Below are 56202 nucleotides of genomic sequence, written 5' to 3'. Positions count from 1 at the left end.
AACGTCCCATGGAATGGATTCGTCCGGACAGTCCGGACTACGACGAAGCCAGAAAACTCTTCAATGCGATGATCGACCGCAGGCCGGCGGTCATCGCCAAATGCTCCGATCCCGGCGAGGTTGCCGAGGCCTTGAGCTATGCGCACAACCACAACCTGGACGTAGCAGTGCGTTCGGGCGGGCATTCGGTGGCAGGCATGTCCACCAACGACGACGGACTGGTGGTTGACGTCCGCCCCATGAAGTCGATCAGCGTGGACCCTGAGACGAAGACCGCCACGGCCGGCGCCGGACTTACCTGGGGTGAATTCGACCGCGCAACGCAACAGCACGGCTTGGCCGTCACCGGTGGCCGAGCCTCCACCACGGGAGTCTCCGGATTCACGTTGGGCGGCGGCTCGGGATGGCTGGAGCGATCCTATGGCTTCGCGTGCGACAACCTGCTCTCCGTTGACTTGGTGACCGCCTCCGGCGAACGGGTGACAGCAAGCCGGGAGCAGAATCCGGAGCTGTTCTGGGCGCTCCACGGAGGAGGCGGGAACTTCGGCGTAGCCACCTCCCTCACGTTCCAGCTGCACGACGTCGGCCCTACTGTCATGGCCGGCCTCATGTTGTTCCCTGGGGAGGACGCCTCGGACCTGTCGCGGGCCTTCCGGGGACTCGCTTTGGAAGCTCCCGACGCCGTGGGGACAGCGCTCGTGTTTCTCACCGCTCCGCCGGAAGAGTTCGTCCCGGAAGGCATGGTGGGCAAGCTCGCTGTCGGAATGGCCTACCTGCACGCCGGTGATCTGGAGGCCGGCGAAGAGCACGCAAAACCATTCCGGGACCTGGGCCCCGCCGTCGATCTGGTCTCGCCCATGGGGTACGCGGATTTCCAGTGCATGATCGATGACCCTCCGGACCTCTACAACTACTGGAGCGCCGATTACCACAACGAGCTCAGCGATGACGCGCTGGATCTCCTGGTGGATTCTGCCCACAGGCTTCCCGGAGCCCACTCGCAGCAACTGGTGGCGCGCTGGGGTGGAGCCGTTTCAGGGCCGGCCGCGGCCCAGACACCCTTGCAGCACCGCGGCGCGGCGTGGGTCAGCCATCCATTCGGCTTGTCCGAAACGCGTGAGGGTGGCCTGGAAGCCAAAGCCTGGGTCAAGCAGTTCCGGCAGGACATCGCCCCGCACACCACGGGCGGCGTCTGGTTGAACTTCATCGGCGACGAAGGCCAAGACAGGATCATGGCGGCCTACGGCGAGCAAAACTACCGTCGCCTGTCCTTGGTGAAGGGCGAGTTCGATCCCGACAACGTGTTCCGCGGCAACCAGAACATCCTGCCGGCCGAACGCTGATCCTCCTACGCTCCTTCCCAGTTGCCGTGGACAGCACGGGCAGCGAAGCCCGGGTTTCCGGGGCGGCAGCACGGCGGTAGACGCCTCGATGGCCGGCAACCGGGAAGGATCGCCCGGGACTACACTTTGGCAATGGCCATCTACGTCGATCCGCCCTTGTGGCCGGCACACGGGACCGTCTTTTCGCACCTCGTATCGGACACGTCGTTGGAGGAGCTGCACGACTTTGCGGCAGCCGCCGGAGTCCCGGAGAGGGCCTTCGACGGAGACCACTATGACGTTCCGGAACGCCGGTACGACTCCCTGGTGGCTGCCGGCGCCATCCCTGTGGAGGCCCGGATCCTGGTCCGCAAACTCATCGCGAGCGGACTGCGTATCCCGGCCCGTGAGCGGAGCAAAGCCTTGACCGTACCTTTGATGGAACGCTGGAACAGCATCTACCCGGGCCACGAGGAATTGGGACTTGAGCTGCTGGAACGTTGGGGCGAGGACGGGCGGAAGTACCATAGCCGCACGCACCTGCTGGCCGTACTTGAGGCCTTGGACGTCCTGACTGAACCCGCCCTGCCTGCACGGACAGTTGCCCTGGCAGCGTGGTTCCACGATGCCGTCTATGAAGGAGTGGCCGGGCAGGATGAGGAAGATTCTGCGCGTCTGGCCGAAGACCGGCTCACGGCTGCGGGCTTGGCTTCCTCCGATGTGGCCGAGGTGGCGCGGCTGGTCCGGCTCACGTCCTCACACAGCCCGGAGCCGGGTGACCATGCCGGAGCCCTTCTCTGCGATGCGGACCTCTCCGTGCTCGGTGGAGACGAGCAGTCCTACGCACGTTATCTGGCGGCCGTCCGCGAGGACTACGCCCACGTCAGTGACGACGACTTCGCGAAGGGGCGTGCCGCCGTCGTGCGTCATCTCCTGGAACTTGACCCCCTGTTCCACGGCGAACGCGCCCAAGGGCTGTGGCTGGACGCCGCCCGCCGCAACCTGGCCGGCGAACTCGCGTGAGCAGCCCGCTCAGCGAACCTGGCGCGCCGCAGCGGCAACTTCCGTACTCGGTCCGATTTGAGTGGGGGCTCGACGGCGCCCGTGCGGTGGTGCCTGGAGCTGACCTGGCCGTGGTGGTTGATGTCCTGTCGTTCACCACGTGCGTCAGTGTTGCGGTGGACCGCGGGGCGAAGGTTTTTCCCTACCCTTGGCGGGATGCAGCGGCCAGCGAGTTCGCCGCCCATCATGGGGCTGCGTTGGCGGGGCCACGGGGTTCTGAGGGGCTGAGTTTATCCCCTGCGAGTCTTCGGGCTGCGTCAATAGTGGACCGGGTGGTGTTGCCCTCCCCCAACGGTTCCGCCATCAGCCATGAACTGGCCGCCTCTGCCCGCCAGGTGGTGGCCGTCTCGCTGCGCAACGCCGCCGCCACGGCCGACTGGGTTCATGCGACGTTGCCTGACGGTGCCGTCATCGCCGTCATTGCGGCCGGTGAGAAGTGGACCCACGGGGCCCTGCGGCCGGCTTTGGAGGATGAGCTGGGCGCGGGTGCTTTCATCGCCGGACTCTCCGCTGCCGGACGGCACAATTTCTCCCCGGAGGCGGCGGCTGCTGCCGCGGCTTTCGACGCCGCCGAACCCCGGCTGGCCGCGATTCTGCGCGGGTGTTCCAGCGGCCGGGAGCTCATGGACGCCGGCTACTCGGACGACGTCCGGATTGCCGCCGAGCTTGATGCCAGTTCGAAAGTGGCCTTGTTGCGGGATGGAGCGTTTCAGGGGGCTTAGTCCTGGCGGGCGGAAGCTTCCCTCTCTTCGCGATTTTGGCGTTCTCAGCCGTGTGCGAGGAGTTCTAGGCCCACCACGGCTAGTCCCAGCAGGAACTCCGCCCCCAACGCGATCAGCTTCTTCCACCACGCCATCTGCACCCTGCGGACGGCAAGATAACCGATCAGGACCAAGGCGGTGATTAGGGCGATGGTTGACGCGCGCAGCGAGGCTTCGATGCTCCACCGGCCGACGGCTGCCACACCGATGAAAATCAGCGGCAGGACGATCGCACCAAACGCGCCGAAGCTGGTCCGGGCCATGTGCGACAGCTCAGCTCTGGTGGGGGTTTTGGCGTGTACGGCCAAGTGCGAGACAAGATCGGCAACAAAGACAGCCAGCAGCGTTCCCACCACTGTGATGGCCAGCGTGGACGCTGCCTCCCCCGCAGTCAGGGTCTCCGCGTGCGACTGCAGAGCGAGAACCACCGCCAACCCGGTGAAGGTCACATAGACGCGTTCTTTGAGTGCTTCGGCTCGGTGTTGGGCGCTTGGCTGGGCGTTGTTTGTCACCCGCCAAGGTTACCGCCACGGTTTCAGGGGTATCAGGGGTCGGGCTAGCATAGAGGTGTGACCTCCTACCTCTTGGATTATCCTGAGCTGCCGCCGGCCAAACCGTCCGTGGAGCACGTCCTGGCCGTCCGCGGCGTGGGCGGCTACCGCCAGTACCGGATCCCGGCGCTTGCCGTCAGCACGCGGGGCACCCTGCTGGCCGCCTACGATGGTCGGCCCAATCTTGATGACCTGCCCAATCCCATCGATCTCCTCCTGCGTCGCAGCCACGATAACGGCATCACATGGGAGTCACAGCAGGTGGTACGCACAGGCTCCGGGCTCCACGGCTTCGGGGATCCCAGCCTCCTGGTGGACGCCGGGACCGGCCGCATCTTCATGTTCCACTCCGCCGGGACACACGCGGGCTTCTTCGAGGCCGTCCCCGGCATGGAACCCAACGACGACGTTCAGCATGCCGACGTCAGCTTCTCCGACGACGACGGCGACACCTGGCAGCATCGTCGGCTCACAGCTCAGCTCAAACAAGGCAGCGCCACCGGACTGTTCGCCGCGGCGGGACAAGGAATCCAGATGCATGCCGGTCCTTACAAGGGCCGGTTGGTGCAGCAGTTTGTGCTGCTGGTGGAGGGCACCATCATGGCCGCATCTGCGTTCAGCGACGACCACGGCGAAACCTGGGCCCTGGGTGACCTGATCGGTCCAGGCTCCACAGGGGTGGGACCCAACGAAAACAAGGTGGTGTGCTTGGACGATGGCCGGCTGCTCCTGCATTCGCGGGCTACGCCGTGCCGATTGTCTGCTGTATCCGAGGACGGCGGTCAGACGTGGAGCATCCTTGACCCGGTTCCAGAGCTGCCGGACCCGAGCGACAACGGCTCTGTGGCGCGGTTCGACGCCCTTCCCGATGTGTCCGCCTTCGCAACCCCGGACACCTCCCAGTGGCTGCTCGCCAGTAACAATCAGGACCCACATCTGCGCCGCAACACCGTACTCAGCCTCTCCCCCGACAATGGCGCCACTTGGCCCGCCAAACTGCTGCTCTGCGAGGGAAGTTCGGCATACTCAACCGTGACGCGGCTGCCGGACGGGAACATCGGGGTGCTCTATGAACGGCAGGGGTACCGGGAAATCGTGTTCGCCTCGATCCCCGCCGAGCAGCTCACGGGGCAACTTTCCGCTCCACCGCGCGCTGTTCTGGATGGTTCGGACGCCACAGGCTTGGTGTTCCATATGGAACTGCGGTCCATCACACCAGGCCGGCCCGCCGTTTGGCAGAACGCCGGCGACTTTCACGTGATCCCCTCCAGCAGCGCCGGCGCCTGGGATGTACAGACCTGGAAGGAAATCGGCCAAGGCTACGCCGGGGATCAGGTTCTTGGCACGCGGGAAGCGCAGGACCTCAACTACGGACCCGTCATCCCGGGCTACAAAGCCGGGGACATCCTCGCCTTCACCGGACGCATCCGCAACAGAGGCACTGAGCCGGCCTCCGGCGTCGTACTTCTGGGACCGCACAACAACCCCGGCGACTTCCCGCCCGCGGACCTGCAGCCTGGCGAACACGTCCTGTACTTCACGCCGACGTACACCGTCACTACAACAGACCTACGCCAACCGACGCTGGACCTCGTTTTCAAGGTAGAGGCGTCCACGGCAGGCGTTTCCGCAGCAGGGTCCGACGGCGGGTTGGTGAGTTTGGAGCGGACGTTCCGCTTCGATCTGCGCACCGGGGCGGTTACCGCCTCCTGAAAGAAACGATTCCTAGCGGTAGGTGCTGACGAACGGCTGGTTGGTAGGCACAATCTGCTTACCCAGCGGCATGAGCGACACCGGAATCAGCTTCAGGTTGGCGATGGCCAGCGGAATACCGATGATGGTGATGGCCATGGCAAACGCCGTGACCACGTGGCCGATGGCAATCCAGATTCCCGCTACCAACAACCAGATGACGTTGCCCAGGAGCGCGAACACCCCTGTACCGCCCGGCTTCTCAACCACCATGCGGCCAAAGGGCCACAAGCAGTACGCGCCGATCCGGAACGAAGCGATGCCCCAAGGGATGGTCACGATGAGCACGCAGCAAATAATGCCTGCCGCGAAATAGCCCAGGGCCAACCAGAACCCACCGAAGACAAGCCAGATGACGTTAAGGATCGTTTTCATAGTCCTCATTCTCCCTTGTGGGTCAGACAAAAAGCCTAGGGGTCTGCCCTGAATCTTCCCTGACTTCAAGCGATGGTCCCGGAACGTAGGCCCGGGGCGGCGGACTTAGGCCAGCAGTTCATCCAGCTTGTCGAATGACGTGCCCCAACCATCGCGTGTCATCTCAACCCAGTCCTCGGAAGCGAACGGGCTCTGCGTCAGGTGCATGCGTGTGCGGCCGTCAAGGTCCTCGAATTCCAGCCGCATCTCTTCGAAGTCGTGATCCGCGTCAGGGGCTGCCTTCGCGGTGGAGACCAGCAGGGCGGGTGCGTCCAACTCCTTGATGACGGCCTCGATAGGGGCCTCCTGGCGCCCATTCTCGTCCGTCCACCCCATCACTACCTGCCACACTCCGCCCACACGCGGTTCAATGATGATCTTGTCGCGCGGTGCGTCCACATCCGCTGGCCCGAACCACTGGGTGAGCAGATCCGGGTTCATCCAGGCTTCGAAAACCTTCTCTCGGGGAGCGTCGAACTCGCGGGTCATGGTCAGGGTGAAGTGTTCCGTGCTCATTGAGTGACTCCTGGTTTTCCGTGGTCTCGATGCGTTTCAGCTGTGAAGTTTCCGCTGTGAAGCTGCCGTTGGAAGCGAGTCTAGAGGGTGGCCCCGACAACTCGGACCCTCTCTCACCAAATCACCGATTTCCACCAACCCTCTCTCACCTCCCCACGGACCGACGGCGAAAGGTGAGAGAGGATCGCCAAAAAAGCCGGCGAACAGTGAGATAGGGTCACCGGAAAACCAACGAACGGTGAGAGAGGGTCCCCAAAAAACCGACGAACGGTGAGAGAGGGTCACCGGAAACGGCGAACAGTGAGAGAGCGTCCTAGGGACCGGCAGTTTTGGCGGCGTGGACGAAGGCGCGGATCTTGGCCAGGTCCTTCACGCCGCGCGAAGCCTCGACTCCCGAGGAAACGTCCACACCCCAAGCTCCGGCGGCTGTTGCGGCAAAGGCCACGTTGCCCGGTTCGAGGCCTCCGGCGAGCAGCCATTCGCGGCCGTCGATGCCCTTGGTGCGCACGGATGCATAGTCCCAGGACTCCCCCGACCCCGGCACGGCGGCGTCGACCAGGAACATTTCCTCGCCCAGATCAGCGAACTCTTCCTGGGAGGCGCCCATGGTGACTGCCCGGATGAGCCGCATGCCGGCGTCGTGCACTGTCTTTACGTCGTCCGCCGTCCGGTGACCGTGCAACTGAACCCAGTTGAGCCCTGCGGCCTTGGCAGCAGCGACGGCATCAGCAGCGGTCTCGTTCCGGAAAACGCCCACTGCATGAACCCCGGCGGGCACCAGCGGCAGCAAGATGCGTACCTGTTCCGGGCTGACTTCGCGAGGGCTGGCGGTAAGGACGAAACCGACGGCGTCCGCACCGGCGTCGACGGCTTCGCGGACAGACTCGGGCGTGCTCAAGCCACACACTTTGACGAACATTCCCGTGCCTCCAGCCTTAACCGCAACGTTTTCCACATATGACGTTAGCAAGCCACGTTGCCAACGCAGAACCAGCGTCCACCACTAGGCTGGTCGGATGGAGATCATCCGCTTTGCCGACATTCATCCCGAACCGTGGCGCAACGGGGGCGGGGTGACGCGCGAACTCGCCAGCCATCCGAAGGCAGCTTCGGCACAGGACGGTGCGTGGGACTGGCGGGTCAGCATCGCGGACGTCTCCAAAGCCGGAGAGTTCTCAACGTTCCCGGGAATGGAGCGGGTCATCACCATCATCGACGGCGAACTGCTGCTCCTCACGGTTGACGGCTCCGAGCACCCCCTGGAGAAGTACCGTCCGTTCAGGTTCTCCGGTGAGGCGGCGTCCTCGGCCACCCTCCCGACCGGTGACATCCGGGATTTGAACGTCATCGCACGCGCGGGCGCGTTCAAGGGATACACATCCATTGTGGAGATCTCCAAGAAGCGCGCACACCCCGTTTTCGAGGGCCAGCTTGCCATCCTGCTGGAGGGCAAGGCGAGCGTTGCGCCCGGTGACGCCCCGGAGGAAGACGGCGACGCTCCGGTAAGCAGCGCGGTGGAACCTGTTGAGTTGGCACGCTACGACGCCGTGGTCGGCTCAAACACACGCAGTCCCGAGATCTCCGGCCGTGGCTTCGTGGCAGTGATCTCCATTGATCATGTGGATTCCGCCCACGCCTGATCTGGTGACGTTAACCACCAGAAGTAGCCACCCTGCGTGGGAGTTGCTAGCCTGAAATGAAGGTTCCCCTCTGGAACCTCCGGACGACGGTTCAGTACCCGGCACGCGACAAGACTGGCCAAAGGAAATGTCATGTCGTGGATAATTCTCATTCTTGCCGGAGCTCTTGAAGCCGTCTGGGCAGCAGCTCTCCATCGTTCCAAGGGCTTCCGTAAACCCATACCCACAGTTGTCTTCCTGGTATCGGTCACCGCCAGCATGGGCGGCTTGGCCATCGCGATGCAATCCATTCCAACAGGCACTGCATACGCCGTGTGGGTTGGCGTGGGCGTGGTGCTGACCGCCGCCTACGCGATGGTCACCAAAGTTGAACGTGCGACGACGGCCCGGCTGCTTCTGCTTGCCGGCATCGGCGCGTGCGTAGTGGGCCTGAAGGTGGTGGCATAGCCATGACGAAGAGCACGAATACCAAGAACACAGGCACCGGAATCTTCTGGATCATCCTCCTGGCATCGGCACTGCTCGAAGCCGTGTGGGCTACCGCATTGGGCCTCTCCAATGGCTTTACACAGCTCATGCCCACCCTGGTCTTCGCCGTCACGGCCGTCCTGAGCATGATCGGACTGGGCCTCGCGGTGAAGCGCATCCCCCTCGGCACGGCGTACGCCGTATGGGTGGGTATTGGTGCTGCGCTGACTGTTGGCTGGGCCATGATCACGGGCGTGGAATCGGCAAGTCCGCTGAAGCTTCTCTTCATCGCGGGAATCGTTGGCTGTGCTGCCGGTTTGAAGGCCTTGCCTTCCGATAAGCCTGTAGCCAAGGCCGAGTAGGAGACTCCGCAGCGTTCCTTCCCAGTTGCCCGCGCGGTACTCCATTCGGCAGCATACAAATCCCCGAAACCACGGAGGTATGCGGACAACCAGCCCGGGTATCAGCGGACCAACTGGGAAGGAGCGCAGGTAACGCTGGAATACCCGCGACCGTCATGGAGTTCACGCCTTCAAGAGCACCCAAACGCACATTGGAGAAGTTCATGACTGCAGTTCAACTCGGCGATGGCCTCACAGTTAGTCCCCTCGGTTTCGGCGGAATGGCGCTGACCCCTGTCTACGGCGGAATCGACCCAGAGGAAGGCTTGCAAACCCTCAGGCATGCCGTGGACGCTGGGATAACGTTCATCGACACCGCAGATGTTTACGGCGCCGGCAGTAACGAGGAACTGGTGGGCAGGCTCCTGAAAGAGCGGCGAGACGAGATCCAAGTGGCTACGAAGTTTGGAATAGAGGGCAACCCCGCGGACGGGTACACGGGAGTCCGCGGGGATGCGCCCTACGTCAGGCAAGCAGCGGAAGCGAGCCTCCGCCGCCTGGACGCTGACGTGATTGACCTCTACTACCTGCACCGCCGTGACCTCCGCGTTCCGATAGTGGAAACCGTGGAGGCCATGGCAGAGCTGGTCCGTGAGGGCAAGGTCCGGCACCTGGGACTGTCAGAAGTGACAGCCGAGGAGCTCAGGCAGGCCAACGCCGTCCATCCCATTGCCGCGGTCCAGAGTGAATGGTCAATCTGGAGCAGGGATGTTGAGCTCAACGTTGTTCCTGCAGCCAAGGAGCTTGGCGTCGGGTTTGTGCCGTATTCGCCGCTGGGCCGTGGCTTCCTTACGGGAACCGTCAGCGCGGGCGACCTCGGCGAGAACGATTTCCGCCATAAGATCCCCCGTTTTGGTGACGAGGCACTTGATGCGAACCAAGCCGTAGTGGCTGCGGTCCGCGAGGTAGCCAGCGGGCTGGATGCAACTCCTGCCCAGGTAGCCCTGGCCTGGCTGTTCACCCAAGGTCAGCGCCTTGGGATCTCTGTGGTCCCCATCCCCGGCACGCGCAAAACGCACCGGATCGACGAGAACCTGGGGGCGCTGTCCCTGCAACTGGGGACAGCACAACTTGAGGTGCTTGACCAAGCCGCTGCCGCCGTCGTGGGTTCACGCTCTGCCGACCCCAACTGGGTGTCACAGGGCCGCGAAGCCAACAACGTAGGCTGAACAAATGGATTCGCTTATTCACTCATTGCGTGACGTCACCATTCGCAGTATTTCGGTCAGCGAGATGAACAACAATGTGTACCTGTTGACGTCAAAGTCCACTGGCGCCCAAGTGTTGATCGATGCCGCCGACGACCTCCCGGCCATTCAGCAGCTTCTGGAGGACAGCGCCGCAGATTCAACGGCACCCACCAAACTGCTCAGGATCGCCACCACCCACCAGCACTGGGACCACGTCCGCGCGCTGCCGGAGTTGGTGGCAGCTGCAGGGGCCACCACGTCTGCAGGAGCGGACGACGCCGATGCGTTGCCCGTTCCGGTGGATGTTCGGCTAGGTCACGGCGACATTGAGCGATTCGACGACTTCGAGCTTTCGGCGGTCCACCTGCGCGGTCATACCCCGGGCTCGATCGCTTTCGTGTACCAGGATCCGGACGGGCCGGCCCACATTTTCAGTGGGGACTCGTTGTTTCCGGGCGGCGTCGGCAACACACAGAAAGATCCTTCACGCTTCACTTCTCTGTTGAACGACGTGTCGGAGCGACTGTTCGACGCTTATCCGGACGAGACCCTGGTGCACCCCGGCCATGGATTGCCCACCACCCTTGGCGCCGAGCGCCCACACCTTGAGGAATGGCGCGCCCGAGGCTGGTAACTTGCGGGGCCTGCTCTGCGCTCCAAACCTCAGGAATAGCGCGCAGAGTGGGCCTCACACCGTTGCGGCCTGGACTTGCGGGGCCTGCTTTGCGTCCCATCCCTCAGGAATAGCACGCAGAGCGGGCCTCACAACGCGGGACCTAGCGGCCGCGACGCTCGTTCGAGGCCGGAGCCGATGCACGACGCGGGCCGCTGCGGGCCGGACGACCCGCACCGGAGCCACCGCGACCGGAGTTGCCGGAGGCACCCGAACCGTAGGATCCACCGGACGTAGCGCCCGTTGCGGAAGACCATACAGCCTTGTTCCCACCGGTACGCGTCGAGGTGGTGGACGCCGTGCGCGGAGCCGAAGCTGAGCGCTGGCCGGTTGCCGGGCGACCGCTGCGGCCGTTCTGGCCCTGCGAACCGGGAACGTCATTGCGGTGAGTGGCACCCGACTTGCCGCGACCGCGTGAGCTGCGGGCGACGTCGTCGTTCGCTGCTGCGCGGCGATCGGCACGGTTGGTGTCCGTACGAACCGGCTCAGCCCCAACCTTGCCGCGTCCGTTGCGACCGCCACGGCCACCAGCGGTGGGTGCCGCCTGAGTGGAGCGGCGTGCGCGCTTGCGCTGGGCGTTGGCGCCTGTGGAGGTGCCGCCACCCTGCGGGGCTTTCGCCGCGAGGAGTGCTGCACGGGTGCGGGGATCAACCTTGTCCGCGATGTCGCCAACGAGCTCGGCAACCAACGGGGAGTTGGCCGTGACGCGCTCGAAGTTGACGTCAACGCCGGCAGCTTTCATGAGCTTCTTGACGTCGCTCTGCTGCTCGGGGAGCGTCAGCGTGACCACGGTGCCATCGGAACCGGCGCGGGCCGTACGGCCGGAGCGGTGCAGGTAGGCCTTGTGCTCTGTGGGCGGGTCCACGTGGATGACGAGTTCGACGTCGTCAACGTGCACGCCGCGGGCTGCGACGTCGGTGGCCACCAGGACGCGGACGTCGCCGTTGGAGAACTCGGCAAGGTTGCGGTCGCGGGCGTTCTGCGACAGGTTGCCGTGAAGGTCGACGGCGGGGATGCCGGCATCCGTGAGGGTCTTGGCAAGCTTGCGGGCGTGGTGCTTGGTCCGCATGAAGAGGACGCGGCGGCCGGCGCCGGAGGCCAGTTCAACAATGAGCTGCTTCTTGACGGTCTGATCGTTGACCACCAGAACGTGGTGTTCCATGGTGGTGACAGCGGCCTGGGGATCGTCCACGGAGTGCGTCAGCGGGTTGGACAGGTAACGGTTGACCAGCTTGTCAACACCGTTGTCCAACGTGGCGGAGAAGAGCAGGCGCTGACCCTGGGTGGGGGTCATGTCCATGAGCTTCTTGACGACCGGGAGGAAGCCGAGGTCTGCCATGTGGTCGGCCTCGTCCAGCACAGTGACCTCAACGGCTTCGAGGGTCAGGATGCGCTGGCGGATCAGGTCTTCGAGGCGGCCCGGGCAGGCGATGACGATGTCGACGCCGGCGCGCAGCGCCTTCTCCTGGCGTGCCTGGGAGATGCCGCCGTAGATGACCGTGGTGTTCAGACCCATCGCCTTGGCCAGCGGCTCAATGGTGGCGTTGATCTGGGTTGCCAGTTCACGCGTCGGTGCAAGGACGAGGCCCATGGGGCGGCCCGGCTTGCGGAAGTGCTTTGCTTCACGCTCGGCCAAGCGGGCCACGAGCGGGATGGCGAAAGCGATGGTCTTGCCGGAGCCGGTGCGGCCACGGCCCAGAACGTCGCGGCCTGCGAGGGTGTCCGGGAGGGTCTTCACCTGGATGGGGAATGCCTCTTCGATGCCATCTGCGGCGAGGGACTCAGCAATGGGCTTGGGCGTGCCAAGGGCAGCAAAAGTAGTCATAAACTTCATGTCTTTCGGGCGGTGTCCAGTTGCGGACATCGGCCCCCGACGCCGGTTGGGCCAGGGGTTCGCCGAGGAAAAGTCAGGTGGTCTACCGGTTCGCTGCAACAGCGGTGGCCGGGACCAAATAGAACGCGTTCATCGACGCAGGATGTGCCTCTCACATGAAAAATGCCCCGCCGCGCAGCCTTTCAGGCCACCTGCTTCAGGGCGTCACCGCACATCAAGTGTTCTCAGTCTAGCAGTGATTCCACGGCGGTCCCGCATCGGGGCTGGCCAGGGGTGCGCTGCGGGGCCTGCTATGCGCGACTCGCGGCTCGCATGGGGTGCAGAGCGGGCCCCACAACTCACCCCTCCATCTTGCGGGGCCTACTGTGCGCGACTCGGGGCTCGCGGCTCGCATGGGGAGCAGAGCGGGCCCCACAACTCACCCCCTCGCCTTGCGGGGCCTACTAAGCGCGGCTCCGGACCCACGAAACACGCAGAGCCGGCCCCACAACACACCCCCTCGCGTTACGAGGCCTACTATGCGCGACTCGGGGCTCGCTTGGGGTGCAGAGCCGGCCCCACAACACACCCCCTCGCCTTGCGGGGCCTGCTATGCGCGGCTCGGGACCCACGAAACACGCAGAGCGGGCCTCACAACTCACCCCCTCGCCTTGCGGGGCCTACTGTGCGCGGCTCGGGGCTCGCATGGGGAGCAGAGCGGGCCCCACAACACACCCCCTCGCCTTGCGGGGCCTACTATGCGCGGCTCGAGGATCGCATGGGGAGCAGAGCGGGCCCAACAACCCACCCCCTCGCCTTGCGGGGCCTACTATGCGCGGCTCCGGACCCACGAAACACGCAGAGCCGGCCCCACAACCCACCCACAGCTCACCCCACAACTCCCCCGCCCACAACGAGTCAGACGTGGTGCGTGAGCTCGGGTGCAGCCGTGGAATCGCTCGGGCCCTCGGATGCGGCCACGCGGGCGGCGACCCTCGGTGCGATAAGAACCCCGACGACGGCGATCACCGCCGTCAGTGCGAAGACCCCCGCAAACGAGTTCGTCGTCGTAAATGCTGCGAAGACGAGCCCCGTGGCGGCGAGGGACAGCGCACCGCCGAGGGAATCGGAGATGGACATGGCCGCGCTGTTGAATCCCTGGTTCTCGGGCGTGGACAGGGCCAGGGTCATGACGCTCAGCCGCGGGTACATGAGCCCCATCCCGCCGCCGGCAAGGATCCAGCCGACAATAGCCACGGCCGCTGGCAAGGCGAATACGGCCGTCACCAGGGTTGAGATCACAGCTATCAGCACCAACGCGGCGCCGATCTTCACGGCGAGGTCGTCTGCCAACTTCGCGCCCAGCCGCCCTTGGACCGCCGACGCCCCGGCCCATGCCAGCGCAGCGCCGGTCAAGGTGAGCCCGGCGAACGTCGGCGTGAAGGCGTACCGTTCGGTCAGCAGGTACGGCAGGTACACCTCGGCTCCGAAGAACGCGGCGGACGCCAATCCGCGGACCAGGATCACGCTGGGCAGGCCGCGGCGGGCGGTCAGGGTTCCGCGGGGAACCAACGGGCGCACAGCCACCAGGGCAAAGACAAGCGCGACGACGGCAATCACCCCGCCCACGCCCGGTACCTCCGCGGACAGGTTCAGTCCCAGGACAGCGACTGCGGCGAGCGCCGCCCACCCCATGCGCCCAAAAGCCCACGGGACAGGCTCAGCTGGGGCAGGCTCGGCCGCGGGTTCGGAACTCATCCCCCGCACGGCCGGCACAACCATCAGCAACGCAGGAACAACCAGTCCCACCACACCGAGGAACACCCAGTGCCAACTGCTCAACTGGGCCACCACACCTGCCGCGAACGGGCCCACCAAGGACGGGACAACCCAGGACGCAGCAAAGGCCGCAAAGATCTTGGGATGCAGCGCCGGCGGGTACACACGGGCCACCAATACGTAGAGGGCCACGGTCATCGCACCGCCACCAAGACCCTGCACCAACCGCCCGAGCACCAGGATTTCCATTGTTCCGGCCGTGCCGGCAATGAGCAGGCCAGCTACGAACAACGCCACGGAGGAGTACAACGGCGCTGCGGGACCACGACGATCGGACCAGTTTCCTGCCGCCACCATGCCCATCACGCCGGTGGCCAGCGGGCCCGCGAACGCCAACGCATAGAGGCTGGCTCCGTCAAGGTCGCGGCTCACGAGAGGCATGATGGTGGTCACTGCGAGGGACTCGAAAGCGCTCAGGAACACGAGCGCGCAAGCCCCCACAGTGGCAAGCAGGTAAGGACGGCTCAGAATCCCGGCCGATGAGGTGTCAGAGGTCATGGACGCAACCCTAGAACCTCAACTAATGTTGAGGTCAATCCATCCCGCCCACCCTCGGAGCAGCTCCATGACGCACGTCCCCACGCACCGGCCACTCACTATCGGTGAGCTGTCCGAACGCAGTGGAGTGTCGCCGTCGGCCCTTCATTTCTATGAACGCAACGGACTCATCGAAGCCGAGCGCACGGCCGGCAACCAGCGGCGGTACCGGCGCGACACGCTGCGGCGGGTCGCGTTCATCAAGACCTCCCAGCGAGTGGGCCTGCCGTTGAAGGACATCCGGGAGGCGCTGGACTCGTTGCCCGATGGCCGGACCCCCACCAAGCGCGACTGGGCCAAGTTGTCGCTGAGGTGGCGCGAGGAATTGGACCAGCGGATCGCAGCGCTGGAACATCTGCGCAACGACCTTGACGGGTGCATAGGCTGTGGCTGCCTGAGCCTGAAGTCGTGCACGTTGCAGAACCCCTCGGATGAGCTCGGGGCTTCGGGGGCCGGGGCGCAGCGTTGGAACTTGCCGGAAGCGGAGGCTGAACTGCCCCCGGGTTAGAACAACGTGAAACAGGGGCCGGCTATGCGATTGCCGTCATCACGTTCCAACCAGCGCCCACCCTTACCCCTGGCTGATAGCCTCCATGTTCTGTTCCCGGGTAGAGCCAGAAGTCGCCGGAGAAATCTCGCGCCAGAATGTCCGGAATGTCGTCGCCATCGAAGTCCCCCGGAGTCACGATGCTGGTCATCGCATTCCAGCCGGTGCCGACTTGCCGCCGAGGTACCCAACGGTTGGACAGATCGCGCTCGTAGAGCCACAAGGTTCCGGCGCTGTCGCGTGCAAGCACATCAGTACCGGGGTTCGCATTTCTCCCAGGTCCCATGATTGCCGTCATGTCATTCCAACCGGAACCGACCTTCGTACGCGATAACCACCCGCCCATGCCATTGCCCGGATAGAGCCACAGGTCGCCCGCGCCGTCGCGGGCCAAAATGTCCGAGTGCCCGTCATAATCAAAATCTCCCGGTGCGAACACTGCGGTCATGGCATTCCAGCCCACGCCAATCTTGCTGGGTGACCACCAATACGACTGTCCATCCCCTGGATACAGCCAAAGGTCGCCAGAGTTGTCCCGCGCCAGGACATCCGGCTTCAAGTCTCCATTGAAGTCACCGGGAGTAACAACCAAGTTCATGCCATTCCAGCCAGAGCCGGCTCGAGTCCGCGTAAGCCAACCCTTGTTGGCGTTGCCCGGATAGAGCCACAGTGCACCTCCCGAATCACGGGCCAGGATATCTGTGGCGAAATCGGAGTTGTAATCCTTGCGGACGTTGTCAAGGCGGGGCGCATTGACCACCACGATGTGTCCTCCGCCAGTTGTTAGCCCGTAGCCCTTGCTACCATCCGGGGACATCGTGAAACTGCTGACCATTCTGGGCATGGGGGTGCTGGCCAGGACCTGAAGCGAAGGTAATGTAAGGACTACAGCTTTGCTGCCCAGCACGTAGAGCCTCTTACCGTCCGGGCTCGTTTGTACAACAGGACGGCCGGGAGTGCCTTGACCCGGGTCTACAGTGCTAATGGCTCTCGCTGTATTCTTCGCAAGGTCAATCTCAGATACGGAGTAATCGCCTGGGACGTTTTCTCCGTTCACAATGCGCCCCGGATATTGATCCACGAAGTATGCCCGTGAACCGTCTCGGGTGAATACAGGGGCGTTCACAGGCGAATTGGTCGGAATATTGGCAAGAACCGTGTCCATTGAGATCCCCACGACTGCGATCCCACCAGCAGGCTTTGGGTAAAAGATTTTTGCACCATCGGCAGAGATGGAGCCACGACCCAGCCCACCCTCGATGGGAATCGTCTTGACCACTTTGTTGGTAGCCGCGCTAATGACAGTCACGGTGTTGTCAGCGTAATTCGACACGTAAATCTTGTCCCCGGAAGGCGCGACCAGGACGTCGTTGGCACCGGCCCCAACGGGAACAACGGCCTTCACAGCTTTTGCTGCGAGGTCGATAACGCTCACCACCCCGTTTCTTAGTGGCGAATCATAGGGCCTCCCAGACAACGCATAAAGGACAGCGCCGTTTGCTGAGATGGCGACCTTCTGGGCCTCTTCAGCCAGAGGAATTCTGGCTGTGACCGTGTGCCGCACGGTGTCCACCACAGCGACGTCAGCCGTCTCGTAGCTTGTAGGCAGGTACGCGGTGGATCCGCTTGGCGACATCGCGAGGTCGAAGGCGTTCATCACCTCAACGCTGCCGGACACCATGTCTGCCGGAGCGTAGATATCTGCAAAGTATTGACTGCCATAGACGAAGGCCCTGGATCCGTCACGACTGAACTTCAAAATGCTTGCGTCTACTGCAAGGGTGTCTGGAGAATCCATCGAAGCCATAGGGACTTCCAGCGCTCTTATCCCCGAGGGACTTTGACCCGCGGTTTTCAGCGATGTCGAAAGGGAAACTGATGAGTTGGCAGTGGGCTGAATGGGATGCGCGTTAGCAACCCCACCGCCCACCAACAGCTGCACTGCTGCAGCCGTCAGCGCAGTGGGCACACGAACGATGCGCGGCAAGAAAACCATGAATCCCCCAGTACGAGGCGCCACCGGAATGATTCGGGCGCAGAAGATCAAAGGTTATCCGCCGTCGCAGACAAATACCAGAGGCGTCCACGCAGCGTTGGACTTTGCCGGAATAGCAACAGGCGTTGCCTTTTCCTCGCGGCCCACGGCACGCTTGGCGTATGACTGAAAAGACGCACGACGGCGGCACCCACCAGCACGGGCACCAGCATGAAGGAGCGCAGCAGGGCGGCCTGAACCTCCATAAGGACGCGGACAACGCCGTGGACATGTGGGACGGGATGTACCGGGAGCGCGCCAAAATTTGGAGCGGGAACCCGAACCCGCAACTGGTTGCCGAGGTCGCTGGGCTGAAGCCGGGAAAGGCACTGGACCTGGGCTCCGGGGAAGGCGGTGACGCTATTTGGTTGGCCCAGCAAGGCTGGACCGTCACCGCGTTGGACGTGTCCGCCGTCGCGCTTGAACGGGCAGCAGCCCATGCAGCGCAAACCGACCATGCGGACAAGATCATCTGGCAGCAGCAGGACCTTGCCGAGTGGACGCCGGAGCCGGTGTTTGATTTGGTCTCGGCCCAGTTCCTGCACTCTCCCCTCCTGCCGTGGCGGGATTCCGTGGCATTGGCGGCAGCGGCGGTCGCACCAGGCGGCACTTTGTTGATCGTGGGTCATCACCCGCACGGTCTCCCGTCGTGGAGCCACCACCACGACTCCGGCATGTTCTTCACTCCGGAGCAGCTGGCGGGCGCTCTGAGACTGGATCGCGAGCCGTGGTTTGTCAACGTCCTCACTGACCGCGCAAGGACTGTCACTGGCCCGAACGGCGAGTCCGGCACCACCTTGGACACGGTCCTGAGGGCCACCAAGCACGCCTAAATTCCTGCCGGCAGCAGCTCCCCGTACGGCGCCACAACTGTCCCTGTGGCGGTGGAGTCCGGGTTCAGCATCCACCCGACGCGCTTGGCTGTGTTGAGCATGACCACGCTTTCCACCAGTTCTATGCCTGGAATCCGCTGCTGGATGGTGAGCTCCATTTCCATGACGTCTGCCAAAGAACGCAGCCACATGATCATGGTGAAGTTGGTGCGCCCTGTGGTGGACGCGGAGAACCTGATGTTCCGGATGGCCCTGAGCTCCGTGGCGGCGGCCTGGTGCTCCCCTGCGGGCACATTCGCGAACCACTGAACGGTGATGGGGAATCCCGAGAACTGCTGGGCAATCTCGCAGCGGAAGGACAGCATCCGGCTGGCGAGCACCCGACCGAGTTGTCGTTGAACCGTTGCCGGATTCCGGCCCAGGGCGCGGGAGATCTCCGCCGCCGTGGCCCTGCCATCGCGGGCCAGGAACGGGATAAGCGCCAGGTGGCTTTCCGGCAGCGGGACCACCACGGCATCCGGCGCGGACGGGTTGGCCGATTCGGGTCCTGCGAGCGCCCGGAGTGCCTGCTGTTCAGCCTTGGTGAGCACATTGAGCCGCCACGCGTATCCGCTGGTGTGGATCCGCGTGCAGAGGGCCGTGTGGTACTTGGTGAGGCCCCGGATTTCCTTGAGCCTGGGCAGCAGCTGGGTGCTGAACTGCTTCAGGTCCTGGGTGATGACCGTCAGTGTGAGGTCTCGGTTGCTGGCGGCTTCCTCCACCGTAATGACCTCGGGTATGCGGGCAACGGCGGATGTGACGTGGGGCCTAAGGTGCATTTCGCAGTCAATGTCCACCATGGCCAGGCACATGTCTTTGGGATCGCCCATCAGGTGGGCCGTTGTCCAGGCCGCGCCAGCCGCCCGCAGGCGTTCCCAACGGGCGGCCAGGGTGGTGGCGTGAACGCCCAGGACTTCCCCGGCATCCGACCAACTGATCCGGGGTGAAATCTGCAGTGCGTTGACCAGTCGCAGATCTTCTTCGCTGAGCTCCATGAGTCGATTCTCCCACTGCCCTGCATGAATCCTGCACTTTTACACTCGAACATGAATATTTACAGATGTTTCACGCCATGTGAACCACATCACCTCAGAATGGCATAAGGAACCCATCCCCGAGCACCACAGGAGCACTTATGACCATCGCGGCAGATGCCAAGGAACTGCGGGACGACATCGTCCGTCTCCGCCACGACCTGCACCGCGAACCCGAGATCGGCCTGCAGCTACCCCGCACGCAGGAAAAGGTGCTCAAGGCATTGGACGGACTGCCGTACGAGATCACCCTTGGCAAGGAAACGACGTCGGTCACCGCAGTCCTGCGCGGCGGCGCGGCTCACACTTCGGCCGAGAAGCCCGTGGTGCTGCTGCGGGCCGACATGGACGGACTTCCAGTCCAGGAAACCACCGGCGTGGACTACACCTCCCGTGTGGATGGCGCCATGCACGCTTGTGGTCACGACCTCCACACCTCCATGCTGGCCGGTGCGGCCACTCTCCTGGCAGAGCGTCGCGATCAGTTGGCCGGCGATGTGATCCTCATGTTCCAGCCCGGCGAGGAAGGATTCGACGGAGCGAGTTACATGATCAAGGAAGGTGTGCTGGATGCTGCCGGGCGTCGCGCTGACACCGCCTACGGAATGCACGTGTTCTCTTCCCTGGAACCGCACGGTCAGTTCGTCACCAAGCCCGGCGTCATGCTCAGCTCCTCGGACGGACTCGTTGTCACTGTCTTGGGCGCGGGCGGCCATGGCTCGGCTCCTTACTCGGCCAAGGACCCCGTCACCGCCGCTGCCGAGATGGTCACCGCACTCCAGGTCATGGTCACGCGCCAGTTCAACATGTTCGATCCCGTAGTCCTGACCGTCGGTGTCCTGCACGCAGGAACCAAGCGCAACGTCATCCCCGAGACCGCCCGCATCGAGGCCACCATCAGGACCTTCTCCGAAGAGTCCCGCCGCAAGATGATGGAAGCAGTACCCAGGCTTCTGCACGGCATCGCGGCAGCCCACGGTTTGGAGGCGGACGTGCACTACCAAGAGGAATACCCCCTCACCATCAACGACGACGACGAAACCACCACCGCGGAGAAAGTCATCGCCGGAATGTTCGGCGAATCCCGGCACACCCGCATGGCAACTCCCCTGAGCGGTTCCGAGGACTTCTCCCGCGTCCTCGCCGAAGTCCCCGGCACCTTTGTGGGACTCAGTGCCGTTGCCCCCGGCGCCGACCACACGACGTCGCCGTTCAACCACTCGCCGTACGCAATGTTCGACGACGGCGTCCTCACCGACGGCGCCGCGCTGTACGCCGAACTTGCCGTATCCCGCATCGCTGCCCTCGCCGGCAACTAACTCCCCTTCCCCAGACCCTCCCCACTTTGGAGAACCACATGACCGCCACCGTAGGAACGTCCCCCGACGTCAAGGTCCACAAATCGCACATGCGAACGCTGGTTGGTACCGGCATCGGCAACGCCGTTGAATGGTACGACTGGGCCATCTACGCCACGTTCTCGCCATTCATCGCCAGCGCCCTGTTCAGCCAAGCAGACCCCACGTCAGCTGTGCTGTCCACCCTGGCGATCTTCGCCGTCGGGTTCGTTGCCCGTCCGTTCGGCGGCTTCGTGTTCGGCTGGATCGGCGACCGGATCGGCCGCAAGACTTCCATGACTGTGGCAGTCGCTTTGGGTGCGGTGGGCAGCCTGCTCATCGGTATTGCGCCAACATTTGCTGCCGTCGGCGCCTTCGCCTCGGTAATGCTTCTGGTGGCCCGTCTCATCCAGGGCCTGGCGCACGGTGGTGAGCTGCCGTCGTCGCAAACGTATCTCTCCGAGATGGCACCCAAGGAACACCGCGGCTTCTGGGCGACCCTCATTTACACGTCCGGCACTGCCGGCATCCTGGCCGGTACCCTGCTGGGGGCCATCCTCACGGGCGTCCTGAGCAAGGACGAAATGAACGCCTGGGGCTGGCGCATCCCGTTCCTGATCGGCGGCGCGCTGGGTATATACGCCCTGTTCATGCGGGCCAAGATGAAGGAAACCGAGGCGTTCGAATCTGAGGCGCCCAACGAGAAGCGGCTCCCGATCCTGCCGCAGATCATCAAGTACCGCAAGCAGGCGCTGCAGGTTATCGGCCTCACGGTTGGCCTGACCGTTGTGTACTACATCTGGGGTGTGGTGGCGCCGAGCTACGCGGCAACCTCGTTGAAGATGGACCGGGGCGCCGCGCTCTGGGCAGGCGTGATCGCCAACGTGGTGTTCATCGCGGCCCTGCCGTTCTGGGGCAAGCTGTCCGACCGCATCGGCCGCCGGCCCGTGATCATCGCATCAGCCGCGGGCGCCGCATTGCTGCACTTCCCCATGACCTGGCTGCTCAAGGACTCCCCGTGGCAGCTCGCCGTGTCCATGTCCGTGATGCTGTTCTTCATTGCCGGCAGCGCTGCGATCGTCCCGGCTGTGTACGCTGAACTCTTCCCGACACACATCCGGACCATTGGCGTCGGCGTCCCGTACTCCATCTGCGTCGCAGTCTTTGGTGGCACGGCTCCGTACCTGCAGACCTGGCTGGGCAGCATCGGGCAGGGCTACCTGTTCAACGTCTATGCCGTGATCCTGCTGCTGGTGGGCATCGCGTTCGCCTTCTCCATCCCGGAGACCAAGGGCAAGGACCTGACCGTCTAACTGCCGTTGTTGCGAGGCCCGCTCTGCGCTCTTCCCGGGGGTTTTGGGACGCAGAGTGGGCCTCACAACGTTAAACGAAGCGGTCGCGGCCGGCCCGGTATCCGAAGAAGGCCGCGAGCGAACCGACCACCAGGAACAGGATTCCGGCCGCTGCGAATCCGCCGGTTGCTTGGTGCAGTTGGCCCACCAGCAGAGTGCCCGCCGATCCCACTCCATACCCGACGCCCTGCATCATCCCGGACAGGTGCGCGGCAGTGTGGGCGTCGCGCGTGCGGACCATGATCATGGTCAGCGCAACCGCGGTGAGCGAACCCTGGCCCAGCCCATTGAGCCCGGTCCAGATCCAGATGAGCTCCGTGGGGCCAAAGATGGTCAGCGCAAACCCGCAGCCTGTCATCAGGGCCACCACCATATTGATGACACGCTGGTCCTTAAACCGCGTAGCCAGTGCCGGGGCAAACAGTGAGCCGAGCATCTGAAGCACAATCGACACCGAGACGATCAGCCCGGCCGTACCGCCGTCGATCCCCCGGTCGCGCAGGATGGGCGCCATCCATGCGAAAACGCTGAACGACATCATGGCTTGCAGCACCATGAACAGGGTGACCTGCCAAGCCACGGCCGACCGCCACACGTTCACCCCGCCGTGGATGGCCTGGTGTTTTACGGAGGGCTGGCGGATTGCCAGCGGCAGGAACAGCAAAAGTACGACGGCGGCCGGCACCGCCCAGAACCACAGAGCCGAGGTCCAGTGGCCGGTTGCCGTAAAGACCGGATACGTGAATCCCGCGCCAAGGGCAGCCGAAGCGCAGATCGCCGTCGTGTAGAGGCCGCCCATCAGGCCAAGCCGGTGCGGGAAGTCCCTTTTAACGACGCCCGGCAGGAGCACGTTGCACAAGGCGATGGCGGCTCCGCAGGCCGCGGTACCTGCCAGGAGTGTGGGAAGGTGACCCATCCCCGGGATGTCCAAGGGCCGCAACAGCAAACCTGCCGTCAGCACTGCCATGGCCCCGAGAAGCACCCGTTCCGCGCCGAACCTGCGGGCCAGGATGGGGGCAAGGGGTGCGAAGACGCCCAGCAACGTCACCGGGACGGTGGTGAGGACCACCAGCGACCAGCCCGGCAGGCCGGCGTCGGACGTTATTTCGGGCAGCACCGCTGAGAAGCTCGAGAACACGGTACGGAGATTGAGGCCGATCAGGACCAGGCAGATACCGAGGTAGATCAGGCTCTTCTTGCCGCGGAGTTGCGTAGGGTCCGCGGCCGGCTCGTCGTCGATCTCGGCGTCCACCGCGATCTCAGGGAGGACTGACTTCTCTGGGTAGCCGGGAGTCTTGGAGGAGGTCACACGTCCTATTCTGTCAGCAGGGCCAGATGAGGGCCCGCTGGGCTGGATGTGACCGGACGTCAGGGGATGATTTCCTGTCCGCGCCAGTTTCTGCCGTTACGAGAGAACTGCCAGCGGATATGAGGATCGCCTGAGAGGTCCAGCCAATCCAGATCCGTCATGTCGATTCTGATCCAGGCAAAACGATCCATGGCCGTCGCATCGTCTCCCGGGCCATCCAGTGGCTGATCCGGGCGAGGAGAGCCCGGAACAAGCCGTGAGGCATAAAGGTGCCGGCTGCTCGGGCTGAACCGCTCCCACGCCCGGCGTCGCTCGCCCTCATCGGTGACCACCTCAGCGTTACCCAGGATGCGCAGCTGAACCCCGCGGTCGTCGTCGTACAGGGTCAGTGCCACAAGCGGCTGGTGGCCCAATTCCGCAACCTTGGGGGACAGGACGTTGGTGGCAACCATGACCTGTCCGGCTGTTCGGTCAACAGCCCTGATGATGACCGCACGGACCCGTGGTCCTCCGTCCGTCCCCGTAGTACCCATGAAACCGAGCGTAAATGGGGTGCGCCCCTCCGTGGCCGCCACCAAGGAACCGAGGGCCAGCTCCAGCGTCTCCGCGCTTGTGCTCATTTCCGGAGACAATCAGGAGACACAACCCGCGTGGTGCTGGCTGGATTGGTGATCAAAGCGGCCGCGGGACGGATGGGGCGCAGCTGGAGGTTCCCGCCGCAGTTCGGGCAGGACCTGTTGGGGAAGCCAGCAACACAGTCCGCACACCACGTGCACTCAAAAGTGCAGATGTAAGCCTCGCCGGAGGGCAGGATGTCACGGTCGCAGCATTCACAATTCGGACGGATCTCAAGCATCAGGCAACTCTACCCACAGGGGCACAACTCCCCCGGCACGGCCGCGGACCGGCGCTGATCGTCTGATCCGGAACGCAGAGAATCCTCGCATCCGAACCCAAGTATTCTGGAGGTGATGAGTGAAAACCCAGATACCCCGCGACCCGTCACCCCCGGTACCCAGGCCTCCTTCGGAACCTACGGCGGCCGCCCGGTCAGCTTCGTGCGCCGCGGCACCCGTTTGCAGGGGCGCAGGCAGGCAGCCTGGGAAGAGCACGCCGAGCGCTGGGCCATCCAGGTTCCCCGCCACGTGGCCAACACCTCCGTGCACCCGGACTACACGTTCGACGCCGAGGCTGTGTTCGGGCGGAAGGCTCCCCTGATCGTGGAGATTGGCTCTGGATTGGGTGACGCTGTGGTTCATGCCGCGGAGCAGAACCCGGACAAGGACTTTCTGGCGGTCGAGGTCTACACGCCGGGGCTGGCCAACACCATCATCAAGATCAACAGCCGCGGCCTGACCAACGTGCGTGTGGTGGAAGCCAACGCTCCCGAGGTCCTTGAGTCCATGCTTCCTGCCGGGTCCGTCAGCGAGCTCTGGGTGTTCTTCCCGGATCCGTGGCACAAGGCCCGGCACCACAAGCGCCGCCTCATCCAGCCGGCCTTCGCTTCGGTGGCTGCCAAGGCCTTGGAAAAGGGCGGCTACTGGCGCATCGCGACGGACTGGTCCAATTACGCCGTCCACGTCCGCGAAGTCCTGGCAGATTCCACAGAATTCGAGAACATGCACGATGGCGAGCGCAGTGGCGAGGAGAGCCCGCTGACGCAAGTGTGGCAATCCGGCGTCGAATCCGTTGTGGGAGGTGCGCCAGTCAGGGAAGGCCGCGCACCGGTCAGCACCGAGCACACTGGTCCGAACGAAGGCGTGGATCAGGAAGGTGGTTGGGCTCCCCGCTTCGAGGGCCGCATCCGGACGAGCTTCGAGAACAAAGCCCACGAGGCCGGCCGCATGATCTTCGACCTTACGTACCGCAAGATCTAGCCACGGAATTTGGGGGAATCATGAGCTATCAGCCACCGATCGAGTACTACCAACAGCCCCGACAAACTGGTAACCGCGGTTTGGGTGCCGGCATAACGAGCATCGTTGCCGCTGTCCTTTCACCCATCGCGGCCGTTGTCAGTATTCCCCTGGGCATCGCGGCCGTGGCTTCGGCCATGAGCCGTTATAACGAGGGCAACGATGCGTGGTGGGTAGGTGCGCTGGTGCTGGCGGGAGTCGCAGTGGTGCTCGCCATCCTCGCTGTGGTGGCTGGGCTGATCGCTGTGTTTCGCGCCGGGCGCATGAACGCGGGGCGCATCACAGGCATCATCGGACTGTCCATTATGGCGGTCAACATCTTTGGCATCGTGTTTATGGTGTTCCTGGTTCTCGGCTCTGGCCAGGGGTTCTGATGCCGCAGGTGCGCGCCGAGCGACGCATCCGGCTTGACCCTGAAACAGCTTTTGCCCTCTCCCAAACCACCGGCGAGTTCAGGCTTAAATGGGACCCGTTCATCTCTGCGCAGGGTTTCCTGGATGGCGCACAGGCGGCCGGTAAAGGTGTCCGGACCAGGACTGTCTCACGCATGGGCCTGAAAATGGTCAGCGAGTACGTCTCCTACACGCCGCCCAAGAACGTTGGCATGACCATGGTGTCCGGGCCGTGGTTCTTCGAGAACTTCGGCGGTGGCTGGCGGTTCACCCCGGACGACGGCGGCACCCGGGCAGTCTGGAAATACACCTTTTCCTGCCGCCCGGCACTGCTGAAGCCGGTGGCTGAGAGGATCGGGAGCTGGCTGCTCGGCCGTGAAATTGAGCGACGCATCGAGGCGTTCGCCCGGGCCTGCGAGGATCCGGCACTCGTGGCAGAACTCCGCGCGCAAGGCGACGGCGTGCCCGGCACCGGAGTCACAGAGCACTAAGCCCGCTACGGCACCGAAATTGAGGCCACCGTCTTCTCGGCCTCATCGCGAAGCTCGACACCAGCTATGCCAGCCAACTGCACCGGCGTGGCACCGGTGATCTTGATCCGTCCGCTGGGGGTGGCCGTCCACCCACAGGTCCGTTCCTCGGCGCCGTCCCGGCCCTTTACCCACAGATAAAGGGTGCCTTCAAGCGGCATGGAGCGTCCTTCCACCTCAAGTTCGGTACCCCAGGTTTTCTTCACCATGCCCACGGTCAGCTGCAAACCGGTGTCCGACTGCACTGAGTAACTCGCATCGGGTTTGGGTGGCTGGTTCAACAGCGGCCCGGCCAAAAATCCAACCGCCAGGCAAGCAGCGGCAACCGCACCCACCAAAGCCGCCCACCGGCGTCGTGATTTCCGCCTGCGGGCCGACAAATCAACCAGGACTTGCTCGGGAGGGCCAGGAAGCGGTTCCAAGGGGGTGAGCGCGTTGGCTGCACCGGTCACGGTGAGGGCTACGGCGTCAGCTGCAGGGACGGCGTCCAGCAAGGCCGGGAGGCGCTCGAGTTCCTCGAGTTCCAGGCGACATTCTGCACAACCGGCGAGGTGGTCCCTGAAGTCACGCTCCTCCTGGGGGTCCAGCCCGCCCAACAGGTACGCGCCCAGCAATTGGTGGACGGAGTTGCCGTTCATCGTTCCACCCCCATTTCATCAAGGATTGTTCGGAGGGCTTTCACGGCGTAGAAAGCCCGGGATTTCACGGTTCCCGCCGGGATGTTCAGCTGCAGTGCTGCCTCGGTGACGGTGAACCGCTGGTAGTGCAGGGCCACCAGGACCTCGCGGTGTTCGTGACTGAGCCGGAGCAAGGCTTCCTCCATGAGGACCCGGTTCAGGAGTTCGTCAACGCGTTCGGTGGCCGCGTGGTCCGGAAGCTCGTGCTCTCCGGACTCAAGCGGGCGCCGCTGCGCCTTCCTGTAGTTGTCGATGATGACATTCCGGGCCGTCCGGAAGAGGTAGCTGCGCAAGCTTCCCGTGATTTGTGGAGCGTGCTGCCACACCTTCAGGATGGTCTCCTGCACGACATCGTCCGCTTGGTGGGAATCCGGGGTGCAGCTCAGTACGAAGCGCTTGAGGGCTGTGCCATGGTCGCGGTAGATCGCTACCACCACGTCCTCGTCCAACGGCATAGCCACCTCCCTCATTCCGCGCTGGCTTTCGCTTATACGACGACGCGTGCAAGGAAAAGGTTCAGCCTTATGAACCATTCTTCCCCCACCGGCGTCGTAGGGGTTAGCGCCGGTCCATCCCGGCCGGCTCGTCAAAGGAGCTAGACATGAAGAAACGATTCAGTTTTGGATTCGGTGCGTTGGTCCTGACGGCCGCGTTGGCGGGGTGTGGCGGAAGTCCGGGCACCACCACTACGTCCACTCCGGCTGCTTCCTCCGCGGCACCCTCTTCCGCTTCAGCCACGGCCTCCAGCACCGCAGCTGCTTCCGGCGCCGACATGATGATTGCGCCCTCCAGTGCAGGTCAGATCGTGGTGGACAGCGAAGGCATGAGCCTCTACTTCTTCACCAAGGACGTCAAGGACTCGGGAACCAGCGCGTGCACGGAAGCCTGCCTGGCAGCATGGCCAATTTTCACCACGACGTCGGAGGCCCCCACGGTTGAAGGCGTCACCGGAACAGTGGGAACCATCGCGTCACCTGACGGGAAGAAGCACGTCACGCTCAACGGCATGCCCCTCTATTACTACGCCAAGGACAAGGCCCCGGGCGACGTCACAGGCCAAGGCGTGGGCGGTGTTTGGTACTTGGTCAGCCCGGCCGGGGAGATGATCAAGTAGGTTCGCACCCGGGGCTCCTGACGGGCTCCGCCGAGGTCGCGGGAAGCCTGCCAGATCGCCGCAAGTTTCCCCGCGGCCACGCAGGCTTCCCGCGAACTCGCGATCCAACCCATCACCTGAATGCCCGCAGGATGCGCTCCTTGAAAGCGCGTTCGTGGAATAGGTCCTTCCACTCGACCCGAATGAACCGCCAGCCTTCCTCCACGAGAGCCTTCTCCCGCCGTCGTTCTTGAAAGACAACCTCGTCCGTTGGTTTGAAGTCGAAGTATTTGGTGCGTCCGTCGAACTCCAAGGCCAGCTTTTCCTCTTCCCAGGCGAAATCCATTCGATGACGACCCAGCCTGGACTGGACCTCAAACTGTGGCTGTGGGGGTTTGATATGCAGCCTCTGGATGAGTTCGCGCGTCAGGGTCTCCCCGGCAGACTCGGACCGCGGATCCGCATTTTCCAAGACCTTTCGCAAGGTGCGGACACCTCGTTTCCCGGAAGAGACTGCTGCCAAGTCGCTGAGCGCGCTGATGTTGGCTCCCAACCGCAATCCGTGGTCCATGATCACCAGCGCTTTCGGATAACCAAGCATCCTGGCGCAGTCGAAGATGGTGCGCTCCAGCGTGGTGGCCCGCAGTCCTTCAACTTCAACCACATCGTCCTCACTGAAGTGTTCAGTGTGCCCACGAACATCCTTGCCCCAGCGGTCAGAGGATGGCTTGGCCCGGTCAAGGATATGAACCCTGTCATCCACGCCCCACAGGAAGAGACCGTGAAGCCGGGCCGCGGACAAGTGGCTGTAGACGAAACCACCTGTGGACGTTGTCAGGGTCCCGTGGGCATGCGCCACAATCCGCGCTTTGGCTTGCTTCCCGGGCCCAAGGGTGTTCCACATGCTGGCCCGGATGTAACAGCCATACCGCAACCGATGCAGCTCACCGACGCCCACTAACGCCTTGATTCCCCGACTGTTCAGACCGAACCGGAGTAATTCGTCGGTTCTCCAGAGGTACTCTTGCGCCGGAAGCAAGCGGGCTGCCCGGAGCATTGTTTCGCTTGATGTTGGATCCATCCGTTCAGCATGGCAACGGCCGGAGAGGTGCAGGAGGGCCGAATCGGCCTATGTGGAGAAGCACCGCGCCCATGCCGCGGGAACGCTGCGAGTACGCCGAAGTTTTGCGCACGCCTTGGCAGGCTTCCCACGAAGTCGGGGACAACCGGAGCGGCCCGGCTACGATCGAGGTATGGGCGAGACTTCTGACTCCAAGGCCGCCAAGACGTGGCAAACCATGGTGGACAGCAACCAGGCGTTGCTTCTGCGTAAGTCCGGCCACGACGTCCACTGGTGGGCTGAAGCGGGCCGCGCCCAGGGCCTGAAGAACGACGCCGAGCTCCGGGACTGGATGCGCGACCAGCACGGCATCACGGGCTACGCGCAATACGCGGTCTCGTGGGAGATGTTCGGTTACCCCGATTTCATGCTCCGTGACGCCGATGAACTCATCGATGGCCAGTACGCCAAGCACCCCGCGCTCCGCCCTGTCGCTGACGCTCTGCTGGCTTGGTCCGCGGAGACCGACGGCGTCGAGATCCAGATGCGCAAGGGGTATGTGTCGCTTCACAGCCCTCGGAGGAAGTTCGCCCAAGTCACCCGGACGAACAACACCACCGTTGATGTCGCCCTGCGTTTGGACGCTCCGGCCGGAGGAAGACTGGAAGCCGTGAAGGTACGCGAGGGAGACTTCTTCGACCGCCGGGTGCGGCTGAAATCAATCGACGACGTCGACGACCAGTTACTCGGGTACCTCGCCGAGGCGCTGGACCAGAACCGCTAGACTTGCAGGCTACTCAGTGGGGAGAGAAAAATGCCGGAACAGCAAAAGAGCACTACGAAGAATCCGCCAAGCCTGCGGTTCCTTGCCATCCAAGAAGTGGCATGGGCTTTGGGAGTAGTGGCCATGATTCTTTACGCGTTCGGCCACGGTACTGATTGGGTGTGGATTGGCCTGCTGGCATTGTGGCAAGCATCAATCATTTGGGGCTTCATCAAGTTCCGGCAGGCCAGAGCAAGCTAGCGCGTCGAAATCGCCGGAAACGTGCCGAGGTCGCGGGAACACAACGGCGAATTCGCAGCGTTCCCGCGGTCTCGGAGGCGGCACACTCGCACCGGCGACCCCGGCGACGAAGAAACCGGCCTTATCGCCGCGCACTCCCATACAACTCCCGCACCAGATGCTCGATGTCCGGCTCGTGCAGAGACAGATCGGCTACCTCGGCGGTGCTGGAGATGGCAGCAAGAACAGTGGCTGCCGAGAGTTTGCTGGGATCGAAGGAAACGCTGTGCCGGATTCCCTCCGCCTCGATGCCCTGATGCACCGCGCCGTCAGGCAGTGACAACAGATCAGCCGAATGCACGGGGGCGGTGAGGTCAACCACCATGGTGCGCACGGCTCCGGCGACGTCAGCCAATCCGGTGAGCGGGCCGTCGTAGGCGATGGCGCCGTCGTCGACTACCAGGACGCGTTGGCACAAACGCTGGATGTCGCTCATGTCGTGGGTGGTGAGCAGCAGCGTGGTGCCGTTCTCCCGGCGCTCCGCATCCAGGAACTGCCGCAGTTTCTCCTTGCTGATCATGTCCAGGCCGATGGTCGGTTCGTCCAGAATGATAAGGTCCGGCCGGTGCAACAGGGCAGCGGCCACCTCGCCGCGCATACGCTGCCCCAGCGAGAGCTGCCGGACGGGCGTGGTGAGGAACTCCCCCAAATCCATCTGCTCGGCGAGTTCCTGGAACCGTGGCTTCCAATCGGCTTCAGGCATGCGGTGCATGGCACCCAGGATTGGGTAGGAGTCCTGCAGGGGCAGGTCCCACCACAGCTGGGAGCGCTGCCCGAACACGACGCCGATCTTCCGGGCCAGCGCTTTACGCTGCGGCACAGGGTTGAAACCGCAAACGCTCACCCGTCCCGAGCTTGGCACCAGGACACCGGTCAGCATCTTGATGGTGGTGGATTTGCCGGCACCGTTGGCTCCGATGTAGCCCACGGCCTCCCCCGGTTCCACGCTGAAGTCAATCCCCCGGACTGCATGAACGGTCTTTTTGCGTCGGCGGAACCTTCCCGCGGGCTCCATGACCTGGAACTCCCGGCTCAGTTCTTCCACTTCAATGATGGGCATATCAGCCTCCTGCGCCGGTGTACTTTTTGATGGCTGCCCGCCAGAGGAGCAGCATGAGTCCGCTGAGGACGACGGCGGCCGGCAGCCCCAACCATCCTGTCCAAGCAGGGATTCCGGCCGGTCCGTCGAGGCCGAGAATGACAAGGCTGGGTGCGTAGGCCACGAGCGTTGCGGGGATGACGAACGTGAAAAAAACTTGGATGGGGAAGAACAGCGCCGCTCCGGGCATGGAGGCAACATACCGTCCCCCGTAGGTGAACGCATTGGCGAACTGCCTTCCGTCGAGGATCCAGAATTGCATTGCTCCGGCTCCGAGGAAGAGAGCACAGAAGATGGCCGCGCCAGCCAGCGGGGTGATCAGGGCGAGCAGTAGTTTGGCTGGATCCCACGTGATGTCGGCGAAGAGTAAGGCCGCGGCCAAGGCTGCCAGCGCGAAGATCAAACGGCCCACGCGTCTCAGTTGAAAGTCGGAGGTAGCTAGTTGGAGCAGCACGGGAAGGGGCCTCACCAGGAGCACCTCCAGCTTCCCGGACCTGATGGTCTCGGACATGGAGTCGGTCTCCCCCAGGAGCAGGTCACCCAGGGCGAAGGCAACGGACGCGAGCCCGAACACCAGAAGGGTCTGAGCAAAGGTCATGCCGCCGAACGAGGAGACGTTATGGACGATCGCGTAGAGCTCAACAAACTCCGTGAGTCCCAGGAGGATCTGGCCCGCGACGTCGGAAAGGAAGCTGCCCCGGTAGGCGAGCTGCGAGCGCAATCTTGCCGAGATCAACAACTTGAGGAGCACCAGGTTGGTGACCGGGGCGTGAGGATCGCGGCCTGCACCAGAACGGATTGCACGGGAGTTAGCCACCTTGCACCACCAACCGCCGCGAACCGAACCGGACCATCATCTGCACAACGATCAGCAGCACGGCCAGCCACAGAAGTTGAATGCCAACCATCGCCAGGCTCTCGCCGCCGACGGTCCTTCCCGCAAGAATGTCCACGGGGGTCTGAAGCATCGAAGGAAACGGGGTGGCCCGTGCGAATTCGAGCAGCCACCCCGGGAACCACGTCACGGGGACCAGGAACCCGGACAATAGGTTCATCACCACCATGTACAGCATCCAGAAGCCCCGGATTTCGAGCACCCAGAAAGACAAAAGGTTGATGGCGAAGAAGCCCAAAAAGTTCAAGGAAACAGCAGCCAGGATCGACACGAATCCCAGCAAGTACGGTTCAGGACTACCCGGCATCGACAGGCCCGTCACCAAGGCACCGACAATGAGTGGCGGCAGGCCTCGCGGAAGGACGTCGAAAGCGGCACGGCCCAGGTCCTGCGCCCAATAGGACGCCGTCAGGTTCACGGACCGGGAAAGATCGACGGCGATGTCCCCCGACTTCACCCGATTGGCCAACTCAGCGGTCCCGAAGAGCCCCAAAGGTGCCAGCAGTGCCTGTCCCAGCCACACATAAGTGGCCGCCTCCATGGCCGAGTATCCCCCGATGGCGCCACCCGCCGTCGTAATAGCGCTTAGCAGCAGCGACGCCCGGATGAGTCCGAAGACGGAGTTGGTGAAGGCACCGGCGACGGCGGCAGTGCGGTACGTGGAATGGCGGCGGAATGATGACTTGGCCAGTTCCCAATACGCACGCACCGGTCGAGTCTACTCACGGGCTTCGACCAATTCGCCGGAAACGTGCCGAGGTCGCGGGAACACAACGGCGAATTCGCAGCGTTCCCGCGGTCTCGGCGTGCGGCACAAGGCTTAGGCGTCGGCGAATTCCTCGGATTCTTCGAACTCAACCGCCGCGATGATTTCCTTGGTCTCCGGGTGGATCATGAAGGCTTCCTCGTCGTCTTCGATCATGAGGTAGTCGCCGTGGTCGGTGGAGAAGTGCCAGGCGAGGGTCTTCACGCCGTCGTGCTCGTAGTTGGGATCGCCCATGGTGATCTTCTGCAGGGTGTAGCCGGCCACATCGCAGAGTTCGCGGATGATGACCTCGAACTCGGGTGCGTTGGCGAGGGCTTCTTCTTCGGCTTCGGCTTGGCGCTCGGAGAGGTCCGGAATCTGCGCGACGCGCTCAGCGATGTGCGCTTCGATGTCCTCATCGGAGAGAACAAGCAGCCCTGCCTGATCGCGAAGGTAAGCGGCGTTGAGGTCAATGATGTCCTCCTCTTCCAGGAGGGCCTCGAACCCGCCGTCCAACTCGTCCAGGACAACAACGGCAGCAAGGGGCGCCTCGGACTCGTCCAACTCGCCGTCGAGGTAGGCCTCGGCTTCGTCGTCGCTCAACGCGTCAAAGGCAGCTGCGGTGCGGTTGAACAGATCAAAGTGGCGGACGGCGCCCATTCCCTGAAGCCCTGCCCGCACAAAAGCGTCCACTTCTTCACGCTCCGGTGCGGTGAAAACGTACTGGGCAAAGCCGCCAGCCAACGCCTGAGTCAGGTAGAAATCCACAAAGTAACTGCTGAGGGCAGCGGGTGCGATTTCGTCGCTGTTGAGGAGCTCCTGGTACATCTGGTTCACCACGTTGACGTTGGAATCCACAACATCCGCATTGCCTGCTTCGAAGCTGCTCTTGTTCAGGACGACGGGGTACTGGTTGGTAGTCATGGGAAATCCTCACTGCTGAAAGCTGATGGTGCTCCGGACACTTTCAACGTACGCGTGGGAGCGGCGCAGCAATCGAGGTAGAGGTTAACGGAGGGCGAAGTTTGGGAGCCGTTTTCTGCTGACTAAGATTGAGCAGATAACCTCCTGCCGAAAGTAGCCCGACGCATGCCGTCCCACACAGACGAAACCTGGGAACTGGCCATTCAGACTCCAGCCATTAACGACCGCTCCTTGGCGGCCGGATTGGCCTATGCCATGGGCAGCCGCGTGAGCGGGATTTCCTTCGATTCGGCTACCGGCCTCCTGATGGGCAAGGTCCGCGGAACAGGTCCGCAGCCGTATTCGACGTCGGCAAAACTTGTCCGCAAGTCCAGCGGGTGGAGCTGCACGGTGGGCATTTGCAGCTGCCCGGTCCGGAAAGACTGCAAGCACGTGGCCGCTCTGCTCTTCACCGCCGAAGACCACCCCACTATCCGGGCACAGCTCCTGTCGCAGGCTCCGGGAATCCAAACCTCGCGCCTTGGCTCCATGGAGCAGGGCGGCTCAGCCAGGCCGGCCTGGGAACAAGCCCTCAACAGGCTGATCGCGAAGCCCGGCACAGCGCCCACCACTGCCGGCATCCCGCTCGCGCTTCAATTTGAGGTGGAAGAGCCCGCTGCCCACTTCTCCTACACAGGCCGCCGCGATCCCATGCGCAGTGTCCGCCAGCTCAAAGCGCGCCCGGTCATGATGGGCGCCAAGGGCAAATGGATCCGCGGCGATGTGTCCTGGAACAACCTCAGCTACGTCAGCTTCCGGCGCGAATTCAACGAGGTCCACGTCGAATGGCTTCAGACTTTCCTGGCCGCGCACGGTTCCAGCAACGGACGACAACAACCGTCCGGCGCCATGTGGCTGAGCCTGAACGATTTCGCAGCCAAGAACCTCTGGACCCTGCTTTCCGATGCCACCAAGGCGGGCATTCCGCTCATCCATTCGGCTGGGAGTGAGCCGGTCCACGTAGAGACCCAACCCGCCGTCGTCGGACTGAGTTTGGCGCGGCTGGACGCGAACGGAACCGAAGACACAACGCCCGACGGCGGCCTGCAGCTTGCGCCGTCAGTCACCGTGGGCGGGGAGCCGGTTGATGCCGGAACTGTGGGCTTCCTGGGCAAACCCGCCAACGGAATCTTCTTCACGCATTCAGGGGAAACCCTGCCCGGCGTGCCGCAACAGAAGAACCTGATCACTCTTGCGCCGATCGAGGGCGGCGTCAGCGATGAGCTCCTGGAGTTCGTCATGGACGGCCAAACGCTTCAAATTCCCGCGGAGGACGAGAGCCGCTTCCTGACGTCGTTCTACCCCAAGCTGCGGCAGTCCACGCCCGTTCAAGCGGCCGATAAGTCCGTGGAGTTGCCCACGTTGGCAGTCCCCACGCTGTCCTTGTTGGCCAATTACGGCAACGACCACAAGGTCCGTCTGCACTGGGAATGGCACTACAAATCCGGCACCCTGGTCACAGCCCAGCCCCTGTGGCGGCACCCCGATGACCGCGGCTACCGCGACGACGCCGAGGAAGCCCGGATCCTGGAGTCGCTGGGGAGGCCGTGGGACGTGGTGCCCGCCCTCGCCGAATCGGCCACCGGCGGCTGGGGTGCGCCCCGGATAGCTGCCACCGCCGAACTCGGCGGCCTGGACACCCTCGCGTTCACCGAAGAGGTGCTTCCGGCACTCAGGGAACTGCCCGACGTCGTGGTGGAAACCTCCGGTGACATCGCCGATTACCGCGAGGCCGCCGAAGCTCCCGTAGTGTCCATCTCCACGAAGGAAACGGCCAGCGGCGACTGGTTCGACCTCGGAATTGTCATCACGCTCGAAGGCGAACCTGTTTCCTTCGCCGCCGTGTTCTCCGCGCTAGCCGCCGGAATGAGCCGCATGCTGCTACCCAGCGGCGCCTACTTCTCGCTGGATCTTCCCGAACTTCATCAGCTGCGCGCGCTGATCGACGAAGCGCGGTCCCTGCAGGACAACCCGGACAACAAGGACGGCACCCTGCAGATCAGCCGCTTCCAGGCCGGGCTCTGGGACGAGCTGGCGCAGCTGGGGATCGTTGACGAACAGGCCGCAGCGTGGCGCGAGGCCGTGGGCGGACTGCTCGACGACGGCGTGACCGGACTGCCGCTTCCGGCCAGCCTTAACGCTGAGCTGCGTCCGTACCAGCTGGAGGGTTTCAATTGGCTCAGCTTCCTGTACAAGCACAGCCTTGGAGGCGTGCTGGCTGACGACATGGGCTTGGGTAAGACCGTCCAGGCCATTGCGCTGATGTGTGCGGCCAAGGACCTGGCAGCGGAGACTGCCGCTGCCGCACAGGGTGCCTCGGCGGATGTGGCGCCCCGGGCTCCTTTCCTGGTGGTTGCTCCCACCAGCGTGGTGAGCAACTGGGCTTTGGAAGCTCAGCGCTTCGCTCCGGGCCTGGTGGTGCGGACCGTCGGTGAAACCTTCGCCAAGAGCGGCCTGTCGCCGGTGGACGCGTTGGCGGGTGCCGACGTCGTTATTACCTCCTATGCCCTGTTCCGCATTGACTACGATTCCTACGCCTCCTTCCAATGGGCCGGGCTGATGCTGGACGAGGCGCAGTTCGTGAAGAACCACCAGTCCAAGGCGTACCAGTGCGCGCGAAAGCTGCCGGCGCGATTCAAGCTCGCCATTACGGGCACGCCGCTGGAGAACAACCTCATGGAGTTCTGGGCACTCACGTCGATCGTGGCACCCGGGCTGTTCCCGAGCCCCAAACGGTTCGCCGAGAACTACCAAAAGCCTGTTGAGAAGAATGGTGACTCGGCGCAGCTGGGCAAGCTCCGGCGTCGTGTGCGTCCTCTCATGATGCGCCGCACCAAAGAGCAGGTCATCAAGGACCTGCCGCCCAAGCAGGAGCAGATCCTGGAAGTGGTGCTGAACCCGCGGCACCAGAAGGTTTACCAGACGCACCTGCAGCGCGAACGGCAGAAAATCCTGGGCCTGATCGACGACGCAAACAAGAACCGGTTCACGATCTTCCAGTCGCTGACCTTGCTGCGCCAGCTGAGTTTGGATGCGTCGCTGGTGGATTCGTCGCTGTCAGGAGTTCGTTCCTCCAAGCTGGACGTGTTGTTCGAACAACTGGAAGACCTGATCTCCGAGGGTCACCGCGCCCTGATCTTCAGCCAGTTCACCGGCTTCCTGGGCAAGGTCCGGGAGCGCCTGGATGCCGAGGGCGTGGAGTACTGCTACCTCGATGGCAGCACCCGGAACCGCGGCGATGTAGTCAGCGAATTCAAGAACGGTGCTGCACCCGTGTTCCTGATTTCGCTGAAGGCCGGTGGGTTTGGGCTCAACCTGACCGAGGCAGATTACGTGTTCCTGCTGGATCCCTGGTGGAACCCGGCGTCCGAAGCCCAAGCCGTGGACCGCACGCACCGCATCGGGCAGGCCAGGAACGTGATGGTCTACCGGCTGGTGGCCAAGGACACCATCGAAGAGAAGGTCATGGCGTTGAAGGCCAAGAAGTCCCAGTTGTTCGCAGATGTGATGGAAGGCGACGCGTTGGCCGGTGGTTCGTTGACGGCGGATGACCTGGCGGCGCTGTTCGCGGAGTAGGCGGCCCGACACAACGTCTGGCCTCTGGCGCGCCGCCGTCGCCCGCTCCGCCGTCGCCGTCGCCCGTTCAGTCGTCCAGCCGTACTCCGCGCAGCAGGAGCATCGTGCCGCCGACGGCAACCGCGGACGCCAGGAAGACACCCGCAGCACCTAGCCCTACCGCAACAACGCCGATAGCGCTGGGCAGGACCACTTGCCCCACCCTGTTGCCGGCGAGCCGCAAGGCCAGCGCGCGCCCGCGTTGCCCTTCCGGCGCCTGGGCTGAGAGCCAGGACATGGTGAGTGGCTGGCCGATTCCCAGCCCCAGGCCGAGGAACGCCATGACGACGAAGAGCAGCCACACGGGCATCGGAATGGCGGCGATGGCCAGGGTAACGGTGGAGATGGCGAGGCTCAGTACCAGCAGGCGCATTCGCCCCAGCCTGCGGGACACGCTGCCGAGCCCGAGCCTGGACACCATGGAGAACACTGCGCGGACCGTCAGCAGGAGGCCAACTGTTGCCGCAGTGAGGCCGCGTTCGGCGCCGAGGGCCGGCAGGTAGACCACCGTCAGATCAACCACCGCCAGCACCGTGGCACTCGTAGCCAGTGCACGGACCACGCCTGGAGTTCTCAGTAGTGACACGGCGCCGCCCTTGGGTCTGCCGGCCGCGCTGGCTTTGCTCCTGCGGCTGCTTACCCGGCCCGACATCACAAAGGTGGTCAGGAAGAGGACCAGGCTCATCGCCGTCGCGAGCAGGAAGATCGCCTCAGTATTTGGCCGAACGGATGCACCACCCACCAAGGAAATCGCCAACGGTCCCAGGGCCTGTCCCAGCGACGCAGCAAACGTCAGATACCCGAACGCCGAGTCCAGCCGCGACGACGCCGCGTTGTTGGCCACCACAGCCTGCTGCCCCACCACGCACGCCAGCTGCCCTGCTCCGAGCAGCGCCGTCCCGGCCACCAGGGCAGGGACTGACGTCCCCCAGAAGAGCAGGAAGGCAGAACAACCCAGCACGACGGCGGCCCCGATCGCCATGAGCCGACGCTCGCCCAGGCGGTCCACCAGTCCGCCGATGGGCAGTGCGAGCAGCAACGGGAAGACTGCGTAGCTGGCAGCGAGAAGGCCGAGCGCGAAGCCGGGGACGTCAAGTTCCAGGGCGCGGTACGTTGTAGCTGGCCGGACCAGGAAGGTCACTGCCTGGATCAGTGCCGAGTGGATCAGAAGCGCAGTGGACGAACGCCGTCCGAGTTCGCCAATCATTCGACAACGAGGCCGGTATTGGAGATGACCCGCAGGGTTTCATCCCGGGCGCCGATGACGTGGTCAAAGGCGATCTTGGCTGCCTTGTCCGGATCCTTGGAGACGATGGCTTCGACCAAGAGCCGGTGGTTGGCCAACGCTTCATCACGCCGTTCGGGAGCATTGTTGGTGAAGTAGCGGTAGCGCTCCACCTGGCTGGCAATCTGCTCATGGAATCGCTGGGCCCAGGAGTTTCCGGCGATCCTGGCGATGGCGGCGTGCAGGGCGACGCCGTACTTCATGGCTTCGTCGGCAAACTCCACCATCGCAGCGTTGCGGGCTACGATCCCACGGAGTTCTTCGAGATCTGCCGCGGTTGCCTTGGCGCATGCTTCCCGGGCCATCAGCGACTCCAGTGCGGCACGGACGTCGTACAGCTCCGAAATGACCTTTTCATCGAGCACCGGCACCAGTACTCCCCCGGTGGGTTGCTGCTCAAGCAGGCTCTCCGAAATCAACCGGCGGATCGCCTCGCGGAGCGGCGTGCGGCTGACCTGGAGTGCAGTGGCCATGGCGGGTTCGTAGATGCGCTCACCCGGTTTGAGTTCAAGGTTAAGGATCTGGCGTTTCAGCTCGCCGTAGACCAGGTGTGCCCCTGTGTTCCGTGGTTGTGGATCTGCCATGCCTACCGCCCGCTTGCTCACATTACGTGTACTTGTATACATCTATACACTAACGGCAATGGGGTCACTGAGAGCCCACAAAGACCCCCTGGACGGGTCCTAAGTGTTGCTTTGCGGGAAGGACCGCTTCGGATCAATCCCGATCGACCATGTTCGAGTGCCTTGTGACGCCCTCTCCGCCCTCATAGTCTCGGCTTGCCCGGCATCCCCGGAAGCCCGTGCACCATCACCCCGAACCCCGAACCCCGAACCCCGACGATGAGGTCCACCCATGGCGTTTACCGCGCGAAGAATCCGAAGGCCAGTGGCCGTGCTTGCAGCAGCTGTCACGGCGGCAGCCAGCCTTGCACTCATGCCCGCAACAGCCCCGCAAGCACACGCAGATGACGCCACGGCGGTCACTATTACTCCCAACCCGGCCAGCCGCGGCGAAGCCTTCGAAGGTTGGGGAACCAGCCTGGTCTGGTTCGCGAATGCCACGGCCGGATACTCCCCCGAGCTGCGGGAGGAGCTGTACCAGAAGGTCTTCGGCGAGGATGGCCTGAATCTCAACATCGCCCGCTACAACGTCGGCGGCGGCAACGCCTCGGACGTTGCCAACTATCTCAACGACGGCAGCGCTGTGGAGGGATGGTGGAAACCGGTGACGGAAGCGCAGGCCGGCCAACCGGCGTCGAACCTTTACAACGCTGACGGAACCGTGGACAAAACCCAGGCCAACAAGCTCGCATTCCTGAACGCCTGGAACCCGAACGATCCCGCGTCCTACAACCCTGATGCTGACCAGAACCAACGCTGGTGGGTGGAACGGCTGGCCGCTGACCAGCAGATCACCCACTGGGAAGCGTTCAGCAACTCGCCGCCCTGGTTCATGACCAAGAGCGGCTACGTCTCAGGCCAGGTCAACACCAACAAGGGTGAAAACCTGCTCCCCGAAGCGGAGGCGAAGTTCGCTGCCTACATGCGCCACGCCGTCGAGCTTCTCGAACAGGGCAGCGGCATCACGGTGGACACCGTTGATCCGTTCAACGAGCCGAATTCCGGTTACTGGGGCACGGACATCAACGCGGCAACGGGAAAGCCACCCACCACGTACACGCAGAAGCAGGAGGGTGCGCTGATCTACCCGGCTGCGCAGGACCGCGTGACCAAGCTCCTGGCCGCTGAGCTCGCGAAGGGCACCACGGACGCGGTCATCTCCGCGATGGACGAGACCGATCCCACCAAGTTCATGACCAACTGGAACGGCTACAGCCAGGAAGCCAAGGATGCCGTGGCGCAGCTCAACGTCCACACGTACGGCACCAACGACCGCCGCCGGGTCCGCGACCTGGCCAGCTCCACGGATAAGCCGTTGTGGATGAGCGAAGTAGGCGGATTTTGGCCGGGGAACCCGGCTCTGGGCGACTCCACCAGCGGCTGGGACCGCTCCAACATCACCAACGGCCTGGGCATCGCCAGCCGCATGGTCAACGATCTCCGCGAGCTGGACCCCAACGCCTGGGTCTTCTGGCAGCCTGTGGAGGACACGTACAAGCAGGAAAAGGGCGACAAAGGCTGGGGTTCCATCTACGTGGACTTCGACTGCAACTACCAGGGCCGCGAAGGCTTCTCCAACCGCCGGCTCAACGACGGCGCAACCCAGGACCAGGCCAAGTGCAAAGTCCTGACCAACCAGAAGTACAACACCACGCGGAACTTCACCCACTACATCCGTCCGGGCGACTTCCTCATCCAGAACAATGATGCCAAGACCGCCAGCGCCCTCCGCGCCGACGGCAACGGCGCCACGTTGGTCCACTTCAATGACACCCCGACGCCGGAAAAGGTCACCATTGACCTCAGCCGTTTCGGCGCAATCGCACCCGGCGCCAAGGTGACGCCCGTGGTGACCACCAAGTCGCCGCTGGACGATATCGAGAAGAACGCACTCGTCGCAGGCGTCCCCGTCGCCGTCAATGCTGCGGCCAAATCCGCGACTCTCGAGGTTCCAGCCGCCTCTGTGGTGACGTTCGTCGTCGACGGCGTCAGTGGAGTTTCGGAGGATGCCGCGCCTGTGCAGGATGGTCACAGCTATCACCTCAGCGGTGAGGCGAGCGGCAAATACCTGACGGCGCGGGCAAACGGCTCTGCAGCTATTGAAGAATTGGGCACCGATGCCGCTGGTGTCGCTCCGCAAATGTGGACGTTCAACGCCGTGAAAACGGACAACGAGTTTGCAAATGATCGCCGTTGGGTTCTTACGAACACGGATGGTCGAGTGCTCACGGGCAATGGAGGGGTGCTCAATGGCAGCCAGTCGGGCGCGGCGTCTGTGGCGGCGATGAGCCTGGAGCAAGCCAAGGCCACTCCCTCTGCACAGTGGATAGTGACCACTGAGAACGGCAAACAATGGTCGCTGGTGAACGCGGGCGCTGCTATCGCCCTGCAGGTGTCGGGTAACCAGACTGCGGCGGGAACGTCTGTGGCGCTGGCTTCTTCCAACGGAACCACCGCGACAGCTTCAGCCAGCCCTCATCAAGCATGGGCCTTCACGGACATCGAGGACCTAAAGCTTCTGGGTACTCAGCCACTGGAGCTCAGCACACTAACCGGCATGGCACCTGTCCTCCCCAGCACGGTCACTCCGTTGTACCAGGCAGGCCCGGGCAAACCACTGGCCGTTACGTGGTCCACGGTGGATCCCACCGCGTGGCAGAAAGAAGGGAAGGTCACGGTCCGCGGTTCCGGCGTTGATCCGTACGGGCAGGTGTTCGACGATGCTCTCCTGACCGTGACTGTTGGGCAGTACGCAGCAACCGACCCCGCATCCGTGACGGTCGGTGTCGGTTCATCCCTGGCCTCGGTCCAGGCCGATGCACCAGCCAGCGTCCCCGGCCAGATCAGTGACGGACCGGCCCGCAATCCAATTCCCGTGGTGTGGGACTGGGCGTCCGTGGACGCTTCGTCCCTGCAGTCCGTCGGTTCAGTAACAGTGCCGGGCCAGGCCGGCTCACTGTCCGCAACCCTCACAATTGTGGTTGTGGATAAGGTCGCCAGCAGCAACATCTGCAAGGACGACGCCTCCACCACCGCGACCGCAAGCTACACCGAAGGCTCTTACCTCGCCAAGAACACCTGCGATGCCAACTCCTCCACCCGTTGGTCCAACTGGGTGAGCGGCGGCCGCGCCGGCGACAACCTGAGCTACGCCTTCGGCCGCGATTACACCGTGGAATCCGTGACGGTGGCGTCCGCAGAGAAGGCAGCCCAAAGCTTGAAGGTCCAGTACCTGGATGCTGCCGGCGCATGGAAGGACACTTCGGCCGGAATCATCACGGGACTGACAACGGCGACACCTGCCACCGTGCGGTTCGACCCCGTCACCACCCGTGGCATCAGGGTTTCGTTCGTGACCACGGCTTCGTACACCAAGATCGCCGAGGTTGCCATCGCGGGATCACGTTTGGCGGATGCGGGCCTGGCCGACCTCGGCCGGCTGCTGGTGAACCAGGCGTCGGTAGTCGGCTTCGCTCCGGACACCACCGACTACCAGACGCTGACGACGTTGGCCGCTCCCGCCGTCGTCGGCTACCCGCTGGACACGAACGCCAAGGTGACGGTCCAGCAGGCAACAGTGGAAAACCCGACGGCGGTAGTCACCGTGACAGCGCCGGACGGCACCACGAAGGAATACCGCGTGACGGTTTCCACGGGGAAGGACGCGTGCAAGGGCGGCGGATGGAAAACGAGTCCGTCTCCCGTATTCAAGAACCAGGGGCAGTGCGTGAGCTACTTCGCGGCGGGGAGGTAGCGGTTTCTGACAGTTCGGGCCTCCTCCTGCTGGGTGCAGGAGGAGGCCCGATCGGCTTTAAACGGTTAGTCGCGCACCCAGCGGTACGGCGTCGTTGTGGAGACCTTGAGCAGGCCGGAGCGTTCCAGGATGGGGCGCGAGAATTCGGTGGAGTCACTGTGTATGAGGGTTTTGCCTAGTTCAAGTGCCGCTTGCGCACGGCGGGCTGTCAGCGCCCGGTAAATGCCGCGGCCACGCCATTCTTCGCGCGTCGCGCCTCCCCAGATCCCGGCGAAGCTCGTGCCGGGGACCGGCTCCAAGCGGCCGGCACTGACCATCTGCCCTTCAGCCTCGGCCACCCAGAGCTGCATGCCATCTCCCAACGACAGCCGGCGCAGGAGGGCGTCAGCCATCTCATCTGAGACAGGTTCGCCGAAGACCTCGTCCTGCATGGCGCTCATCGCCCGCACATCCGCTTCGTCCGCCACTTGCCTCAGCGACACGCCGTCGGGAAGCGGAACCGGCGCGCTCAGTGCCATCGCTTCGCCGATCATGATGGATTCGGGCTCGTCCTGGACGAAGCCGCTTTCCAGCAACGCCTGGTGCAAACCCGGCGCGTGATCATGCCCGCGGGTCTTCCATTCAACCCGGTTGATGCCAGGCTCGGCCACGTAGTACGCGGTGGCCTCGGCAACGAGCCTCCTCACGCTGGAAGAGTCCACATCGCCGAGGTCCTGGTACGTGACGAAGCCCCGACCCTTCATGAAGGTCACCAAACGCAGGGGTCCGTGCTGGGTCACTTTGAGGGCGCTGGGAGTCTCCGCGTCGGTACGGAGATTCTGGTCATAGGCCGCGAGGAAGCGGGCTCGATCTTCGGTTTGGCTCATTCCGCGAGCCTACTGCAGCGGGTCGCCGGCCCAATTCGATGGCTCGCAGCACACAAGACGTTGGGAAACGTCGAACGCGAGGCTAAGCGTCGAAACGGGCGAGCAGATCCCCGGGGATGCGCGTGCCGTCGGGGAATTCGAAGTGGCCCTCCCCTTCCCCGGCAACAAACGTGACACCCCCGTCAGGCGAAGCACCTCCCGTACCGGCGAGGATCACGACGGCGGCGTAGTCGCCGTCGTGCGCGGCGCCCAAGGTCCCCACCCACGGAATGGTGAGCTCCGCACCCATGGGGTGTGCGCCGGAACGGACGAACGTACCTGACGAGTCCAAAGCCAAGCCAAACCCGGGCACAGGAAGCACCGAGCTGATAACGGACGAGGCGGCGTCCACCGGCCAGCCGCCAAGCCGGAGGGAAGCGCCAGAACCGGCACCGGAAATACGCACCAATCTGAGCTCAACAGCGCCCCGCGTCACCGAAACCACCGTCACCGAAGGGCCAGGCGTGGCAGTCCCGGCCACCCCGCTGCCGTGATCGGGACCGGCGTCGGGATCGGGCTCTATCCAGTGGGCCGTGAACCGTGACGCGCCAACCTGATAGCCGCCTTCTGAGAACGACCCCAGGTACTCAAAACCGGTCCGGTGCGTCAGCCGGCCTGAGGAGTCCACCAAGACCACCGCGTTATCGCGCGACTCCGGTGACAGGTCCGGGAAGGTGTGCGTCGAGTACCCAATCCGCGCGTACAGGGGCGAGTCCGCCACCAAGGCGCCAACCACAGCGTGGTCCGTGGCGTGGTTCCGGATCCGGACAACGCCGTCAGCAACAGTCCCATTCACTTGCCAGCCAGGTGCGGCGATGAGCCGCTGCGTGTCCGAAACCTCCACGGGCAGGGGCGCCTCAACAGCAGTCCACACTGGGTGCTCGGCCGGCAGTGCCAAACCGAGCATCCCCTTCGCCGCCCAATACGGTGATCCAGCACCGGAGTAGGCCTGCTTCATGCCCGCGAATTCGCCGTGCCAGCCGATGGACAGGAGACCATCAGAGGTGATGGAGCCGTGGCGGGCAAAGTAATCGAGCATCCCCGAGGCAGCCCTGCGGCTGAGGCCCGGAGCCAGCCGCGAATGCCCGGACAACTCGCCCACCCAGAACGGCGCCGCGGCCGCAAAACGGTAGATCAGGCTTCGGCCTTGGATGAGCGGGGCACCATTCGCGCCGACGAGGAACGCGGCATCGTCCAGGAAGTCAGCCAGCCGCTCGCCGTCGAGCTTCTTCCGGGCGGCAACGCGCGGATCGTTGGGCGCCATCAACGCCCACAGCTGCGGGTAGACCTGGAATGCCCAGCCGACATAGTGGTCGTAAGCGCGCTCGGGACCATCGGCGAACCAGCCACCGCCCCGGTACAGCGAGTCGTGGACGGCAAGTCCGGCGTCGATGTCTTCGTCGGAATAGCGCCCGCCAACCGAAGCCAGGAAAGATTCCACCACAATCTGGAACCACACCCAGTTGATGGGCGGATACTCCTCACCGATCACGGTCTCGAACCATGCGATGAGCTGCTCCTGCACGCGCTCGGGGAGCCTGTCCCAGAGCACGTCGCGGGTCAGCGCCAAGCCAACAGCCAACGACGCCGCCTCAACCTTCGCCTGCCCCAACTCTCCCGGCGTCGGCCACCGGTCGGGATTGGCGGGGTTGGTCCCGGCGTCGAGGCCAGCGGCATACCACTCGGCGATCCAGCCGGTGTTTGCGGGATCTCCGGCGATCCGGAATGAAGCCAACAGGAACGTGCGGGCGAAGGCCTCCAGCGAATCACTCCGCGGGCCGTAACGGCTGTTGGCGCCGGGAAGGTGGATATTCGCGTGATCCTCAGTGCCAAAACGGTGAGCGGAGCGCAGCAGGTAATCGGCGTACGCGGCCCAGTGCCCGCGGGTCAGGCCTGTGTGGGGCGAAAGCTGGTAATCCAAAGCAGGCAACAGCATCAGAGCGAATCCTCCAACAGGCTCTCGCTGCGCAAGCGGGGCGCTCCCACTGAGGACTCCCGCACGATCAACTCAGGATTCAGGTCAATGCGATGCACAGGGCGCATCCTTCCTTCGGCCAGCCGGGCAGCCATCAGCTGCACCGCCACTTTGCCGACGTAGCTTTTGGGGGGCCGAACCGCGGAGATTGCAGGCTCGGCGAGGTAGGCCACTTCGTCGTCGTAGCCCACAATCGCCATGCTGCCGGGTACGTCCACGCCGCGGTCCACGCAGTGCTGCACGAACGCCACGGCCTGGGTGTCGGAGTGCACCAGCATGGCCGTGGTTCCCGTCGAACGGCACAGCTCCAGAACATGGTCGAAATGCTTGGCGCGGTCACCGTTATCCAGCTTGGCGGAGTCCTCATGGATGGACTTTTCCAGCGGGATCTTCAACGCAGCAAGGGCTTGTTTCCAGCCACGGACCACATGAGGGCTGGTGGGACTGCTTGAATCCGTGAGGCATCCAATCATGCGGTGCCCTTCCTGCCAAAGATGCCGCACGGCCATGCCCGCCCCGAAGGAATGATCCGTCGCCACCCACTCGAGGCGGTGCGACGGAATTTCCAACGGTGCCCGGCGTTCGGCCATGATCACCGGAATCGGCAAGGCGTTAAGCCAGCGCAGCAGTTCCTTGCCGTGCGCGCCACCCATGTCCGGCGCAACAATCAGCCCGTCAATATTCTGCGTATCCAGCAACGCCTGCACCTGGCGGCGGTTGTCCGCGGCGTCGTACGCGGAGCCGCGGACCAGGATGCGAAGGTTTTGCGCTTCGGCCTCGCCACGCGCCCCGGATATGACCTGCGGCCAGTAGTAATCCAAGGAAGGAACCACCATGCCGATGGAGTAGCTGTGCGGCGACGGCCTCCCCGCAGCCACCGAGCGGTCCAACGGACTGGGCAGCGTGGCACCGCCGTGCACGCGGGACACCAGCCCTTCATCAGCCAGGGTGTTCACGTCGCGCCGGATGGTCAGCTCGCTGACGCCCAGCTTGACCGCAATGTCGCGGACGGTGATGGCACCGTGTGCGCGCAACTCCTCCATGAGCCGCTCGCGCCGTTGCAGGGAGAACAGCGATTTCCCGGGTTCCGGGCTTGATTCGTTAGTCATGGGTTGCCTCCACTGTGAGGGTGAACGCGCCGGAAGCGCGGGTGTCTGCGGGCATTCGGAAACGGAGCCTGGTGAGCTTTTCGCCCCAGATATCGCTGAGGAGCGGATCGTCGAGGTGCCATTCGTCAACAAGTACGACGGCGGTGGCCGGCTTCCAGCGCAGGTGCAGCCCCACTGGGCTGTTGACTGTCGGAATTCCGACAGAGGTGATGGTGGCCGTCGCGTCTGTACCGACGCGGACGGTGCCGGCAACCAGGTAGGTGATGTCGACGTCGTGCGTTCCGTCAGATGGCGGCGTCCCGTCCGGCGAGGGCGTCCCATCCGGCGAGGGCGTTCCGTCCGTTGGGTGTGCCGGCAGGTTCCAGCGATCGTCTATCACCACGGATCCGGGCTCCCGGTTCAGCAAGGAGGTTCGGATCCATTGCTCAGGGTGGTCCAGACCGTAGGCCGCCCCGAGACCCAACGCCAGGGTGGGCTCCTCCGGGGTGGGTTCCTGCAGAACAGTCGCCGCATATTCCGCACCGGTTCCTTGCTCCAGCCCGAAGGGGGCGGGGACGCTGTGCCATGCACTCTGCATGGCTCGGATCAGGTAACGATCAGGGCCGAACGTTTGAGCGGTGTACGTGGGCTGGCCGGCATCAACCAGCAGCGGCACTCCATCCACAGCAACCACCACGGAGCCGACGTCACGGTGGTTGTGGTGCTCAGCGTTGTGCCCGCCCTTGGCCGCGAGCGTGAGTCCGTCCGACGAACCCGGGTTCTGGCGAGCCACCATGATCTGCACTGATGGCAGGTACGTCCCCCAACTGGGTGGCAGATCAGGCCGCTTTGAGGGCTCAGAACGGCCTGATCCGCTACTCGGCTGGGCCCGGGAGGTGGGTTGCATGCCGGCGCTGAGTTGGGTGAGAACGCGGCCAAGCCCGGAGCGGGGATCGGGGTCCGGCTCGGCGTCCATGAACACGGCGGCATGGTCCGCGGCAGCGTGATCACCCAGCCGGACCGCCCAGCGGTGCAGCATGTTCCACGGGAGTCCCTGGTGCGCACGTGCCGGTCCATCAGCAACGTTGAGGAACCAACGGTCACCCAAGTGCATGCGATGCGGAAAGGCCACCAGCGCACGGATCACTGGCAAGTCCGGGTTAAGAACCCCGCCGCTGGCTTGCTCCAACACGGCCAGGCCTTCCAGCGCGCGGCCAGCCCCATTCCACCAATAGGCGAAGCCTTCGTCGATGGCACCGTCGGCCGGGATGGAGGCCAGGAAACGGTCCAACCCCTCAATGCAGCGGGCAATGGTCTGGGCCTGCAGCCCGGCATCCTCCACCAGCAACAATGCGGCCACGATGATGTTCGAATGGATCCACGGATTCCAGTTGTGAACATCCCCGTTGAGGCCCAGCCAGTGCCAGTCGAGCCGGTCCAGGAATGGCCGGATCACCCGTTCGTTGGCTTCCGCGCGGAGTCGTTTCCGCAGGCCGGGAGCCCGCTCATCCAGCGCGTCTCCCAGCACCAGGTCCAGCCACGCGAGCTGCGCCACAACCTCCCCGGCTCCCAGGTCCAGGTAAGGGCGGGCACGGTCCGGGACCACTTCGCCGTTGCGGGTGAACACATCGTCATGCGCGGCCCAACTCCACGAGCTCTGCTCGCACAGGAGGTAGGCGCCGTCGATCACCTCATCCAGCCACGACTTGTCCGGGCCAGGTCCAGTAACGGCGGCCATCACGACGGCGCGCGTCAGCCGCTGCTGCCGGCTCGCCACGAGTCCCTCATAGGCCGTGCGGTTTCCGTCGCGAAAGTAGCGCGCGTAGTGGGATACCAAGGGTTGGGGCCACGGGGTTCCCTTCTCCGTCCCGGCTTGGGCGCGTAGTTCTGAAAGGGGGCGGGCAGCAGCGAGCCGCCATCCGGCGTCGGACGCTGGGCGGACGGCGAGGCGATCGCGGGCGCCGCGGAGCGAATCCACCAAGGAGGAGGGGTTGGACTGCGGCCCCCAAGCGCTGACGAGGGGTGGCGCTTCAACGGCGGCGGTGCCGGTTGCCATAGGAATTCTTCTCTCGTTTGTTCGAGTTTGAACGTTTCAGATCAAGCACGATTGAGTTGAATGAACTGTCTTGTTTATGAGTATGTACTGATTATTAGATGTGATGCAACACATAAATCACGGTCGAACAGGCCAACGAAAATCCGAAGGGAGGATCCCCTCAATGTCGCTCAAGCCCCAGGCACTGCTGGTCATGAATAGCGGAACCTTTGCTGACCAGTTCGATTCCACGCGACTGGAGCGGCTGGCTGGAATGGTCGATCTCGGCGATGAGCCTTGGACGGATTCCCTGGACGTACCGGAACTCGCGGAGCGCCTGGAAGAGGTGGAAATCCTCCTCACCAGCTGGGGAGTTCCGCAGCTCAACGCTGAGCGTCTGGAACGCATGCCCAAACTTCGGGCTGTTTTCCACTGTGCAGGAACAGTCCGAAGCTTCGTCAGCGAAGAACTCTGGGATCGCGGCATCACCGTCACCAACGGCGCCGACGCCAACGCCATCCCAGTAGCAGAGTTCACGTTCGCGTCGATCGTCCTGGCAGGTAAGAAGGCCCACGTCCTGGCCAACGACGCCCGAATCTTCCGCGCAGACTGGAGCTACATCGGCGATCGCGGCGAGTTGGGCAACATTGGCCGCGTGGTGGGTGTCATCGGCTTCTCCCGGATCGGGCGCCGGGTGGTCCAGTTGGTCCAGCAGCTCCAGGACGTTACGTGCCTGGTCAGTGACCCGCACGCCGATCCCTTGGAAGTGGCGGCTGCCGGCGGCACGTTGGTCACGCTGCAGGAGCTCCTGCCAGTGTCCGACGTCGTCACCATTCATGCACCCGCCCTGCCCTCAACCCGCAATATGATCAGCACCGCCGAGCTGCAGTCCATGAAAGACCACGCCACGCTCATCAACACGGCGCGTGGCTCCCTGGTGGACACTGCCGCCCTGGAGAAAGAGTGCGCCACCGGACGAATCACAGCACTGCTGGACGTCACGGAGCCCGAACCGCTGCCCGCGGAATCCACCCTGTACAGCCTCCCCAACGTGATCCTCACACCGCATATCGCTGGTTCACTCGGGACCGAAACCCGTCGGATGTCCGATGCCGCGCTGGATGACCTTGAAAGATATCTCGCCGGCAAGGACCTCCTGGCCCAAGTAGTGCACGCAGACCTTGGCCTCAGCGCCTAGACCCCGTCAAACCCACAGCCGCAGCCGCGGCAGACTTAATAAACCCCACTAAGGAGAACGCAATGAAGCGCACAACCCTCGCCGCAATCGCCCTTGCGGTGACTGCAGGGCTTGGACTCACCGGCTGTGCAGGCGCAGCCGGCCCGGCCGAGCAACCGGCAGCCAACGGCAAAACCAAGCTGACCGTCTCGGTGTGGAATTACGAGGGCACCCCGGAGTTCAAGGCCCTCTTTGACGGCTACGAGGCCGCCAACCCCACTGTGGACATTGAACCCGTGGACATCCTGGCTGATGACTACCCGCAGAAGGTCACCACCATGCTGGCCGGCGGCGACACCACGGATGTTCTCACCATGAAGAACGTGATCGACTACTCCCGCTACGCCAACAACGGCCAACTGCAGGAGATCAACAGCGTGGTGGACAAGGTGGGCAAGGACAACCTGGCCGGCATTGACGCCTTCGACATGGACGGCAAGTACTTCGCAGCCCCGTACCGCCAGGACTTCTGGCTCCTGTATTACAACAAGGACCTGTTCAAGGCTGCCGGCATCGAGGATCCGCAGAACCTGACCTGGGACGAGTACAGCGCCATTGCCAAGAAGCTGTCCTCCGAAGCGGATGGCAAGAAGGTCTACGGCACCTATCACCACATCTGGCGTTCAACAGTCCAGGCCATCGCAGCAGCGCAGAACGGCGCTGACCAGAACAGCGGCGATTACGGCTTCATGGAGGACCAGTACAACACCGCCCTGGACCTGCAGAAGTCCGGCGCCACCTTGGACTTCGGCACGGCCAAGAGCCAGAAAACCAGCTACCGCACCATGTTCGAGTCCGGCCAGGCAGCCATGATGCCCATGGGCACCTGGTACATCGCCGGCCTGCTGCAGGCCAAGAAGGACGGCAAGACCAACGTCAACTGGGGCTTGGCTCCCATGCCGCAGAAGAACGACGACGGCAAGGTCACCACGTTCGGTTCGCCCACGGCCTTCGCCGTGAACAAGAACGCAACACACTCCGACGAGGCCAAGAAGTTCATCGAGTGGGCTGCCGGTGAAGAAGGCGCCAAGGCGATTTCCAAGATCGGTGTTGTTCCCGCACTGCAGAACGAGTCCGTCACGGCTGAGTACTTCAAGCTGGACGGCCTGCCCACGGACGAGCTGTCCAAGAAGGCCTTCACGCCGGACACCACCGAGCTGGAAATGCCTGTCAGCGACAAGTCTGCTGCCACGGACAAGATCCTTAACCAGGAGCACGACCTCATTATGGTGGGCGAGCGCTCCGTCAGCGATGGCATCGCCGAGATGGGCAAGCGCGTCAAGAGCGAAGTTCTCGGAAAGTAGCTCCCAGTACCACTCCCCCGGTTCCGGTACCAGCCTCCCCGAGGCGCGGTACCGGAACCGGACCTGAACTCTCCGGATCCTGAAATGGAGGAACGCCCCCGCCCCGGGAGCGGTCATCATGACTACAGAAACAATCACCCAGGCGCCTGCCCCCGTGCAGAGCCGCGGCAACAGGAAGCAAGCCAGGCGTAACACGCTGATCGGCTGGACGTTCATCCTTCCGAACTTCCTTGGCTTCCTGGCCTTCACCCTCATTCCAGTCGTGGCCGCTTTCGCGCTCTCCTTCATGGAATGGACCTCGTTCAGTGCTCCCAAGTGGGTTGGCCTGGCCAACTTTGAGCGCATGTTCGCGTCCGACTCCTTCTGGATCGCGCTGCGGAACACTGTTGTTTACGCCTTGGGCCATGTCCCGCTCACCATGGCCCTGGCCCTCATCCTTGCGATGCTCCTCAACCGCAAGCTCAAGGGAATTGGCTTCTTCCGCGTAGCCATCTTCTTCCCTTACATCACCTCTTTGGTTGCCGTGGCAGTGGTCTGGAACATGTTGTTCAGCCCGGACAGTGGCCCCATTAACCAGTTCCTGGGCGCCATCGGCATTGCCAACCCTCCCGGGTGGACCTCCAGCTCTGACTGGGCCATGCCGGCCGTGATCATCACCAGTGTGTGGCGCGACATGGGCTACTACATGGTCCTGTACTTGGCCGGTCTGCAGGCGATCCCCACGGAGCTGTACGAAGCGGCCGAAGTGGACGGTGCCAGCGCCTGGCAGCGTTTCTGGAACGTCACCATCCCGTCCCTGCGTCCCACCACGTTCTTTGTGGTGGTCATGCTGACGGTCTCCAGTTTCAAGGTGTTCGACCTCATTGTGGTCATGACCAACGGCGGCCCCGGACGCTCCACCACAGTGCTGTCCCAGCTGATCTACCAGGAGGGCATCGGCGAAGGTAAGTTCGGCTACTCCTCGGCCATCTCGCTGGTCCTGTTCATCATCGTACTGTCGGTCACCGTCCTGCAGTTCAAGATCCAACAGCGGAGGGAACGCTGATGACCAACATGGCCGAAGACCTCAAAGCCACTCATCTGAGGGACGCAGCACCCTTGCCCCCAGGCGCCGGCAGCGCGGAAGACCGCCGTCGTACTGACCGCAAGCGCTCCCCACGCGAGGCGAAAAAGCGGACCGCGAACGTCATCATCTACGGCGTCCTGGTGGTCCTGGTGGTGGCGCTCATGGTGCCGTTCATCTGGATGCTCTCTTCCTCGCTGAAGGAGAACAACCAGGTCCTCACCGTTCCTATCCAGTGGATTCCGCAGGAGTTTGTGTGGAGCAACTACACGGACATCTGGACCCGGATTCCCATGATGGGCTACCTGCAGAACTCGCTGTACCTTGCTGTAATCATTACCTGCCTGCAGGTCCTCACGGGCTCGCTGGCTGCCTATGGATTCTCCAAGGTCCGTTTCCCGGGCCGCGATGTCTTGTTCCTCGCCTACATCGGCACCATCGCCGTTCCTTGGCAGGCCTACATGGTGCCGCAGTACATCATGATGCAGAACCTTGGCCTGACCAACAGCTTCAACGCTTTGATCCTGCTTCAGGCATTCGGCGCGTTTGGTGTGTTCCTGATGCGCCAGTACTACATGACCATCCCGGACGAGCTCTGCGAAGCCGCCCGCATTGATGGCCTCAGCGAATACGGCATCTGGGCCCGCGTGATCCTGCCCCTGTCCAAGCCGGCCCTCGCCAGCCTGGCGCTGCTCACGTTCGTGAACACGTGGAACGACTACATGGGTCCGTTCATCTACCTCACGTCCAACCGCCTCTGGACTGTCCAGCTGGGCCTGCGGTCCTTCGTGGGCCAGTTCGACGCCGAGTACGCCATGATCATGACCGGCTCGGTGATCTCCGTGATCCCCATCCTCATCATCTTCCTCATCGGCCAGCGCTACTTCATCCAGGGCATCGCGACGAGCGGAATGAAAGGATGAGCTCTGTGAGCGCTAAACCGCGGCGGTGGGCCGGGCCAGGATTCGAGACCTTCGGGAGCATTTTCGGGTTCATTTATACCTTCCTGGCCGGGAACGTCCTGCTCGCAGCGGCCAACGCCCCCTTGGTCCTCAGCCTTTCGCTGGTGGCCGACCCCGCTGCCGCCTGGCCGTTCTTCCTGGCGCTCTCGGTCACCATTGCGCCGTCGCTCGCCGGCATCTTCGCTGCCTTCAAGGCCTTGAACGACGACGGCGGCGCGGTCAAGCCGGTTGCGGCCTTCCTTCGGGGATACAAGCGCAGTTTCGCCAAGGCCGCACTGCTCGGCGTAGGCGCCGTGGCCATGCTGATGTTCCTCGGCGTCGACCTGGCCGTCATCCAAAACAACTCCGCCTCCCTTCCGGGTGCAGCGCTTCTGGTGCCGCTGATTGTCGTAGCAGCCGCCGTGACGGTGACCCTTTCCGTCACGGCGATTGCCGGCGTCGTGCTTCTGCCCGAGGCGAGGCTGAAAAGCATTCTCAAGGCCGCGCTGTACCTTGCCGTTCAGCGCTGGTACCTCAGCCTGGCCATGCTGGTTCTGCTGGGAATCATCGTTTCCGCGGCCGTGATGCAGCCGGTCCTGGGCATTGCCTTGGCGCCGGCACCGCTGCTGTTCGTGATCTGGAGCAATGCCTCGTACGCCTTCCACGCCGCGCTGCGTTCCCCGTAAAACTGTTAGGACCTTTCTTGGACACGTTCGAAATCGGAGATCAGGATTTCCTCCTGAACGATCGGCCTTTCCGCATCCTCTCCGGGGCCATCCATTACTTCCGCGTGCACCCGGACCTGTGGGCCGACCGGATCCACAAAGCACGGCTCATGGGCTTGAACACCATTGAAACGTACGTGCCGTGGAACGAGCACTCGCCTGTTCCCGGTTCGTTTGTTGCCGATGGCGGACTGGATCTGGGGCGATTCCTTGATCTGGTGGCCGATTCCGGGATGCACGCGATTGTCCGCCCCGGCCCCTACATTTGCGCCGAATGGGACAACGGTGGGTTGCCCGCATGGCTCTTCACCGATCCCACTGTTGGCGTGCGCAGCAGCGAACCGGCGTACCTGGCTGCCGTCTCCGCCTACATGGAATCGGTCCTGGACGTGGTGGTTCCGCGCCAGATTTCCCACGGCGGCCCTGTGATCATGTTCCAGATAGAGAACGAATACGGTGCTTACGGCAGCGACAAGGCCTACCTGCAGCATCTGGTTGACCTGTCCAAGCGCTTGGGGGTGGATGTTCCACTGTTCACCTGCGATCAGCCGTTCGGGACCATGATCGAGGACGGCTCCCTGCCTGAACTGCACAAGACCGGGACGTTTGGGTCGCGTGCTGACGAGCGGCTGGCTTTCCTGCGGGAACGGCAACCCACTGGCCCGCTGATGTGCGCCGAATTCTGGAACGGCTGGTTCGACAACTGGGGCACCCACCATCACACCACCGACGCCGCTGCTTCCGCCGCCGAACTGGACGTGTTGCTGACCGCCGGGGCTTCAGTCAACATCTACATGTTCCACGGTGGCACCAACTTCGGCTTCAGCAACGGAGCCAACGACAAGGGTATTTACGAGCCCACCATCACCTCCTACGACTACGACGCGCCCCTCTCCGAAGACGGACAGCCCACGGCCAAGTACTTTGCCTTCCGGGACGTCATTGCCAAACACTTCCCGGTTCCTGCCGAGGTGCCTGCCGCGCGGCCGTCGCTGACGGCTTCCGTGGCGGCCGTTTCCAGGTCCGTTCCATTGCTCTCTGTCCCGCCTGTTACGCAACTGGTTCCCGGCCCGGTTCCGCCTGTTGAAATCACCGGGCAGTACCGGGGCTTCTACGTCTACGAGGTATTGCTGCAGGGCGGCGGGGTCTTGTCCTTCTCCGAGGTCCGGGACCGGGCACAGTTCTTCGTGGACGGAGTGCCTGTGGGGGTACTGAGCCGGGAAGCGGGCGAGCGCACTGTAGTCATCCCCCGTGGTGGCCGCCTGCAGGTTCTTCTGGAAGACCAAGGCCGCGTGAACTACGGGCAGAGGATCGGCGAGGCGAAAGGGCTGATCGGCCCCGCGTTGCTCAATGGTGTGGAGGTAGTGGACTGGGAGATCGGGGCTGTTGACCTGGAGTCACTGGATGCTTTCCATGATGCCGCGCTGCCATTTCCGGACGGCGACCCCGCACACGCTGGCGTGGCCGGTCCTTCCCTCTCCTTTGCCACCTTTGAAGCCGACGGCCCGGGCGACCGGTTCCTCCGCTTGGACGGCTGGACCAAGGGAAATGCCTTCATCAACGGCTTCAACCTTGGCCGCTACTGGAGCCGTGGTCCGCAGCGCACCCTGTACGTTCCAGGTCCCTTGATCCGGGAGGGCGCCAACGAGCTCGCCATCCTGGAGCTCCACGGAAGCGCGACGCGCGAGGTGACGTTCGCCGTCGGGCCTGACCTGGGTCCCGACGAAAAGTAACCCTCTCTCACCTTTCGTGCCCAAAACCCAAACCCTCTCTCACCTCCCGCACCCAAAACCC

General features: G+C 63.6%; 51 protein-coding genes and 1 riboswitch. Of the genes, 27 read left to right on the top strand and 24 right to left on the bottom strand.

Annotated elements, in window-relative coordinates; genetic code table 11:
* Positions 1 to 8 precede the first annotated feature (8 nt).
* The 3 genes from BLW08_RS10075 (at position 9) to BLW08_RS10065 (ending at position 3106) form a co-directional block, all read left to right on the top strand.
* Entirely contained in the window at positions 9 to 1343 is a 1335-nt protein-coding gene (locus BLW08_RS10075; protein ID WP_091324835.1) for an FAD-binding oxidoreductase, read from the top strand.
* A 132-nt stretch (positions 1344 to 1475) separates the two neighbouring features.
* Positions 1476 to 2345, top strand: coding sequence for a DUF4031 domain-containing protein (locus tag BLW08_RS10070; protein WP_091324833.1), 870 nt, complete (start codon positions 1476 to 1478; stop codon positions 2343 to 2345).
* On the top strand, positions 2342 to 3106 hold the full coding sequence (locus tag BLW08_RS10065; RefSeq protein ID WP_091324832.1) for a 2-phosphosulfolactate phosphatase: 765 nt from the start codon (positions 2342 to 2344) through the stop codon (positions 3104 to 3106). Before BLW08_RS10070 ends, BLW08_RS10065 begins: the two co-directional genes overlap by 4 nt.
* A gap of 44 nt (positions 3107 to 3150) precedes the next feature.
* Here the strand turns inward: BLW08_RS10065 and BLW08_RS10060 are convergent, their stop codons facing one another.
* Positions 3151 to 3657 (bottom strand): hypothetical protein, encoded by a 507-nt coding sequence (locus BLW08_RS10060; RefSeq protein WP_091324830.1) that lies wholly within the window; start codon positions 3655 to 3657, stop codon positions 3151 to 3153.
* Positions 3658 to 3714: 57 nt separating this feature from the next.
* Between BLW08_RS10060 and BLW08_RS10055 the strand changes: the two genes are divergently transcribed.
* Positions 3715 to 5409, top strand: coding sequence for a sialidase family protein (locus BLW08_RS10055; RefSeq protein ID WP_091324828.1), 1695 nt, complete (start codon positions 3715 to 3717; stop codon positions 5407 to 5409).
* A 12-nt stretch (positions 5410 to 5421) separates the two neighbouring features.
* Here BLW08_RS10055 and BLW08_RS10050 read toward each other — a convergent pair whose 3' ends face one another.
* The 3 genes from BLW08_RS10050 to BLW08_RS10040 form a co-directional block, all read right to left on the bottom strand.
* Positions 5422 to 5823 (bottom strand): YccF domain-containing protein, encoded by a 402-nt coding sequence (locus BLW08_RS10050; protein ID WP_018778312.1) that lies wholly within the window; start codon positions 5821 to 5823, stop codon positions 5422 to 5424.
* Positions 5824 to 5928: 105 nt separating this feature from the next.
* Positions 5929 to 6378 carry an SRPBCC family protein gene (locus BLW08_RS10045; protein ID WP_091324827.1) on the bottom strand — a complete coding sequence of 150 codons (450 nt, stop codon included), beginning with the start codon at positions 6376 to 6378 and terminating at the stop codon, positions 5929 to 5931.
* A 313-nt stretch (positions 6379 to 6691) separates the two neighbouring features.
* Positions 6692 to 7297 (bottom strand): phosphoribosylanthranilate isomerase, encoded by a 606-nt coding sequence (locus BLW08_RS10040; RefSeq protein WP_091324825.1) that lies wholly within the window; start codon positions 7295 to 7297, stop codon positions 6692 to 6694.
* 97 nt (positions 7298 to 7394) lie between these two features.
* Here BLW08_RS10040 and BLW08_RS10035 point away from each other — a divergent pair, with 97 nt between their 5' ends.
* The 5 genes from BLW08_RS10035 (at position 7395) to BLW08_RS10015 (ending at position 10711) form a co-directional block, all read left to right on the top strand.
* A complete protein-coding gene (locus BLW08_RS10035) occupies positions 7395 to 8018 on the top strand; it encodes a HutD/Ves family protein (RefSeq protein WP_091324824.1) in 624 nt (207 codons plus the stop codon).
* Positions 8019 to 8075: 57 nt separating this feature from the next.
* A riboswitch (guanidine-III (ykkC-III) riboswitch) is annotated at positions 8076 to 8141 on the top strand.
* 9 nt (positions 8142 to 8150) lie between these two features.
* Positions 8151 to 8465: a DMT family transporter gene (locus BLW08_RS10030; RefSeq protein WP_090823138.1), complete on the top strand. Its 315-nt coding sequence runs from the start codon at positions 8151 to 8153 to the stop codon at positions 8463 to 8465.
* Between the two features lie 2 nt (positions 8466 to 8467).
* Positions 8468 to 8848 (top strand): DMT family transporter, encoded by a 381-nt coding sequence (locus tag BLW08_RS10025; protein WP_090823136.1) that lies wholly within the window; start codon positions 8468 to 8470, stop codon positions 8846 to 8848.
* A 203-nt stretch (positions 8849 to 9051) separates the two neighbouring features.
* On the top strand, positions 9052 to 10056 hold the full coding sequence (locus BLW08_RS10020) for an aldo/keto reductase (protein WP_091325073.1): 1005 nt from the start codon (positions 9052 to 9054) through the stop codon (positions 10054 to 10056).
* A gap of 4 nt (positions 10057 to 10060) precedes the next feature.
* A complete protein-coding gene (locus BLW08_RS10015) occupies positions 10061 to 10711 on the top strand; it encodes an MBL fold metallo-hydrolase (RefSeq protein WP_091324822.1) in 651 nt (216 codons plus the stop codon).
* 142 nt (positions 10712 to 10853) lie between these two features.
* Here BLW08_RS10015 and BLW08_RS10010 read toward each other — a convergent pair whose 3' ends face one another.
* Both BLW08_RS10010 and BLW08_RS10005 read right to left on the bottom strand, forming a co-directional pair.
* Entirely contained in the window at positions 10854 to 12575 is a 1722-nt protein-coding gene (locus BLW08_RS10010; RefSeq protein WP_175538640.1) for a DEAD/DEAH box helicase, read from the bottom strand.
* A gap of 906 nt (positions 12576 to 13481) precedes the next feature.
* Positions 13482 to 14900 (bottom strand): MFS transporter, encoded by a 1419-nt coding sequence (locus tag BLW08_RS10005; protein ID WP_091324820.1) that lies wholly within the window; start codon positions 14898 to 14900, stop codon positions 13482 to 13484.
* Here BLW08_RS10005 and soxR point away from each other — a divergent pair.
* On the top strand, positions 14899 to 15447 hold the full coding sequence (gene soxR, locus BLW08_RS10000; RefSeq protein ID WP_090823125.1) for a redox-sensitive transcriptional activator SoxR: 549 nt from the start codon (positions 14899 to 14901) through the stop codon (positions 15445 to 15447). The two genes, BLW08_RS10005 and soxR, sit on opposite strands and share 2 nt — an antisense overlap.
* Before the next feature lie 22 nt (positions 15448 to 15469).
* Here the strand turns inward: soxR and BLW08_RS09995 are convergent, their stop codons facing one another.
* Positions 15470 to 17293, bottom strand: coding sequence for an FG-GAP-like repeat-containing protein (locus tag BLW08_RS09995; RefSeq protein ID WP_175538639.1), 1824 nt, complete (start codon positions 17291 to 17293; stop codon positions 15470 to 15472).
* Positions 17294 to 17643: 350 nt separating this feature from the next.
* Between BLW08_RS09995 and BLW08_RS09990 the strand changes: the two genes are divergently transcribed.
* On the top strand, positions 17644 to 18354 hold the full coding sequence (locus BLW08_RS09990) for an SAM-dependent methyltransferase (protein WP_091324816.1): 711 nt from the start codon (positions 17644 to 17646) through the stop codon (positions 18352 to 18354).
* On the opposite strand, the gene BLW08_RS09985 is transcribed toward BLW08_RS09990, so the two are convergent.
* A complete protein-coding gene (locus BLW08_RS09985; RefSeq protein ID WP_091324814.1) occupies positions 18351 to 19388 on the bottom strand; it encodes an Lrp/AsnC family transcriptional regulator in 1038 nt (345 codons plus the stop codon). The two genes, BLW08_RS09990 and BLW08_RS09985, sit on opposite strands and share 4 nt — an antisense overlap.
* 140 nt (positions 19389 to 19528) lie before the next feature.
* On the opposite strand from BLW08_RS09985, the gene BLW08_RS09980 reads away from it, so the two are divergent.
* The gene (locus BLW08_RS09980; RefSeq protein WP_091324813.1) at positions 19529 to 20746 is read left to right on the top strand and encodes a M20 metallopeptidase family protein; all 1218 of its coding nucleotides are present in this window, start codon (positions 19529 to 19531) and stop codon (positions 20744 to 20746) included.
* A 38-nt stretch (positions 20747 to 20784) separates the two neighbouring features.
* A complete protein-coding gene (locus BLW08_RS09975; RefSeq protein ID WP_090823117.1) occupies positions 20785 to 22077 on the top strand; it encodes an MFS transporter in 1293 nt (430 codons plus the stop codon).
* 70 nt (positions 22078 to 22147) lie between these two features.
* On the opposite strand, the gene BLW08_RS09970 is transcribed toward BLW08_RS09975, so the two are convergent.
* Genes BLW08_RS09970 through BLW08_RS09960 form a run of 3 tightly spaced genes read right to left on the bottom strand, consistent with a single transcriptional unit; the run spans position 22148 to position 24281 of the window.
* Positions 22148 to 23425: a CynX/NimT family MFS transporter gene (locus BLW08_RS09970; RefSeq protein ID WP_091324811.1), complete on the bottom strand. Its 1278-nt coding sequence runs from the start codon at positions 23423 to 23425 to the stop codon at positions 22148 to 22150.
* 59 nt (positions 23426 to 23484) lie between these two features.
* A complete protein-coding gene (locus tag BLW08_RS09965; protein ID WP_091324810.1) occupies positions 23485 to 24045 on the bottom strand; it encodes a pyridoxamine 5'-phosphate oxidase family protein in 561 nt (186 codons plus the stop codon).
* The gene (locus tag BLW08_RS09960) at positions 24042 to 24281 is read right to left on the bottom strand and encodes a DUF1272 domain-containing protein (protein WP_091324808.1); all 240 of its coding nucleotides are present in this window, start codon (positions 24279 to 24281) and stop codon (positions 24042 to 24044) included. Before BLW08_RS09960 ends, BLW08_RS09965 begins: the two co-directional genes overlap by 4 nt.
* 115 nt (positions 24282 to 24396) lie before the next feature.
* Between BLW08_RS09960 and trmB the strand changes: the two genes are divergently transcribed.
* The 3 genes from trmB to BLW08_RS09945 are packed head-to-tail and all read left to right on the top strand — an operon-like array spanning position 24397 to position 26224.
* Positions 24397 to 25302 (top strand): tRNA (guanosine(46)-N7)-methyltransferase TrmB, encoded by a 906-nt coding sequence (gene trmB / locus BLW08_RS09955; RefSeq protein ID WP_090823109.1) that lies wholly within the window; start codon positions 24397 to 24399, stop codon positions 25300 to 25302.
* Between the two features lie 20 nt (positions 25303 to 25322).
* A complete protein-coding gene (locus tag BLW08_RS09950; protein ID WP_091324806.1) occupies positions 25323 to 25715 on the top strand; it encodes a hypothetical protein in 393 nt (130 codons plus the stop codon).
* Entirely contained in the window at positions 25715 to 26224 is a 510-nt protein-coding gene (locus BLW08_RS09945; RefSeq protein WP_091324804.1) for a type II toxin-antitoxin system RatA family toxin, read from the top strand. Before BLW08_RS09950 ends, BLW08_RS09945 begins: the two co-directional genes overlap by 1 nt.
* Positions 26225 to 26229: 5 nt before the next feature.
* Here BLW08_RS09945 and BLW08_RS09940 read toward each other — a convergent pair whose 3' ends face one another.
* Positions 26230 to 26901: a zf-HC2 domain-containing protein gene (locus BLW08_RS09940; RefSeq protein ID WP_091324803.1), complete on the bottom strand. Its 672-nt coding sequence runs from the start codon at positions 26899 to 26901 to the stop codon at positions 26230 to 26232.
* Entirely contained in the window at positions 26898 to 27395 is a 498-nt protein-coding gene (locus BLW08_RS09935; protein WP_091324801.1) for a sigma-70 family RNA polymerase sigma factor, read from the bottom strand. The genes BLW08_RS09940 and BLW08_RS09935 overlap by 4 nt, the downstream gene beginning before the upstream one ends.
* A gap of 146 nt (positions 27396 to 27541) precedes the next feature.
* On the opposite strand from BLW08_RS09935, the gene BLW08_RS09930 reads away from it, so the two are divergent.
* The gene (locus tag BLW08_RS09930; protein WP_091324799.1) at positions 27542 to 28054 is read left to right on the top strand and encodes a COG4315 family predicted lipoprotein; all 513 of its coding nucleotides are present in this window, start codon (positions 27542 to 27544) and stop codon (positions 28052 to 28054) included.
* A gap of 112 nt (positions 28055 to 28166) precedes the next feature.
* On the opposite strand, the gene BLW08_RS09925 is transcribed toward BLW08_RS09930, so the two are convergent.
* Positions 28167 to 29114 carry a type IV toxin-antitoxin system AbiEi family antitoxin domain-containing protein gene (locus BLW08_RS09925; protein WP_091324797.1) on the bottom strand — a complete coding sequence of 316 codons (948 nt, stop codon included), beginning with the start codon at positions 29112 to 29114 and terminating at the stop codon, positions 28167 to 28169.
* Positions 29115 to 29286: 172 nt separating this feature from the next.
* Between BLW08_RS09925 and BLW08_RS09920 the strand changes: the two genes are divergently transcribed.
* Entirely contained in the window at positions 29287 to 29877 is a 591-nt protein-coding gene (locus tag BLW08_RS09920; protein WP_254779808.1) for a DUF5655 domain-containing protein, read from the top strand.
* A 30-nt stretch (positions 29878 to 29907) separates the two neighbouring features.
* Entirely contained in the window at positions 29908 to 30117 is a 210-nt protein-coding gene (locus tag BLW08_RS09915; RefSeq protein ID WP_090823096.1) for a hypothetical protein, read from the top strand.
* A gap of 121 nt (positions 30118 to 30238) precedes the next feature.
* On the opposite strand, the gene BLW08_RS09910 is transcribed toward BLW08_RS09915, so the two are convergent.
* The 4 genes from BLW08_RS09910 to BLW08_RS09895 all read right to left on the bottom strand — a co-directional run bounded on the left by BLW08_RS09910 (position 30239) and on the right by BLW08_RS09895 (position 33819).
* Positions 30239 to 31216, bottom strand: coding sequence for an ABC transporter ATP-binding protein (locus tag BLW08_RS09910; protein WP_091324795.1), 978 nt, complete (start codon positions 31214 to 31216; stop codon positions 30239 to 30241).
* 1 nt (position 31217) lies between these two features.
* A complete protein-coding gene (locus BLW08_RS09905; RefSeq protein WP_254779807.1) occupies positions 31218 to 32072 on the bottom strand; it encodes an ABC transporter permease in 855 nt (284 codons plus the stop codon).
* Complete coding sequence (locus BLW08_RS09900) at positions 32065 to 32859, bottom strand: ABC transporter permease (RefSeq protein WP_091324793.1); 795 nt, start codon at positions 32857 to 32859, stop codon at positions 32065 to 32067. The genes BLW08_RS09905 and BLW08_RS09900 overlap by 8 nt, the downstream gene beginning before the upstream one ends.
* A gap of 111 nt (positions 32860 to 32970) precedes the next feature.
* Entirely contained in the window at positions 32971 to 33819 is an 849-nt protein-coding gene (locus tag BLW08_RS09895) for a DMP19 family protein (protein ID WP_091324792.1), read from the bottom strand.
* 165 nt (positions 33820 to 33984) lie between these two features.
* On the opposite strand from BLW08_RS09895, the gene BLW08_RS09890 reads away from it, so the two are divergent.
* Complete coding sequence (locus BLW08_RS09890; RefSeq protein WP_091324790.1) at positions 33985 to 37434, top strand: DEAD/DEAH box helicase; 3450 nt, start codon at positions 33985 to 33987, stop codon at positions 37432 to 37434.
* A gap of 67 nt (positions 37435 to 37501) precedes the next feature.
* Here the strand turns inward: BLW08_RS09890 and BLW08_RS09885 are convergent, their stop codons facing one another.
* Together BLW08_RS09885 and BLW08_RS09880 are read right to left on the bottom strand one after the other, a co-directional pair.
* Entirely contained in the window at positions 37502 to 38680 is a 1179-nt protein-coding gene (locus BLW08_RS09885) for an MFS transporter (protein ID WP_091324789.1), read from the bottom strand.
* Positions 38677 to 39342 carry a GntR family transcriptional regulator gene (locus BLW08_RS09880; RefSeq protein ID WP_090823088.1) on the bottom strand — a complete coding sequence of 222 codons (666 nt, stop codon included), beginning with the start codon at positions 39340 to 39342 and terminating at the stop codon, positions 38677 to 38679. The genes BLW08_RS09885 and BLW08_RS09880 overlap by 4 nt, the downstream gene beginning before the upstream one ends.
* Positions 39343 to 39646: 304 nt before the next feature.
* Here BLW08_RS09880 and BLW08_RS09875 point away from each other — a divergent pair, with 304 nt between their 5' ends.
* The gene (locus tag BLW08_RS09875) at positions 39647 to 43135 is read left to right on the top strand and encodes a discoidin domain-containing protein (protein WP_175538638.1); all 3489 of its coding nucleotides are present in this window, start codon (positions 39647 to 39649) and stop codon (positions 43133 to 43135) included.
* Positions 43136 to 43200: 65 nt separating this feature from the next.
* Here BLW08_RS09875 and BLW08_RS09870 read toward each other — a convergent pair whose 3' ends face one another.
* From BLW08_RS09870 to BLW08_RS09855, 4 genes are all read right to left on the bottom strand, one after another.
* Positions 43201 to 44001: a GNAT family N-acetyltransferase gene (locus tag BLW08_RS09870; protein ID WP_091324785.1), complete on the bottom strand. Its 801-nt coding sequence runs from the start codon at positions 43999 to 44001 to the stop codon at positions 43201 to 43203.
* An 82-nt stretch (positions 44002 to 44083) separates the two neighbouring features.
* Positions 44084 to 45976: a DUF2264 domain-containing protein gene (locus BLW08_RS09865; protein WP_091324784.1), complete on the bottom strand. Its 1893-nt coding sequence runs from the start codon at positions 45974 to 45976 to the stop codon at positions 44084 to 44086.
* The gene (locus BLW08_RS09860) at positions 45976 to 47124 is read right to left on the bottom strand and encodes a LacI family DNA-binding transcriptional regulator (protein ID WP_090823080.1); all 1149 of its coding nucleotides are present in this window, start codon (positions 47122 to 47124) and stop codon (positions 45976 to 45978) included. The genes BLW08_RS09865 and BLW08_RS09860 overlap by 1 nt, the downstream gene beginning before the upstream one ends.
* Positions 47117 to 49159 (bottom strand): heparinase II/III family protein, encoded by a 2043-nt coding sequence (locus tag BLW08_RS09855; protein WP_091324782.1) that lies wholly within the window; start codon positions 49157 to 49159, stop codon positions 47117 to 47119. The genes BLW08_RS09860 and BLW08_RS09855 overlap by 8 nt, the downstream gene beginning before the upstream one ends.
* Before the next feature lie 163 nt (positions 49160 to 49322).
* Between BLW08_RS09855 and BLW08_RS09850 the strand changes: the two genes are divergently transcribed.
* From BLW08_RS09850 to BLW08_RS09825, 6 genes are all read left to right on the top strand, one after another.
* On the top strand, positions 49323 to 50336 hold the full coding sequence (locus tag BLW08_RS09850; RefSeq protein ID WP_091324780.1) for a hydroxyacid dehydrogenase: 1014 nt from the start codon (positions 49323 to 49325) through the stop codon (positions 50334 to 50336).
* Positions 50337 to 50398: 62 nt separating this feature from the next.
* Positions 50399 to 51679 (top strand): ABC transporter substrate-binding protein, encoded by a 1281-nt coding sequence (locus tag BLW08_RS09845; RefSeq protein WP_091324778.1) that lies wholly within the window; start codon positions 50399 to 50401, stop codon positions 51677 to 51679.
* Positions 51680 to 51797: 118 nt separating this feature from the next.
* The gene (locus tag BLW08_RS09840) at positions 51798 to 52724 is read left to right on the top strand and encodes a carbohydrate ABC transporter permease (protein WP_091324776.1); all 927 of its coding nucleotides are present in this window, start codon (positions 51798 to 51800) and stop codon (positions 52722 to 52724) included.
* On the top strand, positions 52724 to 53665 hold the full coding sequence (locus BLW08_RS09835; protein ID WP_091324774.1) for a carbohydrate ABC transporter permease: 942 nt from the start codon (positions 52724 to 52726) through the stop codon (positions 53663 to 53665). The genes BLW08_RS09840 and BLW08_RS09835 overlap by 1 nt, the downstream gene beginning before the upstream one ends.
* Before the next feature lie 5 nt (positions 53666 to 53670).
* Positions 53671 to 54369 carry a DUF624 domain-containing protein gene (locus BLW08_RS09830; RefSeq protein WP_254779806.1) on the top strand — a complete coding sequence of 233 codons (699 nt, stop codon included), beginning with the start codon at positions 53671 to 53673 and terminating at the stop codon, positions 54367 to 54369.
* 17 nt (positions 54370 to 54386) lie between these two features.
* The gene (locus BLW08_RS09825; RefSeq protein WP_091324772.1) at positions 54387 to 56141 is read left to right on the top strand and encodes a glycoside hydrolase family 35 protein; all 1755 of its coding nucleotides are present in this window, start codon (positions 54387 to 54389) and stop codon (positions 56139 to 56141) included.
* Positions 56142 to 56202 lie beyond the last annotated feature (61 nt).

The organism is Arthrobacter sp. cf158, from assembly GCF_900106835.1.
GTDB lineage: Bacteria > Actinomycetota > Actinomycetes > Actinomycetales > Micrococcaceae > Arthrobacter.
This window is presented reverse-complemented; position numbering and strand designations above follow the sequence as displayed.

Excerpts from the sequence above, each read along its gene's own strand:
- BLW08_RS09860 (WP_090823080.1), bottom strand. The coding sequence starts at position 47,124 with ATGACTAACGAATCAAGCCCGGAACCCGGGAAATCGCTGTTCTCCCTG.
- BLW08_RS09975 (WP_090823117.1), top strand. The coding sequence starts at position 20,785 with ATGACCGCCACCGTAGGAACGTCCCCCGACGTCAAGGTCCACAAATCG.
- BLW08_RS09840 (WP_091324776.1), top strand. The coding sequence starts at position 51,798 with ATGACTACAGAAACAATCACCCAGGCGCCTGCCCCCGTGCAGAGCCGC.
- BLW08_RS09935 (WP_091324801.1), bottom strand. The coding sequence starts at position 27,395 with ATGCCGTTGGACGAGGACGTGGTGGTAGCGATCTACCGCGACCATGGC.
- BLW08_RS09870 (WP_091324785.1), bottom strand. The coding sequence starts at position 44,001 with ATGAGCCAAACCGAAGATCGAGCCCGCTTCCTCGCGGCCTATGACCAG.
- BLW08_RS10075 (WP_091324835.1), top strand. The coding sequence starts at position 9 with ATGGAATGGATTCGTCCGGACAGTCCGGACTACGACGAAGCCAGAAAA.
- BLW08_RS09910 (WP_091324795.1), bottom strand. The coding sequence starts at position 31,216 with ATGCCCATCATTGAAGTGGAAGAACTGAGCCGGGAGTTCCAGGTCATG.
- BLW08_RS10030 (WP_090823138.1), top strand. The coding sequence starts at position 8,151 with ATGTCGTGGATAATTCTCATTCTTGCCGGAGCTCTTGAAGCCGTCTGG.
- BLW08_RS10045 (WP_091324827.1), bottom strand. The coding sequence starts at position 6,378 with ATGAGCACGGAACACTTCACCCTGACCATGACCCGCGAGTTCGACGCT.
- BLW08_RS09945 (WP_091324804.1), top strand. The coding sequence starts at position 25,715 with ATGCCGCAGGTGCGCGCCGAGCGACGCATCCGGCTTGACCCTGAAACA.
- BLW08_RS10025 (WP_090823136.1), top strand. The coding sequence starts at position 8,468 with ATGACGAAGAGCACGAATACCAAGAACACAGGCACCGGAATCTTCTGG.
- BLW08_RS09965 (WP_091324810.1), bottom strand. The coding sequence starts at position 24,045 with ATGAGCACAAGCGCGGAGACGCTGGAGCTGGCCCTCGGTTCCTTGGTG.
- BLW08_RS10040 (WP_091324825.1), bottom strand. The coding sequence starts at position 7,297 with ATGTTCGTCAAAGTGTGTGGCTTGAGCACGCCCGAGTCTGTCCGCGAA.
- BLW08_RS09835 (WP_091324774.1), top strand. The coding sequence starts at position 52,724 with ATGACCAACATGGCCGAAGACCTCAAAGCCACTCATCTGAGGGACGCA.
- BLW08_RS09990 (WP_091324816.1), top strand. The coding sequence starts at position 17,644 with ATGACTGAAAAGACGCACGACGGCGGCACCCACCAGCACGGGCACCAG.
- BLW08_RS10020 (WP_091325073.1), top strand. The coding sequence starts at position 9,052 with ATGACTGCAGTTCAACTCGGCGATGGCCTCACAGTTAGTCCCCTCGGT.
- BLW08_RS09885 (WP_091324789.1), bottom strand. The coding sequence starts at position 38,680 with ATGATTGGCGAACTCGGACGGCGTTCGTCCACTGCGCTTCTGATCCAC.
- BLW08_RS09895 (WP_091324792.1), bottom strand. The coding sequence starts at position 33,819 with ATGACTACCAACCAGTACCCCGTCGTCCTGAACAAGAGCAGCTTCGAA.
- BLW08_RS10035 (WP_091324824.1), top strand. The coding sequence starts at position 7,395 with ATGGAGATCATCCGCTTTGCCGACATTCATCCCGAACCGTGGCGCAAC.
- BLW08_RS09960 (WP_091324808.1), bottom strand. The coding sequence starts at position 24,281 with ATGCTTGAGATCCGTCCGAATTGTGAATGCTGCGACCGTGACATCCTG.
- BLW08_RS09980 (WP_091324813.1), top strand. The coding sequence starts at position 19,529 with ATGACCATCGCGGCAGATGCCAAGGAACTGCGGGACGACATCGTCCGT.
- BLW08_RS09845 (WP_091324778.1), top strand. The coding sequence starts at position 50,399 with ATGAAGCGCACAACCCTCGCCGCAATCGCCCTTGCGGTGACTGCAGGG.
- BLW08_RS10050 (WP_018778312.1), bottom strand. The coding sequence starts at position 5,823 with ATGAAAACGATCCTTAACGTCATCTGGCTTGTCTTCGGTGGGTTCTGG.
- BLW08_RS09855 (WP_091324782.1), bottom strand. The coding sequence starts at position 49,159 with ATGGCAACCGGCACCGCCGCCGTTGAAGCGCCACCCCTCGTCAGCGCT.
- BLW08_RS09995 (WP_175538639.1), bottom strand. The coding sequence starts at position 17,293 with ATGGCTTCGATGGATTCTCCAGACACCCTTGCAGTAGACGCAAGCATT.
- BLW08_RS10015 (WP_091324822.1), top strand. The coding sequence starts at position 10,061 with ATGGATTCGCTTATTCACTCATTGCGTGACGTCACCATTCGCAGTATT.
- BLW08_RS10010 (WP_175538640.1), bottom strand. The coding sequence starts at position 12,575 with ATGACTACTTTTGCTGCCCTTGGCACGCCCAAGCCCATTGCTGAGTCC.
- BLW08_RS09850 (WP_091324780.1), top strand. The coding sequence starts at position 49,323 with ATGTCGCTCAAGCCCCAGGCACTGCTGGTCATGAATAGCGGAACCTTT.
- BLW08_RS09920 (WP_254779808.1), top strand. The coding sequence starts at position 29,287 with ATGGGCGAGACTTCTGACTCCAAGGCCGCCAAGACGTGGCAAACCATG.
- trmB (WP_090823109.1), top strand. The coding sequence starts at position 24,397 with ATGAGTGAAAACCCAGATACCCCGCGACCCGTCACCCCCGGTACCCAG.
- BLW08_RS09865 (WP_091324784.1), bottom strand. The coding sequence starts at position 45,976 with ATGCTGTTGCCTGCTTTGGATTACCAGCTTTCGCCCCACACAGGCCTG.
- BLW08_RS09950 (WP_091324806.1), top strand. The coding sequence starts at position 25,323 with ATGAGCTATCAGCCACCGATCGAGTACTACCAACAGCCCCGACAAACT.
- BLW08_RS09925 (WP_091324797.1), bottom strand. The coding sequence starts at position 29,114 with ATGGATCCAACATCAAGCGAAACAATGCTCCGGGCAGCCCGCTTGCTT.
- BLW08_RS09880 (WP_090823088.1), bottom strand. The coding sequence starts at position 39,342 with ATGGCAGATCCACAACCACGGAACACAGGGGCACACCTGGTCTACGGC.
- BLW08_RS09985 (WP_091324814.1), bottom strand. The coding sequence starts at position 19,388 with ATGGAGCTCAGCGAAGAAGATCTGCGACTGGTCAACGCACTGCAGATT.
- BLW08_RS09930 (WP_091324799.1), top strand. The coding sequence starts at position 27,542 with ATGAAGAAACGATTCAGTTTTGGATTCGGTGCGTTGGTCCTGACGGCC.
- BLW08_RS10070 (WP_091324833.1), top strand. The coding sequence starts at position 1,476 with ATGGCCATCTACGTCGATCCGCCCTTGTGGCCGGCACACGGGACCGTC.
- BLW08_RS09890 (WP_091324790.1), top strand. The coding sequence starts at position 33,985 with ATGCCGTCCCACACAGACGAAACCTGGGAACTGGCCATTCAGACTCCA.
- BLW08_RS10005 (WP_091324820.1), bottom strand. The coding sequence starts at position 14,900 with ATGACCTCTGACACCTCATCGGCCGGGATTCTGAGCCGTCCTTACCTG.
- BLW08_RS09940 (WP_091324803.1), bottom strand. The coding sequence starts at position 26,901 with ATGAACGGCAACTCCGTCCACCAATTGCTGGGCGCGTACCTGTTGGGC.
- BLW08_RS09915 (WP_090823096.1), top strand. The coding sequence starts at position 29,908 with ATGCCGGAACAGCAAAAGAGCACTACGAAGAATCCGCCAAGCCTGCGG.
- soxR (WP_090823125.1), top strand. The coding sequence starts at position 14,899 with ATGGACGCAACCCTAGAACCTCAACTAATGTTGAGGTCAATCCATCCC.